This window comes from Modicisalibacter sp. 'Wilcox' (genome assembly GCF_010993675.1).
GTDB lineage: Bacteria > Pseudomonadota > Gammaproteobacteria > Pseudomonadales > Halomonadaceae > Modicisalibacter > Modicisalibacter tunisiensis.
The window spans coordinates 55,653-103,679 of sequence record NZ_WNXF01000015.1 but is presented as its reverse complement, the minus strand read 5'-3'; the positions used below and the strand labels follow the sequence as shown (position 1 = coordinate 103,679).

The following is a 48,027-nucleotide window of genomic DNA, read 5'->3' as shown; positions in this document are numbered from 1 at the left end:
GAACTCGACGAGATCGCTGACTCACTGAACACCCGGCCGCGCAAGACACTGGACTGGCGAACGCCGCTGGAAGTTTATGCCGAAGTGCTCAAGAAATCCGTCGCCGGTCCGAGCACCCTTCAATAGCGTTGCACTTGGAACTTGAGACCGCCCTCTCTTCCCGACGCGGGCGCAGTGTCTTAGCAATCGGCGCATTAGCCGCCAGTAAAGCTTCCCGCTTACCGGGCCAGTTGAGATGGTAGCGCTCCTGTGGCCCTTCGACGATATGATCGGAGAGCTCCTGCCGAAGCTGGTCAAAGTCGATGGCTTGCTTCACTCGCCCTTGCTCATCCCGTGCTTCGGTGACGCAGCTGGGAAACAGCTCGGCCAGCTTCGCGATGTTGGCCTCGGTCAGGTTGGGGGAGTGCATCTTCAGCTTGTCCATGGTGTCGCGTGTCTCCGGGCCCTGGGTCTGCCCCATGGGTCATATTCAGGTGTCGTAGTCGGCAAGTTTCTCGCGGATCGAGCGCAGTTCGGCGTTGATCTCGACCTTGCGGTTGAACTGTTTCGTGTTGCGCAGGCGCTTTTCGAGCTTGTCGGCATCCTTCTTGAGGGACTCCACAGCCTTCAAGCGGTCCAGCTGATCCGGCAGGGCTTCGCCCTGGCGGGCCGGCGCGGGAAGTAGGCTGCGCAGCAGCTGCTGGTAGAGCTGTTTCAGGTCGATGGCCGTGGGCAGCGGCTGCCGGGGCGTCTCGGCGGGCAGCCAGTCGCTGCTGGCGTAGTGGTCATCCAGCACCCATTTGCCGGGGTCGGCCTGGCTGGGCCGCTTGTAGGTGGCGGTGACACGGATGCCGTAGGTGCCGTGTAGCTCAAACAGGATCGGGAAGGGAATGGCGCGGTCGATGGCCCGCAGCACGTCTCGGTGCAGGTCCTCGCCCTTGAGGGTGATTACGAAGACCTGCAGCTCAGGCACCTCTTGGGTACCTGGCAGGTTGATCGTGCTATGAGCCAGCTTGGCATGCCAGGTGATCTGCGCGACCTCGTCCCGCAGGCGCTCCCTGAGCTTGGCGGTGGCTCGCACATGCGCCAGGATGCGCTGCTTGGCCACCACACGGCCGAGCAGCGTCTTGGCGGGGTACTGGTAGAGCGGTGCCGTCATGGTGCTTTACTCTTGCTTTCCCTGCCGGCCGTATGGCGCTCCGTGCCCGAGCCTGTGTCTATGCTCGAGCCCGCGTCACGAATGACGATGAAGGTGATCAGCTCGAAGTCGTCGAGCCCCTCGATGGTATCCACCAGCGCCGTGGTCTCGCCGCCACTGAACAGGCTGTCGATGTCCTTGTCCTCCTTCACCTCGATCATCGAGCGGATGGCTTGATCCAGTAGCGCCGAATAGGCGTGCATCTCTCGGCCGTCGCGGGTTTCCTCGTTGAAGGCACGATAGACGGCTTCGACGGGATCGCTCAGCCCCTTGCAGACGGTACGGGCCAGGTCCAGCAGGCGCTTGACCTCGGTGTAGTCGCTGATCACCTCGCCGGTGTGGCTGATGTAGACCAGGTAGAAGGGGTGCAGGCGGTTCTGCTGCTGCAGGCCGCTACCCTGGCGACCGACCTGCTGATTGAGATTGCGCAACGTGAAGATGACCCCGGGCTGCAGACCCTTCTCGGGACGCGCCGGCACCACGGTATGCAGGCCGTTGGGAATACGGCTCAGGTCGCCGTTCTCCTTCAGGTAGCCCAGCAGGTCCATGCGGAATTCATTCAGGCCCAGGTCGGTGATCGACACGCCGGACTTGAGGTCTTCCATCTCCACCACTTCATCCTGCAGGCGGCGCAGCTGCTCGCGACGGTAGGCGACGTCGTTGGATTGGGCATTGAGCACGTTGTCGTCCCCGGTGGCGGTGACGTCGGCGATCACCATGCGGTTCTCGACGCGCTCCTTGAGATTGATGTACTCGTCCAGGCTGATGTCCGGCCAGTAGTTGACCAGCTGGATGCTGGCGTTGGGCGAGCCGATGCGGTCGATACGCCCGAAACGCTGGATGATGCGCACCGGGTTCCAGTGGATGTCGTAGTTGATCAGGGTGTCGCAGTCCTGCAGGTTCTGGCCTTCCGAGATGCAGTCGGTCCCGATCAGGATATCCAGCTCACGGGGTTCACCGGGGTACACCATGGCCTTGCTCTTGGCCTGTGGGGCGAACAGCGTCAACAGGCCCTGGAAGTCGTAGTGCTGGCGACTATTGGGCATGGCGCCGAGGGTGGATTTCGGGGTGTCGCTGCCGGTTACCAGGCCGGTGTATACGCCCTGGTTCTCCAGCAGGTTTGGTGCCAGGTTGTCGTAGAGGTACTTGGCGGTATCCGCGAAGGCGGTGAAGATCAGCACCTTGCGGTTACCGGGGTTGATCGGCGAGGCCAGCTTGCCGGCGATCTGGGTCTTCAGGTGCTGCAGCTTGGCATCGTCGGCCGGGGTGACCTTGTCCATTTCCTCCAGCAGCAGCTCGATCCACACCAGGTCATTGCCCAGGTCATGCTCCCAGGACGGCAGGTCCATGTCCGCCAGGCTGATCTGGACCTTCTTGCCCACCGTGGCATCGCCCGGCATGGGGATGCTGTCGTCGTCGGGTCCGGAATCCTCGAAGGACGCGGCGATGTCCGCGAAGCTCTCGGCGCGCCCGGTCCGCTTGAAGGCCGCGATCTTGTCCAGGATGGTCTGGTAGCTATCCTGCAGCCCCTCCAGGGTCAGGCGAAACGCCGCCACCGAGCTCTCCAGACGCTTGAGCAGGTTGGTGGTCATCAAGGCCTGCAGGCTCCTCTCCCGGTCCACCTGCTTGAAGCTGGACCTCCCGCTGTACACCTCGGTGTCGTACATCGCCTCGTACTTCTTGAGGCGACTGGGCAGGATGTAGCTGATCGGGGCGTAGACGGAGAGCTTGAGCTGGGAGAGCTGCTGGAAGATCTCGTTGAAGCCGATCACATCGGTTCGGTGAGTGAGCGGACAGTGAAACGACAGCGGCTTGCGGCGCTCCGGGAAGCTGCCGATATCGCGGGTATCGTAGAAGGTTTCGATATGCCGACGTGAACGGGCGATGGTGACGCTGTCCAGCAGCTCGAAGAAGTCGAAGTCCAGCGCCTGCAGGATGGCCCCCGTGGTGCGCTTCTCGGGCGGAAGCGCCGACCACTCGTTGAAGGTGGCCTGGGCGCGCCGGAAGATGCCCTCGATGTCCTGGGCGCCGCTGAGATGGCGTGTCAGGTTCTCGGCCTCGCCCTCGTAGGCCAGCGCCAGCTGGTTCTTCAGGTCGGTGAAGCGGTTGTTGACCGGCGTGGCCGAGAGCATCAGCACCTTGGTCTTCACGCCCGCCCGGATCACCTGGTTCATCAGCTTCTGGTAGCGCGTCTCGCGGTCCTTGTAGACGTCGTTGTTGCGGAAATTGTGCGACTCGTCGATCACCACCAGGTCGTAGTTGCCCCAGTTGACGCGATCCAGCGGCATGCCGAAGGATTCCCCACGGGTGCGCTGCAGGTCGGTATGGCAGAGCACGTCGTAGTTCAGGCGGTCCTGGGCCAGCACATTGGTGGTCAGGTTGCGGTTGTAGGTCAGCCAGTTATCGGCGAGCTTCTTCGGGCACAGCACCAGCACGGAGCGGTTGCGCAGCTCGTAGTACTTGATGACTGCCAGGGCGGTGAAGGTCTTCCCGAGCCCGACGCTGTCGGCCAGGATGCAGCCGTTGTAGGTCTCCAGCTTGTTGATGACGCCGGTGGCCGCATCGCGCTGGAAGTTGAACAGCTTCTGCCAGATGACACTGTCCTGGTAGCCGGTGCGGTCGTTGGGCAGCACATCCTCGCTGATGTCTTCCAGGAACTCGTGGAAGATGTGATAGAGCATCAGGAAGTAGATCCGCTCCGGCGGGTTCTCCCGGTAGACCGAGGCGATATGCTCGCGCAGCCGTTCGGTGACATCCTCCAGCTTCTCTTCGTCCTGCCACAGCTGGTCGAAGAGGGCCATGAACTGCGAGGTGTGGGCCGGCTCGCTGAAGCGGGTGACGAAGTTGGAGACCGCATTGCCCTGCTGGTAGCCCAGATCCACCGCCGTGAAGCCCTGCAGCGGCATATAGACCGTATCACCGCCTGTGGCCGCTACGCCGGCAAAGGGCTGCATGGCGGCCTGGCCGCGGTTGGAGCGGAACCGGGCCTTGCGGCGCATCCAGTCGGCGCACTCGCGAGCGATGGCCCGCTGGGTCAGCTGGTTCTTGAGCTGGATCTCGAACTCGCTGCCGTGGACGCTGCGCTCGCGCTCCACCTTGGGGATGTGAAACTCGCGGTGTTCCTTGCGGAACTTGTCGCTGGCCTGGTCAGGCACGAAGGTGGGTGAGGTGAAGATGAACTCGACCGAGTCCAATGCTTCCAGCTCATCCTTGAGCGCCTCATAGGCGTAAATCGAGAAGCAGGAAGCCGCAATCTTGAGCCGTGCGCCGGGCCGCAGAGTGTCCTTCAGGTCATCGCCGAGCAGCCGGCTGACGTTGTCGATGATCTCCATGATGCGGCCCCCTGCCGTTTCCTGGCCGCCTTTTCTGTGACGGTCTCGTCATTTTTTGCTGAGCGAAGCCCCAAAGTTTATATCAAGGAAATGGCATCACGAAGCGCAGCAGCGTGGTCGCCTGGCATCGGCCGCCGCCTTTCCACCACCCGAGCCTGGCCCCGCCTTGACCCAGATCAAGCCAGCGCCAATCGCCGTGGCCCCGGCTCGCCCTTTCCCCTGCCCGGGTCAAGTTCCGGCAACCGTATCTGCCCTAGAGTGCGCGTCACACGCTTTCTGCTCGCCTGGATTCCCGCCCCGCCATGGACATTCTCAACCTCATCTTCCTGCTCACCCTGGCCGTCGCGGCCAGCCGCCCGCTCGCCAACCTCGTGCCGTTGCCGCTGCCGATCCTGCAGATCCTGATGGGCAGCGTGCTGGCCCTGCCGCCGATCGGCATGTCGGTGGAGCTCGACCCCGAGATCTTCATGATGCTGTTCATCCCGCCGCTGCTGTTCTACGACGGCTGGAAGATCCCCAAGAAGGAATTCACCGAGTACGGCGGCCAGATCGCCGCCATGTCGTTGCTGTTGGTGCTGCTCACGGTGGCCGTGGTCGGCTACGTCATCCACTGGCTGCTGCCGACGATTCCCATGGCCGCCAGCTTCGCCCTGGCGGCGATCCTCTCGCCCACCGACGCCCTGGCGGTGATCGCCATCGCCCAGGGCCGCCTGCCGCGCCACATGGCCCACCAGCTCGAGGGCGAGGCAATGATGAACGACGCCACCGGCCTGGTGTCGTTCAAGTTCGCCATCGCCGCCGCGCTCACCGGCAGCTTCTCGCTGCTCTCGGTGTCCGGGGAGTTCCTGGTGGTGGCGCTGGGCGGGCTGCTGATCGGCGGCGGCCTCAGCTGGCTGGTGGGCAAGTTCAAGCAGTGGATGACCGCGCGCCACCTCTACGACCCGGCGACCTACGTGGTCACCATCCTGCTGCTGCCGTTCGCGGCCTTCTTCCTCGCCGAGCACGCCGGCATGTCGGGGATCCTCTCGGCGGTGGCCGCCGGCATGGTGCAGAGCCGCGTCGACATGCTGCCGGTCAAGACCAGCACCCGCATCCTCAATCGCAGCCTCTGGGAGATGCTCGACTTCTGCTTCAACGGCGCGGTGTTCCTGCTGCTGGGCCTGCAGTTCCCGGGCATCGTCGAGCGCGTCTGGGATTCCGGCGGGCCGCATGACCTGGGCATCGCCACGCTGAGCGGCTACGCCCTGGCGCTGATGGGGGTGCTGCTGGTGATCCGCTTCGCCTTCGTCTACGCCTACCACTGGGCCGAGGAGCGCATCCTCCGGCTGCGCGGCAAGGCCGCCGAGAACCCGCCGCGTCTGCTGGTCACGGCGCTCAGCTCGGTGGCCGGCGTGCGCGGCGCCATTACCCTGGCCGGCGTGCTCTCGGTACCGCTGCTGATCGATGGCGCCCCCTTCCCCGGCCGCGACCTGATGATCTTCCTCGCTGCGGCAGTGATCATCCTCTCGCTGCTGATCGGCGCCCTGGGCGTGCCCTACTTCATGCGCTTCCTGTCGCTCGACGACCTGGCCCAGCACGAGCGCGAGCTGATCCGTGCCCGCCAGGCGGCCACCCGCTCCGCCCTCGAGTGGCTGGAAAACCGCGCAGCGCCCCCCATCGGCGATGAGGCCGAGCTGCATCACTCGATCGCCGCGCACCTCATCGAGTCCTACCGTCAGGAGCTTCAGGCGATGGCCCTCGAGCGCGACGAGCGCGCCGACCAGGCGCGCCAGCGCCATGCCCTGGAGACCGAGCTGCGCCGCCAGGCGATCGCCGTGCAGCGCCAGGAGCTCTACCGGCTGCGCAAGCGCCGCCACATCGACGAGCCGATGCTGCAGACGCTGATCCGCGAGCTCGACTACGAGGAAGCGGCCCTGTCGTGAGCCCCGTCCTCCCGGGCGCCCCGAGGTGGGCTATGGTTGTCAGTGACGGCCCTTGAAAGCCCCTCGTTCGGCGACCCGGGAGGACATCGTGACCGCGCCAGACACGCCCGTCATCGTGTTCTACGATGAGCGGGTTCTCGCCCACCAGCCCGACGGCAACGTGCCGCTGCTCTCCTCGCGCTTAGATCGCCACCTGCGCCAGATCCTCTCGGGCCTCGCCGTCACCTGGCAGTACCCGGAGCACCCGGGGCGGCTGACCGCCATCAAGCACCTGCTGGACAGCGAGCCGATCGCCGGGGTGGTGTTCGAGACCGGGCAGAGCGCCACCCGCGAGCAGCTCTGCCGGGTGCATACCTCCTCCTACGTCGCCAACATCCTCGAGCTGCGCGGCAAGAGCGCCTGGCTGGATGTCGACACCACCGCGGTCTCGCCGGGCAGCGCCGAGGCCGCCGAGGTGGCCGCCGGCACCGCCATCGCCGCGGTGGAGGCCGTGGTCGCGGGGCGCGCGTCGAGCGCCTTCGCCCTGGTTCGCCCGCCCGGCCACCACGCCGAGCCGGTGCGCGCCCGCGGCTTCTGCCTGTTCAACAACGTGGCGGTGGCCGCCGCCCACGCCCGGGCGGAACTGGGCTGCGAACGGGTGATGATCGTCGACTGGGACGCCCATCACGGCAACGGCACCCAGGAGATCTTCTGGGCCGATCCCAGCGTGCTGTTCTTCGATCTTCATCGCGCCCCGCCCTACTTCCCCGGCTCCGGCCGAGTCGAGGAGGTCGGCGCGGGGCGCGGCGAGGGCACCACGGTCAACGTGCCGCTGCCCGCCGGCGCCGGGGACGCCGCTTTCCTCAAGGCCTTCGACGAGATCCTCGCGCCCGCCGCCGAGTGGTTCCGGCCCGACCTGATCCTGGTCTCGGCGGGCTTCGATCCGCACTGGAACGACCTGGCCCTGAACGTCACCTACGAGGGCTTCGGCGCCATGACCGCCCGGCTGCAGGCGCTGGCCCGGCGCCACTGCGAGGGGCGCCTGGCCTTCGTGCTGGAAGGCGGCTACAACCTGGTCTCGCTGCCGCGCGGCGTGCATGCCGTGCTCGAGGTGCTCGCCGGCGGCGAGCCGCCGGTGCCGGGCATCAGCGGCATCGCCGAGGTCGCCGCCGCCGCGGCCTACCACCGCGATGCCTTCACCCCGCCCGAGGAGTGACGCCCCGTACTTGCCGCGCCAGACCAGAATTGTCACCATGGCGGGCCCTTGCCCGCCGAAATCCTGGCCGCCTCGCGTCTGTAAGCCATCGTTTCGCCGTGCAGCAAAACGAAATCATTAAGCAACCGTTAAGGTACTCTCTCGATAGTGCCTACATCCCGTTTTGCGAGTGGCTCACCATGTTCCTGCTGACCCGCCTACGCCGTCACACCGCCATGCGCCAGCTGGGCAAGCGCCTGGAAAAGCGCGCCAAGGCCTGGCTATACCGCCGGCTCGCCGCCTCGTCCACCGCCACGCCCGCGACGCCGGAGGCCCTGGAGGGCGTCCGTCGGGTGCTGCTGGTGCGCCCCAACTTCCGCATCGGCAATGCCCTGATCAGCGCCCGGCTGATCCACGCGCTGGCCGAGGGGCGGCCCGACCTCGAGATCGACTACCTGGCCACCGACACCACCGTATCCCTGTTCGCGGGCATGCCGCTGACCCACTGTCACGCCCTCGGCCGGGACATGCTCGCTCGCCCGTGGAAACTGCTCGCCCTGTGGCGCACGCTGCGTCGGCGCCGCTACGACCTGGCCATCCAGGTGGCGGACACCTCGCTGACCGGCCGGCTCTGCCTGAAGGCGGCCGGCGCCCGGCGCACCCTGGGCGCCGATTCGCGCCTGGCCGGGCTCTACGATCAGGTCTACCGCATGCCGCCCGGGCACGATCACGTCTACGACGTGGCCGCGGTCATCGCGCGCACCCTGGGGCTGGCGTGCGATGCGCGCCCCTGGATGACGGTCTCGGAGGCCGAACGGGGCCGGGCACGAACCGGGCTCCGGCAGCTGGCCGAACAGCCGTTCGACGTCGGCGTGTTCGTGGGCGGGCACCTGAACAAGCGCCTGCCGCTGGACTTCTGGCTGGCACTGTGCGACGAACTCAACGCGCGTGGCCGGCGCTTCATCGTGCTGATCGGCCCCGAGGAAGCCGCGATGCGCCCGGCCCTGGAGGCCCGCCGCGGCCGGCATGGCCGCGTGGCCCCCGCCATGGGGCTGCGCGACTTCGCCGCCACGCTGACGCAGCTGCCGCGCCTGATCACCCCGGACACCGGCCCCATGCACATGGCGGTCGCGCTCGACGTCCCCGTGACCGCCGTGCTCAACACCGCGATGTCCCGCAAGTTCGCCCCCCGCGGCCGGGCCGACCGGGTGCTGCTGTCGCCCGCCCCGGCCGAGGTCGTGACCACGCTGGACGCCACGACGCCGCGCGTACCGGAATCCCGGGACGGGACCTTTACCCGCCCGCCACGCGAGGCCGCCGCGCCGTCACGGCAGGCGGGCCGTTCCTTCGGCCCGGTAGCGTCGGGGGCGTGACAGCGCGTATAGCGGATAGATGATGCGATGCGGGCGCTGCGCGCTCGGGTCGCAGGCCGGCCCCTCGCCGTTGGCGTACCATGGGCTCGGGTCGGCAAGCGAGCTCCGGGCATGGATTATCAGCTTCTCAAGCACCTGCACATCGCCGCGGCCATGCTCAGCGTGGCGCTGTTCCTGCTGCGCGCCGCCTGGTCGGTGACCCAGTCCCCGGCGCGCCGGCGGCGCTGGGTCAGGGTGGTGCCGCATGTCATCGACACGCTGCTGCTGGCCTCGGGCATCACGCTGATGGTCACGCTGCGGGCCTGGCCGAGCGAGACGCCCTGGCTGGCGGCCAAGCTGATCGCCCTGGCGGGCTACATCGGGCTGGGCAGCCTGGCCATCCGGCGCGGGCGCACGCCGGCCGGGCGCGCCGCGGCGGCGCTGGCCGCGCTGGCGGTCTTCCTATACATCGCGGGAGCGGCCGTCATGCACGATCCGTACTCCTGGCTGGCCGGGCTCGCCCTCGGCTGATCCCCGTATCGACGATTCACGAACGGGGCACTTAGAGTTTCTTTCATAGCCGGTGGACAGGATGGGCTTCCTCGGTGGCAAGGCTTTGCGAGGGCGCTGTAAACCCATCCCTGGGCGCTACCTTTGCCATCCATGGCAAAGGACCCTCGCTTCGCCTTGCCACCGACGCCCATCATCAACGGGGTTTGGAAATGCGTTCTTAAGCCGACCTTAAGGCATTGCGGTCAGCGTAGCGGCACAGTCATCGCCGTCACCGGAGTCGCCCGTGTCACCCGATATCACCCTGCTGCATGCCATCAACGGCCTGGCCGGCCAGTTTCCCGCCCTCGATACCCTGATGATCGCCATCACCCGCTTCGGCGTGCCGCTGATGGTGCTGGCCGTGGTGCCGCTGTGGTGGGCGCGCTCGCAACGTGACCGCGCGCGTCATCTGGCGGCCTCGGCGGGCCTGGCGTTTCTCGGCGGGCTGGCGCTCAACCAGCTGGTCCTGCTGTTCGTGCAGCGCGCCCGCCCCTACACCGAGGGCCTGTCGCACCTGCTCATCGCGCCGAGCGCGGACCCGTCGTTTCCCTCCGATCACGCCACCGCCGTCACCGCCATCGCCGCGACCTTCCTCCTGCAGCGTCGCTTCCGCTCGGGTGGCGCCTTCGCGCTGGCCGCCCTGCTGGTGATGCTCTCGCGCGTCTACGTCGGCACCCACTACCCCAGCGACGTCCTCGGCGGCCTGGTGACGGGCTGCCTGGCGGCACTGGTGGTCAGGGGTCTCTATACTCGCGAGGGCTGGCTGAACCGTCGTCTGGTGCGCCTGCTGTAAACTGCCCCCAAATTCCCCGGCCGGAGCCGCCATTCGATGCTGGAATCCCTCGTCACCGACATCACGCAGCTGTCGGCGCAGCACAGCGCCATCGCCTATGCCATCGTGGGCCTGTCCGCCATGGCGGAGGCGCTGCCGGTCGCCGGCACCCTGGTGCCGGGCTCGATGCTGATCGTCGGCATCAGCGCCCTGGTCAGCACCGGGGCGCTGGGCACCGTGCCGTTGATCCTCGCCGCGCTGGCAGGCGCGATCGCCGGCGACGGCGTCTCCTTCTGGCTCGGTTACCGCTACGAGTCACGCATCACCGGTGTCTGGCCACTGAGCCGGTACCCGCAGTGGGTGGACCGGGCCGAGGCGTTCTTCCGGCGCCACGGCGGCAAGGGCGTGTTCCTGGCGCGCTTCGTGCAGGGGCCGCGCGCCTTCGTGCCGCTGGCGGCGGGCATGAGCGGCATGCCGCCGGGGCGCTTCTACGTCGTCAACATCGCCTCGGCGATCGTCTGGGCCTCCACCCATGTGCTGGCCGGGGTCTTGCTCGGCGAGTCACTGCACGTGGTCGCCCAGGTCGCCGGGCGCCTGGTGCTGCTGCTGGTGCTGGTGGCGCTGCTGGTCTGGCTCGTCGTCTGGCTGACCCGCCGCGTGGTGCTGACCCACGGGCTTCGGGCGCTGCTGGCCGGCGTGGCGCGCCTGGAGCGCTGGAGTACGCCACGGGCGACGACGGCGCAGCGCGGCGTGGCCCGCCTGCTGGCCACCGTGCGCGGCGAGGGGCTGATGCTGACCCTCGCCATCGCGGCGCTGCTCGGCTGCCTGTGGGTGTTCCTGGGCCTCCTCGAGGACCTGCTCACCGGCGATCCGCTGGTGCAGGCCAACCAGGCGGTCTTCCATGCCCTGCAGGCCCTGCGCACCGACTGGGGCGACACCCTGATGCTGGCGATCACCGAGCTGGGCGACGGGTTCGTGACCACCACCCTCACCATCACGGTCGCCGCCTGGCTGCTGGCGCGCCGTGCCTGGTCCAGCGCGCTCTACTGGCTGGCCGCGGTGGGCGGCGCGGCGCTGTTCACCCCGCTGATCAAGGCGCTGGTCCACTGGCCGCGCCCCACCGCCGGACTCTACAGCGGCTGGGAGGCCTTCTCGTTCCCCAGCGGCCACGCCACCATCAATACCGTGATATACGGCTTCCTGGCCTACCTCGTCGCCCGCGCCCTGCCCGCCCGGCGGCGCGGCTGGGTGGTCGGCGCCGCGGCCCTGACGGTGACCCTGATCGCCGTCTCGCGCCTGTATCTGGGTGCCCACTGGCTGGCCGACGTCAGCGCCGGCATCGCCATCGGCACCGCCTGGGTGATCCTGCTGGCGATCAGCCACCAGCGCCGTCACGCACGGCTGCGCGAGGCCCGCGGGCTGTCGCTGGTGGTCCTGCTGACCCTGGCCGTGGTCTGGCCGTATCACCTGCATGGGCAGCTGGCCGCCGATCGCGAGCGTTACGTGCCTCACCCCACGGTCCAGCAGCTGGCCTGGCAGGACTGGTCACAGGCGGCCTATCGGCAATTGCCGACACACCGCATCGACCTGGGCGGCGAGGGCGAGGAACCCATGGTCCTGCAATGGGCGGGGAACCTGGCGAGCCTGCGCCGCCGACTGAGCGAGGCCGGCTGGCGGGTCGATGTACCCTGGACGCCGACCAGCGCCCTGCACTGGCTGAGCCCCGGCCATGCCGCCGCGGGTCTGCCGACGCTGCCGCGCCTCAACGACGGCCAGCCCTCCGCCCTGCGCGCCACGCACCCCATCGCCGGCGAACCGAACCGCCGCCAGGTCCTGCATGTGTGGTCCACGGACTTCACCCTGGCCGGCACCTGCCGGGCCTCGCCGCAGCCACTGTGGGTCGCCTCGCTGCGGATCCAGCAGCGCCGCGACCTGCTCGGTCTGCTGGCCGTGGAGCGCGACGTCGCCAGCGTCAGCGACGCGCAAGCCGAACTCAAGCAGGCCATCCAGGCGCCGGACGCGCCCACGCACTTCCTGAGCCCGCCCGCCGACAACCCGCTGCTGCTGGCCGCCCCCGCGAGCCTGGCCCCGCCATGTGGCAACGGCTGACTGGCCCCGCCATGTGGCAACGGCTGAAGAGCTGGGCCGGCGCCCTCAAGCGCGAGGTCGCCGCCCTCTACCTGGCGACGCGTGACCCGCGGACCCCGGCGGCGGCCCGCTGGCTGGCCCTGGGGGTGGTCGCCTACGCGCTGTCGCCCGTCGACCTGATCCCCGATTTCATCCCGGTGCTGGGCTATCTGGACGATCTGCTGCTGCTGCCGCTGGGACTCTGGCTGTGCCTGCGACTGATTCCCGATACGGTCATGCAGGACTGCCGCCGGCAGGCGGCGGCACGCCCGCCCGCGGCCCTCGGTCGGCGTGGCGCGGCCCTGGTGATAGCGCTCTACGGCGCCCTGGTCGCGGCCGGGGTCGGGTGGTGGCTCACGCCCTGACAGGGCGTCCCTGACAGGGCGTACCGTCACACGCCGAAGGGGTAGGTCTCGGGCATGCCCTCCCGGTGCCAGGGGCCGCTGCGGTCGAGCGGGTCGACGGCGGTGGTCTCGTCGAGGTGGAACAGCGCATCGAACTGGGCCGGCAGCGAGGCCCGGAAATAGTGGCTGCCGCGTTCCGTCTCGGGCCGGTAGATGACGCCGATCGCCCGCTCCAGCAGCCGTGGGCGCAGCGGCTCGGCCCGGTCGCCGGTGAGCGGCAGGTAGAAACGGTCCAGGCCGCTGTCGTGGAACAGCCGCTCGTAGCTGTCCGGGCGCGACGGCCGCACCCAGCGATGCTCCACGGGGGCCTCCCAGTCCCGCGCCGCCGCGACATAGCCGGTGTGGGTGGTGAAGCCCACCGACAGCACGCGCCGGGCGCCGAAGCGCTGGCGCACCAGCTGGCCCACGTTGTGCTGCGAGCGCGCCCAGCCCATCTCGGTGCCCCGCGCATCGCCGACGTGCGAGTTGTGCGCCCAGACCACGATTCGCCCCTGACCGCCCTGGCGGCGCAGGTGGTAGTGCAGCTCGGCCAGGGTCTCGGCCATGTGGCTGTCGCGCAGGTTCCAGGTGTCCACCCGGCGGCCGAACATGCCCCGGTAGTAGGCCTCGGCGTTGACCACCACCCGCGCATTCTGCTCGGCGTGGAACTGGGCGTCCGCCGCCCGGCGGCCGTCGGCACGCAGGTATTCCTCGCTCCGGCGCACCAGCTCGGTCAGCAGCACCACGGCATCGGCCTCGCAGGAGGCGCTCAGCCCGAAGGCCGCCTGGCGCCCGTAATGGAAGGGGTCGCCATGATGGTCGAGACAGGCGTAGCCGCGACGGGCGAGCTCGGCCTGCTCGGGGTCGACCCGGTTAAGGTAGGCGATCACCGCTTCCGCCGAGCGATGCAGGCTGTACAGGTCCAGCCCGTGGAAGCCGACCCGCTCGGTCTCGGGCCGGGCGGCGTTGCGGCTGCGCAGCCAGGCGATGAACTCGAGCATGACGTCGTTGCGCCACATCCACTGGGGAAAGCGCTGGAAATCATCGAAGGCGCTGGCCAGGGTGTCGTCGCTCGCGCCGCGGACGAAGCGGTCGAGACGCCACGCATCGGGCCAGTCGGCCTCGACCAGTACCGCCTCGAACCCGCACTCCTCGATCAGGCGGCGGGTAATGGCATCACGCAGGGCGTAGAACTCGGCCGTGCCGTGGGAGGCCTCGCCGAGCAGCACGAACGGTCGGTCGCCCACCGCCTCCAGCAGGGCATCGTAGTCGCTGTCGCGGTCGTCGAGCCGGCGCGCCAGCCGGCGGACACAGGAAAGCGGCGTCGTCATGATCGGACCCTCCCGAATAGCATCGCCACTCACGAAGTCTAGCTTGTAACGCGGCGGCCCGGTGGCGCCTTCATCGCGACTGAAGTCGCTCCCACCACAATCCGCCCACCACCACCGTGGCCATGCCGGTCAGCCTGACCGGTAGTCTTGTGGGAGGGGATTCATCCCCGAAAGCGGCGGCCCGGTGGCGGGGTCAGCCGTCATTGCGGGCGGTGCCGCGCCGTACCAGCCACTTCTCCAGTTCCAGCACCCCCAGCGCCGCCACCGCGACACCCGCCAGCCAAGCCAGGTCATGCGTGCCCAGCGGCCGGGTCTCGAACAGCCGCTGCATGACCGGCAGGTAGGTGAAGGCCAGCTGGGCCAGGGTGACCACCGTCAGCCCCACCAGCACCGCCCGGGTGCCCATCACGCCGTGCCAGGTCAGGGCGGTGGTATGGCTGATGCGCACCGAGAAGAGATAGACCACCTCCAGGGCGATCAGGGTGTTGACCACCAGCGTACGCGCCAGCGCCAGGTCGGCATGACGCGCCAGGGCGAAGAAGAACATGCCCAGCGCCACGCCCATGAACAGCAGTGACACGAACACCACCCGCCACACCAGCAGCCGGGTCAGCAACCCCTGTCCCCGGGGGCGCGGGGGGCGCGCCATGACGCCGGGCTCGGCCGGCTCGAAGGCCAGCGTCACCGCCGTGACCAGGTTGATCCAGAGGATCTGCACCGCCGACATCGGCAGGGTGAGGCCGAACAGCAGCGCGGCGATCACGGTCATCACCTCGCCGCCGTTGGTGGGCAGCGTCCAGGCCACCACCTTGCGGATGTTGTCGTGCACCACGCGCCCCTCGCGCACCGCGGCGACGATCGAAGCGAAGTTGTCATCGAGCAGCACCATCTGGGCGGCTTCCTTGGCGGCGTCGGTGCCCTTGTGGCCCATGCCAATGCCGATGTCGGCCTGCTTCAGCGCCGGGGCGTCGTTGACCCCGTCACCGGTCATCGCCACCACGGCGTCGCCGGCCTGCAGCGCCTGGACGATGCGCAGCTTGTGGGCCGGCGTGGTGCGGGCGAAGACCTGGACCGCCCCCACTTGCTCGGCGAGCGCCTCCGCCGAGAGCGACTCGATCTCCTGGCCGGTCAGCGCCCGGGGCTGCTCGGCCAGCCCCAGATCCCGGGCGATGGCCAGGGCGGTGGCCACGTGATCGCCGGTGATCATCTTGACGTCGATGCCGGCCCGGCGACACTCGGCCACCGCCGCCACCGCCTCGTCGCGGGGCGGGTCGATGAAACCGGCCACGCCGAGGAAGACTAGCCCGTCACCCAGATCACGGAATGGCGAACTCCGCCGCTCCAGCGGCTTGGCGGCGAAGCCCAGCACCCGCTCACCCGCCCCGGCGATCGCCTCGATCCGGGCCGTCCAGGCGTCCTGATCGAGCGCAGCAGCGCCATCCGCGCGGGCCTCTCGCCGGCAGAGTGTCAGCAGGGCATCCGGCGCGCCCTTGATGAACAGCCAGTGTCGGCCGTCGGGCGCCTGGTTGACGGTCGCCATGAAGCGATGTTCGGCCCCGAAGGGGATCTCGTCGAGCCGCGACCAGGCGGCGCGCAGGGTCTCGGGGTCCTGCCCGGCCTTGTGGGCGAGAATCAGCAGCGCACCTTCCATGGGATCGCCGACCACCTGCCAGTCGCCGTCCCGGGCCACCAGATCGGCATCGTTGCACAGCACCCCGGCGCGGATCAGCGCCGACCAATCCGCCTCGGCATCAGCGTCCCGGGCCGGTTGCAGCGCGCCCTCGGGACGGTAGCCGCGCCCCGTCACCCTGGCCCAGGCCACGGCGCTCTCCAGCCGGCACACCGTCATCTCGTTGCGCGTCAGGGTACCGGTCTTGTCGGAGGCGATCACCGATACCGCGCCGAGCGTCTCCACCGCCGGGAGGCGGCGAATCGCCGCGTGACGCCGCGCCATGCGCCGCACGCCGATGGCCAGGGTGATCGAGATCACCGCTGGCAGCCCTTCGGGCACCGCGCCCACCAGGATGGCGACCACCGCGATCAGCGCCTGCGGCCAGGCGTAGCCGCGCCAGAACACGGCGAACAGGAACACCAGTGCCGCACTGGGCAGCGCCACCCACAAAAAGCGCCGGGCGAAGCGGTTGAGCTGGTCGAGCAGCGGCGTGGTGGCGACTCGGACATCGCGCAGCAGGGCGCTGATGCGCCCCACCTCGGAGTCCATGCCGGTGGCCACGACCACGCCGCTGCCGTGCCCCGCCACCACCCAGGTCGCGGCGTAGGCCATGCAGTGACGATCGCCCAGCGCCGCGTCCGCCATCACCGCCCCCGTCTGCTTCTCGGCGACGGCCGACTCGCCGGTGAGAATCGCTTCGTCGACCAGCAGCCCCTGGGCGGCGACCAGCCGCAGGTCCGCGGGCACCCGGTCGCCCGGCTCAAGCAGCACCACATCGCCGGGCACCAGCTCGGCCACCGGCACCGTGCCGCGCTGCCCCTGACGCACCACCCGGGCCTGCGGCGGGGCCAGGTCGCGGATGGCACGCAGCGCCGTCTCCGCCCGCCCTTCCTGGATGAAGCCGACCAGCGCGTTGATCACCACCACGGCCAGGATGACGGTGGCATCGATGACGTAACCGAGCCCGCCGGCCGCCACGGCCGCGGCCAGCAGCAGGTAGATCAGCGCATTGTTGAACTGGGCGAGCAGGCGCCGCCAGGTCGGCGTGCGCGCGGCCTCCGGCAGCACATTGGCGCCGTGGGTCGCCAGCCGGTGTGCCGCCTCTTCAGGGCTCAGCCCGGCCGGGTGACTGTCGAGCCGCTGCAGCACGCTCTCGGCACTCTCGACATGCGCCCGCCGCGCCACGGCATCGGGTTCGGCCGAGTGCGGCGCGGGGGGTGACACGGTTTCGGGGTGCGTCACGCGTTCGGCTCCGCCCTAGAAGTGGTAGGTCAGGCCGAAGCTGACGGCATCGAAGGTGGTGTCGTTGTCATCGGCGTAGCGCATGTAGTCGGCGCCGATGGCGAGATTGGGCACGATGCCCATCTCCGCCCCCAGGCCACCGGAGAGCCCGGTTTCGCTGTTCTCGCCGGCGAAGGTGCCGGAGACGTGGGCCACGCCGCCCAGGGCGTAAAGGTGGATGGCGTCGTTGACCGGCAGCATCAGCTTGACGTAGGCGCCGGCCAGCCAGTCCAGCTCGCTGCGCGATTGCCGGTCGTGCTCGCGCCCCCCGCCACCCAGCTGGGCCTCGACACCCAGATAGTCGTTGGCCAGCCAGCCGCCGCGCAGACGCAATCCCAGGCTGGAGTCGCTGTCGCCCCCCGCCGGATCGTAGGTCCAGAACAGGGCGTCGAGGCCCGCATAACCGGCCGGCAGGGCACCGTGGAAGGCCAGCGCCGGCGCCGCCGGGGCAACGAGCAGCAACAGACAGCACAGCAGACGCGAAACAGGGGTCATGGGTCGGGCCTCGCAACGGGGTGTCGGTTTGGGTAGGGGGATCGACGCGGGCGGCTCAGCCGGCGACCGCCGCGGGCGGCGGAACGCCGTCCTGCAGCGCCAGGTCGATCGCCTCGTCGACCCGCTCGATCCAGTGAAAGGTCAGCCGCTCGCGGGCCGACGCGGGAATCTCCTCCCAGTCGTGCCGGTTGCGGGCCGGCAGCAGCACGGTATGGATGCCGGCCCGCTGGGCGGCCAGCACCTTCTCCTTGATGCCGCCCACCGGCAGCACCAGCCCGCGCAGGGTGATCTCGCCGGTCATCGCCAGATCCGGCGCCACGCAGCGTCCGGTCAGCAGCGACACCAGCGCGGTATAGATCGCCACCCCGGCACTGGGCCCGTCCTTGGGGATCGCCCCGGCGGGCACGTGAATGTGAATGTCGTCACCGGCCAGTCGTGCGGGGTCGAGCCCCAGTGCGCCGGCCTGCGCCTTGATCAGGCTCAGCGCCGTCTGGGCGCTTTCCTTCATCACCTCGCCGAGCTGGCCGGTGAGGATCAGCCGCCCGCCGCCCTCGGCGCGGCTGGCCTCGATGAACAGGATGTCGCCGCCCACCGGGGTCCAGGCCAGTCCGGTGGCCACGCCGGGCACGCTGGTTCGCATCGCCACCTCGTTCTCGAAGCGCGGCGCGCCGAGAATCCCCGGCAGGTCGTCGGCGTCCACCGTCGCCGGCGTGTCGTCACCCTCGGCGACATGCACCGCCACGTGGCGGGCCACCGCGCCGATCAACCGCTCCAGGTTGCGTACCCCGGCCTCGCGGGTGTAGTCGCCGACCAGCCGGTGCAGCGCGGCATCGGTCAGGGTCAGCTGTGCCTCGCCGAGCCCCGTCGCCCGACGCTGCCGCGCCACCAGATAGCGCCGGGCGATCTCGACCTTCTCGGTCTCGGTGTAGCCGGGCAGCTCGATCACCTCCATGCGGTCACGCAGCGGCCCGGGGATCGCGTCGAGCACGTTGGCGGTGGCGATGAACATCACCCGGGCGAGGTCGAAGGGCACGCCCAGGTAGTTGTCACGGAAGGTGGCGTTCTGCTCGGGGTCGAGTACCTCGAGCAGGGCGCTGGCAGGGTCGCCCTGAAAGCCGGCATCGAGCTTGTCCATCTCGTCGAGCATGAACACCGGGTCGCGGGTGCCGGCCTTGCGCAGGGCCTGGATGATGTTGCCGGGCATGGCGCCGATATAGGTCCGCCGATGACCGCGGATCTCCGCCTCGTCGTGCACCCCACCGAGGCTGACGCGCACGAAGGCACGATCCATCGCCCGGGCGATGCTCTGGCCCAGCGAGGTCTTGCCCACCCCGGGCGGGCCGACGAAGCACAGGATGGGGCTCTTGCCCTCGGGATTGAGGCGGTGCACGGCCAGGTGTTCGAGGATGCGCGTCTTGATGCGCTCGAGCCCGTAGTGGTCGGCGTCCAGAATTTCGCGGGCCCGAGCCAGATCGATCGGCGTCTCGCTGGTGCGCGTCCAGGGCAGCTCCAGCAGCCAGTCGAGATAGGTGCGCGCCATGGTATATTCCGCCGCCCCCTCGGGCATTCGCGCCAGGTGCGCCAGCTCCCTTCTGGCCTGGGTCCCGGCCTCCTCGGGCATCGGGCAGGCCGCCAGACGCGACTCGAGCTCGCGAATCTCGGCATCCCGCTCGCTGCCCTCGCCGAGTTCGCGCTGGATGGTCCGCAGCTGCTCGCGCAGCAGCGCCTCGCGCTGGCGCTCGTCCATGGTCGCCTGGGTGCGCTGGTGGAGCGTCTGCGACAGCTTGAGCACCTCGATGCGGTAGTCGAGCAGGCGCTGCACGCGCTCCAGTCGGGCGCGCAGGTCGGTCAGCTCGAGCACTTCCTGCTTTTCCGCGGGGGTCAGGTCCAGGTAGCCGGCGATGGTGTCCGCCAGCAGTCCCGGCTCGTCGATGGCGCGCACCGCCCGGGTGAGTTCCTCGGGCAACTGGGGCAGCAGGTCCAGGGCTTCCAGGGCCCGGTCGCGCAGGGTCAACATCCGGGCCTCGATCTCGGGGCCGTGGACCTCGCGCACGGCAAGGTGCTCGATTCGCGCCAGCAGGAAGGGATAGCCGCCGATGAAGTCGAGCACGCGAAAGCGCGACTGCCCCTGACAGATCAGCCGGTGCGCACCCTCGTCGGCAGCGTAGCGCAACACCGTGGCCATGGTGCCCACACGGTAGAGATCCGGCGGACCGGGTTCCTCGACACTCGGGTCGCGCTGCAATAGCAACCCCAGCGAGCGCCCGCTCTTCATGGCCTCCTGCACGGCGGCAACCGAGCGCGGCCGCCCCACCGATACCGGCAGCACCAGCTGCGGAAACAGCACCACGCCACGCATCGGCACGATGAGCAGCACGTCGTCGGGCAGGGCCTGCTCGACGCTCTCGTCGCCCGCCAGGATGGCTTCGTCCTTCATGATTCCTCTCCCCGGCCCGTTCGCCCTCCCCTGCGAAGATAGGCCGGACGCCGGTGACCGGCGAGACAACCTGCCTCAGCCTTGATCGAACGCAGGTTTCGGCGCCACCTCGTCCGCCAGGTCGCGGGAGACCCAGGCCACGCGCAGCGCGTTGGCCACCGCCGCGACGTCGATCAGCTCCTGGACCAGCGCCCCGGCCACCGGCGGCAGGTAGCCCAGCGCGGCCACACCGACGGCGACCAGGCTCAGCGCCATGCCGCCGACCGCACTCTGCAGCGCGATGCGCCGCAACCGGTCGCCGATGTGCAGCACCTCGTCGGCGCGCTGCAGGGCGCTGTCGAGGATCACCACGCTCGCCGCCTCGGAGGTCACGGCGCTGCCCTGGCCGAACGCCACCCCCACGGTGGCCGCCGCCAACGCCGGGGCGTCGTTGATGCCGTCGCCCATGAACAGCACGCCGTCGTGCGCGGCGAGCTCGCGGACCAGCGCCAGCTTGGTTTCCGGGCTCTGCCCCGCACGCACCTCGTCGATCCCCACCTGCTCGGCCAGGTAGCGCACCTCGCTCTCGCGATCCCCCGACACCAGCAGCACCCGCCGGAAGCCGTGGCGCGGCCCCAGGTGGGCGATGAACGCCGGCCCCTCGCGGCGTGGCTCATCGCGGAAACGGCAGGTCGCCGCATAGGCGCCGTCGATGCCTACCACGCACTCCAGGCCGCCCTGCTCCGGCGGCAGCGGCGCCTCGGGTACGCGCGCGAGCCACTGCCGGCGGCCGGTCACCGTGACGCGGCGGCCGTCGACGCGTCCTTCCAGCCCCTCGCCGGGGGCTTCATGGATCTCGCGGGTCTCCTGCAGGGGGATGCCCCCCGCCCGGGCGGCGGCGAGCACCGCTTCGGCCAGCGGGTGGCGGGAGTAGCGCTCGAGACTCGCCAGGGCGCCGAGCACCGCCTCGCGGGACTGGCCGGGTGCCGTGTCGATCTCGGTCAGTTGGGGTTCGCCGTAGGTGAGGGTGCCTGTCTTGTCGAAGACCGCCACGCGGCAGGTGGCGATGCGCTCCAGCGCCGCCGGATCGCGGATGATGATGCCGCGTCGGGCGGCCAGCGAGATCGCGCCGATGATCGCCACCGGGATGGCGATGATCAGCGGGCAGGGGGTGGCCACCACCAGCACGCTCAGGAAGCGCACCGGGTCCTGGCTGGCCAGGCCGGCCGCCGCGGCGACGAGGATCGCCAGCGGGGTGTAGATCGCACCGATGCGATCGCCCAGGCGGCGCAGCCGCGGACGGTGCTGCTCGGCATCGCGCATGACCTGCATGATCTGCGCATAGCGCGAGTCCGCGGCGCGCCGGTCGGCACGGATCGTCAGCACGCCCTCGCCGTTGAGTGCCCCGGAGAGTACCGCCGAGCCGGGTACCTTGGGCAGCAGGAAGGGCTCGCCGGTGAGATAGGCCTCGTTCATGGTGCTGTGGCCCTCGAGCACCGTGCCATCCACCGGGCAGGCCTCGTGGGGGTGCACCTCGAGGCGGTCGCCGACGGCGACCGCGGCCAGCGGGACGTCCTCCGTCCCCGTCTCGCGGCAGCGGTGGGCCATCGCCGGCAGCCGCCGCGCCAGCGCCTCCAGGGCGAAGGAGGCGCGGCGCACCGCCCAGCTCTCCAGCGCCTGGCCGCCGGCCAGCATCAGCACCACCAGGGCCCCGGCCAGCAGCTCGCCCAGCGCGTAGGCGACGACGATCGACAATCCCGCCAGCACGTCGGCGCCCAGCTGCCCCGCGCGCAGGCGCACCAGCAGCTCCGCCAGCAGCGGCAGTCCGGCGATCAGGGCCAGCCACAGCGGCAGTGCCGGCCAGGTCAACGGCCCGTGGAGCGGGCGATCGCCCACCGCCAGCCGCAGGCCCAGCGAGACGGCGATCGCCCCCAGCACCAGGGCGGCGATGAGCGCGTGGCGCCGCCAGGGGCCGGACGCGGCGGGGATCGGTTCGGATGGCATCGGCGCTCTCCCGGAGTGGACGGCCGAGCGGGGCCTTGCGGCTCGGTCTTCCCAGATATAGAGCGCCGTGGCGGAAAAGGCACGCCGCCGCAGCGGCGCGAGGTCAGGATTGCGGCGAGTCGCCGGGGGCAAGCAGCGTGATCAGCTCGGGCACCAGGCGCTCGCCGTGGCCGGCCTCGTTGATGCGCCGGTACAGCGACTCGATGGCCCCGGCCACCTCGCGCTCGGCACCGAGGTCGGCGGCCATGGCGTTGTAGTAGCCGATATCCTTGAAGGTGTTGGCGAGGCTGAAGCGGAAGCCCGAGGCATCCTCGGCGCTGATGAACGGCCGCAGACGCTCGAGCACCACGCCCGCGCCGCCGCCGTTGCCCAGCACCTCGAGCAGCGCCGCGGCGTCGATGCCCCCCGCCCGGGCCGCGGCCGCCGCCTCGGCCAGCACCGCGCTGAAGCCCAGCGAGACGTAGTTGTGCAGCAGCTTGAGGGTGTGCCCCGAGCCGACCGGGCCGCCGTGGGTGATGTTCTCCGCGAAGTCCTCGAGCAGCGGCCGGACCTCGTCGAACAGCGCCTCGGGCGCGCCGACGATCAGGTTCAGCCGCCCCTCGGCGGCCTCCTTGGGGGTGCGCGTCATCGCCGCGTCCATGAAGCGCCCGCCCGCGGCGGCCACCCGCTCGGCGACCGCCTCGGTGGAGCTGGGGATCGCCGTGGAGCAGTCGATGACCACGGTCCCTTCATCGAGCCCCTCGAGCACGCCGGCGGCTTCGAACAGCACGCTTTCCACCTGCGGGGTGCCGGTGACGCAGAGGATCACCACCTCGGCGCCCCGGGCCACCTCGCGCGGGGTGGCCATGGGCGTGGCGCCGGCGGCCAGCAGGTCGTCGACCGGCTGGTTGCCGGGATGCTCGAGAAAGCGCAGCGTGTGGCCGTGGCGCAGCAGGTTGGCGGCGATGCCGTGGCCCATCAGGCCGATGCCGATCATGCCGATCGTGCGGGGCGTGCTCATGGTGTCGTCCTCGTGTCTCGATGTCCGTCAGCCGTGGCGGAGGGCCACGGTCTTGATCTGGGTGAAGCTCCGGAGTCCCTCGAAGCCCTTCTCGCGGCCGTGGCCGGAGCGGCCGACGCCGCCGAAGGGCAGTTCCACCCCGCCGGCCGCGCCGTAGTCGTTGATGAACACCTGGCCGCTGCGGATGCGCTTGGCGAGCCGCAGCTGGCGCCCGCCGTCGCGGGTCCAGATGCCCGCGCACAGGCCGTACTCGGTGGCGTTGGCCAGGCGCACGGCCTCCGCCTCGCCGGAAAAGCGCTGCACCGCCAGCACCGGGCCGAACAGCTCCTCGTGCAGCACCGCATGGTCGTCGGGAATGTCGACCAGCACCCGCGGCACCACGAAGTGCCCGCCGGCGGGCGCGCCCTCGGCCAGCTGCCCCTGCGCCAGGGTGCGGATGCCGTCGGCGCTCGCCGCATCGAGCCGGCGCTCCAGCTGCTCGCGCTGGCGGGCGTTGATCAGCGGCCCGCAGTCCGGGTCGCGCTCCCCGGCGTCGCAGCGCAGGGCGGCGAAGCGCTCGGCGAGCCGCGCCAGCACGGTATCGTGACAGGCGTCCTCGACCAGCAGGCGGCTGCCCGCCGAGCAGGTCTGCCCGGCGTTCTGGATGATCCCGCGCACCACCGCGTCCAGCGCACTGTCGAGGTCGGCATCGGCGAACACCACCTGGGGCGACTTGCCGCCCAGCTCCAGGGTCACCGGCACGTGATGGACCGCCGCCGCCTGGGTGACCCGGGTGCCGGTGGCCGGCGAGCCGGTGAAGGACAGGTGCTGGATGCCGGGGTGCGCGGCCAGCGCGGCCCCCGCCTCGCTTCCCAGGCCGGTCACCACGTTGAGCACCCCGGGCGGCAGGCCGCAGTCCACGGCGAGATGCGCCAGGCGCAGCACGCTCAGGCAGGCGTCCTCGGCGGGCTTGAGCACCACGGTGTTGCCCGCGGCCAGGGCGGCGGCCACGCAGCGCCCGAAGATCTGCGCCGGGTAGTTCCAGGGCGTGATCTGCGCGCACACGCCGAACGGCTCGCGCAGGGTCATCACCGCGTAGTCGGCGGCGAACGGAATCGTCTCGCCGTGCAGCTTGTCGGCCGCCCCGGCATAGAAGTGGAAGTAGCGGGCGCAGGCGGCGATGTCGCCGCGGGCCTGGCGCATCGGCTTGCCGGTGTCGGCGCATTCCAGCGCGGCCAGCGCCTCGGCGTCGGCCTCGATGGCGCGGGCGAAGGTCTCCAGCCATTCGCCGCGGCGCCGTGCCGTCCAGGCCTGCCAGTCACCCAGCCCGCCGTCGAAGGCCTCCCTCGCGGCGGCCACGGCGCGGTCGACGTGCTCGGGCTCGCAGCGGGCGATGGCGGCGAAGGACTCGCCCCGGGCGGGCGCCTCCACGCTCAGGGTCTGCGGCGTGGTGATCCAGTCGCCGCCGATCAGGGCCTTGGGTGGCGGCAGGCTATCATCGAGTGTCATGAACGTCTCTCCTCGTCGGGGTGCGCCGGGCTCAATACAGCAGCTCAACCAGCCCCATGGAAATCCAGGGCAGATAGGTGATCGCCAGCAGGCAGGCCAGCACCACCAGCACGAAGCGCAGCAGCCACGGCAGCAGCTGGTCGATGGAGAGCTTGGCCACCGCGCAGGCGGCGAACAGGTTGACCCCCAGCGGCGGCGTGAACATGCCCAGCGCCAGGTTGACGACGATGATCAGGCCGAAGTGCACCGGGTCGATGCCGTACTGCACGGCGATCGGCGTGAAGATCGGCGCCAGCACCAGGATCGCCGCCGAGGTCTCGACGAACATGCCCACCACCAGCAGCATGACGTTGACCGCCAGCAGGAAGGCGATGGGGCTGTCGAAGACCTGGGTGACCCAGCCGGCCACCTCGCGGGGCAGCCCGGTACGGCTGATCAGGAAGCTGAACAGCGCGGCGGCGGCGATGATCAGCATGACCGCCGCGGTGGAGACCACGCTGTGGCGCAGGATCGGCCAGAGCTCGGCCAGGCTCAGCTCGCGATACACCAGCCCGCCGACGATCAGCGCGTAGACCACCGCCACCGCCGAGGCCTCGGTGGGCGTAAAGACGCCGCCGTAGATGCCGCCGATCACCACCACCGGCATCAGCAGCGCCACCCAGGCGCGCTTGAGGGCGACGGGGAAGGCGCTGCGCTCCTCGCGGTCGCGCAGGCCGTAGCCGCGGATCTTGCAGAAGATGTACAGGAACAGCAGCAGGGAGCCGCCGATCAGCAGCCCCGGCCCGATGCCGGCGATGAACAGCTTGCCGATCGAGGTGTCGGTGCTCACACCGTAGAGGATCAGCGGGATCGAGGGCGGGATCAGTACCCCCAGTTCGGCCGAGGAGGCCTGGATCGCCGCGGCCAGCGGACGCGGGTAGTCGTGCTTGACCATCGCCGGAATCAGGATCGAGCCGATGGCGAAGGTGGTCGCCACGCTCGAGCCCGACACCGCGGCGAACAGCATGCAGGTCAGCACGCAGGTCATCGCCAGGCCGCCCTGCAGCCCGCCGACCACCGACTTGGCCAGGTCCACCAGGCGCCGCGAGATGCCCCCGGCGGCCATCAGGTTGCCGGCCAGGATGAAGAAGGGAATCGCCATCAGCGGAAACTTGTCGATGCCCACGAACATCTGCTGGGGCACCAGCAGCAGCGGCAACCGCGAGAAGAACTCGATGCCGATGACCGACGCCAGCACGATGGACACGGCGATCGGCACGCCGAGCGCGAAGAACAGGATCAGGGAAAGACCGATGGCCGCATTCATGAGCGCGCCTCCTTGTCGTGGAGGGAAGCGGCATCGGAGGCCGCGGCGGTGGGAGCGGGGGGAACACTGGTCGCCTCGGTGGCATCATCCGCCTCGGCACCGGCGGTCACGCCCACGGCCTCGCGGCCGCTCCACTGCGCCGCCAGGCGCGCCAGCACCGAGAGCAGCGCCAGGGCCGAGCCCACCGGCATGGCCGCATAGGCCCAGGCGATCGAGATGCCCAGCCCCGAGAGCATCTGGGTGCGCACGCGCCAGGTCATCGCCGCGCCGTACTGGATCAGCACCCACAGCGCCACCACGCAGCACAGCGCGATGAGCGTCTCGATCCAGATCAGCCGGCGCTGCGGCAGCAGCTTGTAGATGACTTCCACGGACATCATGAAGCCGCCGCGAAAGCCCGCCGCCGCGCCCAGGAACACGCACCAGATCATCGCCGAACGCGAGATCACCTCGGACCACGTCGAGGGCGCATCGAACACGAAGCGTGTCAGTACCTGATAGAAGCCCAGCAGCACCGACACGATCAGCATGGCGACCGCCCCGATCATCGCCACGCGGGTCGTCCAGCGCTCCAGGCCCAGGAATCGCTCTAGCATAATCGTCACCTTGTCGACACGAGAGGCCCGGCGCCCGCGGGCGCCGGGCCGTCACCTCAGCTGGCCTGGTAGCACTGGCTGCCGTGGATGCGATCGAGCATCTCGCTGCCATACTCGTCGGTGTAGATCTTGTAGGCCGGCTGGACGGCCTCCTGGAAGGGTGCCTTGTCGATGTCGGTCTCGACCTGCATGCCCTTGTCACGCAGCAGCTTGACGCCTTCCTTCTCGAGACGGGTGACCTCGTCGCGGGTCGCCTTGGCCGAGGCCTCGGCGGCCTGCTTGAACCAGCCGCGCTCCTCCTCGGAGAGGCCGTCGAGCAGCACCGGCGAGCCCAGCACCACCGCCGGCGAGTAGACGTGGCCGGTCAGCGAGAGGTGGTTCTGAACCTCCCAGAACTTGGTGGCGACGATCACCGTGATGGGGTTTTCCTGACCGTCGACGGTGCCCTGCTGCAGCGCAGTGAACAGTTCGGGGAAGGCCATCGGTGTGGGATGCGCGCCCATCGCCTTGAAGGCCGCCATGTGGACCTTGTTCTCCATGGTGCGGATCTTCAGTCCCTTGACGTCTTCCGGCGTCTTGACCGCACGCTTGCTGTTGGTCAGGTGGCGGAAGCCGTTCTCGGACCAGGCCAGCCCCACCAGATTGTGCTCGCCCATCTTGTCCAGCAGGTCCTGGCCGATGGGGCCGTCCAGCACGCAGCGCGCCTGCTTGTAGTCCTTGAACAGGAACGGCAGGTCGAGCACGTAGGTCTGGGGCACGAAGTTGCCCAGCGGCCCGGTCGAGGTGATCACCACGTCCACGGTGCCGATCTGCAGGCCTTCGATCATCGCCCGCTCGCCGCCCAGCGAGCCGGAGGGGTGCTCCTCGACCTGGAACTCGCCGTCGCTCAGGCGTTCGAGGGTTTCCTTGAAGGCATCGGCGCCCACCGAGTAGTGGGAGCTGTCGGACAGCGTGTGGCCCAGGGTGATGGTCTGCGCGGCCTCGGCATTGACGGCGGTCAGCGACAGCAGCGAGGCGGTGACACCGGCCACGGCGGCGGCCAGCGAGCGGCGTGAGAGGGTCTTGCTCATTGTTATGTCCTCGATAGGCTTTGACGGTCAGGCTTTGCCTGAAAACTGGCTGCACTCGCCAACTTTTCGGACAAACCCTGGGAGTGGCCCCGAACAGCTCGGGGTCAGCCACGCTCGTCCAGGAAGGCCTGGACGATCTCGTGGAAGTCGGCGTCGCCCCGAAAGCCCAGGGCCTCGGCGCGACGATTGTTGAAGCGGGCCGGCCAGCTGGCGACGATGGCCTCGATGCGCGGGTCGGGCTCGTGGCGCACGCGCGAAAGCGCCGCCTCGCCGCCGCGTTCACGCAGCACCTCGAGCATGGCGGCGACACTCACCGTGATGCCCGGCAGCATGAAGGCCCGATAGGGCGCCAGTGCCTCGCCGGGCAGCGTCGCACCATGCAGCAGCGCGTCGATGACCCGGCGTGGCGACATCACGAACAGCTCGAGCTCGGTGGGCACCGGGCAGATCGCCTCCTCGCCGTTGAGCGGCTCGCGCAGGATGCTGGAGGCGAAGCTGGATGCCGCGGCGTTGGGCCGGCCGGGGCGGATGACGATGGTCGGCAGGCGCAGCACGCAGCCGTCGACCAGACCGCGGCGGCTGTAGTCGTTGATCAGCAGCTCGCACATCGCCTTCTGCGCGCCGTAGGAGCTCTGCGGCGTCAGCGCCGTCATGTCGTCGAGCACCGCCGGCAGCTCGCCGCCGTAGACCGCCACCGAGCTGGCCATGATCAGCCGGGTGGTCGACAGCCCGGCATGCCGGCAGCCTTCCAGCAGGGCGCGGGTGGCGTCGAAGTTGACGTGCAGGCCCAGGTCGAGGTCCGCCTCGGCGGCCGAGCTGACCACCGCGGCGAGGTGATAGATCACCGCGGGGGCGTCGGCGAGCACGTCGTCGAGCGCCCCGGGGCGGGCGATGTCCAGCGCCCGGCAGTCCAGGGTCACGCCATCGCGCGCTTCCGGGGCCGGTTCGACCTGGTCGACGAGGGTCAGGCGCGTCAGGGGTCGGCCGTTCAGGCTCCCCTGCTCGAGCAGGGCCGCGCTCAGGCGCTGGCCCAGGAAGCCGGCGGCGCCGGTGATCAGAACGTGCATCGTGGTACCTCGATTCCTCGTGTTGTCGTTGTCATGGCGTCAGTCGACGTTCGGGGCGCCGGTGGTCAGCCCGTAGGCCGCGCCCCAGCCCAGCCCGGCGCGGGTCTCGCCCGCCGGGCGGTACTCGCAGCCGATCCAGCCGTCGTAGCCCAGTGCCTCGAGCCGCGCGAACAGCGCCGGATAGTGGATCTCGCCGACATCCGGCTCGTGACGCCCGGGCACCCCGGCGATCTGCACGTGGCCGATCCGCGGGTACTGGGCCTCCAGCGCGGCGGTGAGATTGCCCTCGCTCATCTGGCAGTGATAGAGGTCGAACTGGATGCGCAGGTTGTCGGCGCCGACCTGGTCGAGAATCTCGCGGGCCTGGGCCTGGCGGTTCAGGAAGTAGCCCGGCATGTCGTGCTCGTTGATCGGCTCGATGAGCAGGGTGCGCCCCGCCCTGGCCAGCTCGTCGGCGGCGTAGCGCAGGTTGGCGAGGTAGGTCGCCCGGTGCGCCTCGCGGGTCGCCGCGTCGGCATCCGCCGGCAGCACCCCGGCCATGGCGTGCAGGCGCGGGCAGTCCAGCGCCTCGGCGTAGCGCAGCGCCTCGTGGACGCTGTCGCGGAACTCCGCCTCGCGCCCGGGCAGGCTGGCCAGGCCGCGTTCGCCGGCGTCCCAGTCGCCCGGCGGCAGGTTGAACAGCACCTGCGTCAGGCCATTGTCGTCGAGCACCCGGCGCAGCTCGCGCGGCTCGAACGCATAGGGAAAGAGGTATTCGACCCCGCGGAAGCCGGCCTCGGCGGCGGCCGCGAAGCGCGCGAGGAAGTCCCGCTCGGTGAACAGCATGCTGAGATTGGCGGCGAAACGAAGCATCGTGTCTCCTCAGGTGGCAAGGCCGGCCGGGTCAGTCCCGGGGGAAGCGCGCCTCGAGGGCGGCGACCTGGTCCGGGGTCAGCGTGCGGGGGTTGTGCCCGCGCAGCAGCAGGTAGAGCTTGGCGGTCTCCTCGAGCTCCTCGGTGGCGTACACCGCCGCCTCCAGCGACTTGCCCGCCACCACCGGGCCGTGGTTGGCCAGCAGCACCGCGCTGTGGCGACCGGCCAGGCCCTTCACCGCGTCGCCCAGCGCGGCGTCGCCGGGCATGTGGTAGGGCACCAGCGGCAGCCGGCCGACGCGCATCACGTAGTAGGCGGTCAGCGGCGGCAGGCAGTCGTGGGGGTCGATCTCGGGCAGGCAGGACACCGCCACCGAATGGGTGGAATGCAGATGAACGATGGCGCCGGACTGCGGCCGCTCGGCGTACATCGCCATGTGCAGGAAGCTTTCCTTGGTCGGCTTGTCGCCGTCCAGGCAGTGGCCCTCGCCGTCCAGCCGCGAGATGCGCGCCGGGTCGAGCCGGCCGAGGCAGGCGTTGGTGGGCGTCATCAGCCAGCCGCCGTCGTCGGTGCGCACGCTGATGTTGCCGCTCGAGCCCATGGTCAGGCCGCGGTCGAACAGCGAGCGGCCGAGGGTGGCGATCTGCTCGCGCAGGCGGTTGTCGTCGTGGCGGCTCATGACAGCACCTCGAAGGCTCGCGTGAAGAAGTCGGTGCCGCCGAAGTTGCCGGACTTGAGCGCCACGGACAGCGGTGCCTCGCGCCCGGCGACGACGGTCTGCATCCAGGGCACGCCGGGGTCGATCTGCTCGCCGATGCGCAGCGTCTCCACGCCCAGCGCCGAGATCACCGCGCCGGAGGTCTCGCCGCCGGCGACCACCAGCCGCCCCACGCCCTCGGCCACCAGCCGGCGCGCCAGCTCGGCCAGCGCGCGTTCGACCAGTTCGCCGGCCCGCACCACGCCGAGACACTGCTGGGCGGCGCGCACCTGCTCCGGCGCCGCCGAGGCGGCGATCAGCACCGGGCGCGTCTCGCTCAGGCGCTCGCGGGCGAAGTCCAGCGCCGCCTCGAGGGTGGTATCCCCCTCGGCCAGGGCCAGCGGATCGAGCTCGAAGACGGCGTGGTCGTGGCGGAAATGCGCGATCTGGGCGAGCGTGGCCCGCGAGCAGCTGCCCGCCAGCACCAGCGCCGCGCCCTCGGCGGGCGCGAGACGGCCGGCATCGTCGATCGGCGCCAGCCAGCCGCGCCGGCGGTAGACCTCGGGCAGTGTCTGGCCCAGCCCCGACCCGCCGGTGACCAGGGCATGGTCAGCCACCGCCTCGGCCAGCACGTTCAGGTCGTGCTCGTCGAGGGCATCGCAGATCACGTGACGCACGCCCTCGCCGGCCAGGGCCGCCAGCCGCTCACCGGCGGCGGCCGCGCCCCGCGACAGGGTGACATGGGCGAGCAGCCCCACCGGATGCGGCGTCTGCCGGCCCAGCACGCGCACCAGGTCGGCATCGGTCATGGGGTTGAGCGGATGGTGTTCCATGCCGCTTTCGTTGAGCAGGCGATCGCCGACGAACAGGTGGCCCTGATAGACCGTGCGACCGTTGGCGGGAAACGCCGGCACCATCACCGTCTGGGCAGCATCCAACCGCTCCAGCAGCGCATCGGCGACCGGGCCGATGTTGCCGGCATCCGTGGAGTCGAAGGTCGAGCAGTACTTGAAGAAGATCTGCCGGGCGCCCAGCCCGCGCAGCCAGTCGAGTGCGGCCAGCGAGGTCTCCACGGCCTGCTCCGCCGGGCAGGAGCGCGACTTCAGCGCCACCACCACGGCATCGACATCGCCGACATCCAGCGGTTCGCGCGGCACGCCGATGGTCTGCACGCAGCGCATGCCGGCGCGCACCAGGTTGTTGGCCAGATCGCTGGCGCCGGTGAAGTCGTCGGCGATCGCGCCCAGCACCACGCTCATGACGGCGCCTCCGCGTCGTTGGCGGCGGTCGGCAGCGCGAGCCCGGCGAGACGCTGGTAGACCTTGATCACCGCCGCGTCGTCCTCGCGACCGTAGCCGGCGCCGCTGGCGGCGGTGAACTGCTGCAGGGCGCTGGCGGCCAGCGGCGTGGGAAAGGTCAGCTCGCGCCCGGTCTGGTGCACCAGGTTGAGGTCCTTGACGAAGATGTCGACGGCGGAGAGCGGCGTGTAGTCGCCCTCGAGGATGTGCGGCACGCGGTTCTCGAACATCCAGGAGTTGCCCGCCGAGCGGGTGATCACCCCGTACAGCGCCTCGGGATCGATGCCCATGCGGATACCCAGCGCCATGGCCTCGGCGGCGGCGGCGATGTGCACGCCGGCCAGCAGCTGGTTGACCAGCTTGACCCGCGAACCCATGCCCGCGGTGTCGCCGAGGCGATGCACCGTCTCGGCCATGGCATCCAGCACCGGTGCGGCACGCTCGAAGGCCCCGGCACTGCCCGAGGCCATCACCGACAGCCGGCCCTGGCGTGACTTGGCGGCCCCGCCGCTGATCGGCGCGTCCAGCAGGGGCAGGCCCGCCGCGTCCAGCCGAGCGCTCAGCGACTCGGCATAGCTCGGCGCCACCGTGGCACACTGGATCACCAGGCCCGTGCGGCCCGGCGCGACCATCAGCCCCGCCTCGCCGAACAGCACCGACTCGACCTGCTCGGCGTTGACCACCACCACGACCACCACGTCGCAGTGCTCGCCCAGCTCGCGGGGGGAGTCGACGCAGCGGCCGCCGGCGGTCACGAAGGCCTCCCGGGCGGCGGCGGACACGTCGCAGCCGATCACCGACAGCCCTGCTTCCCGCATGGCCAGGGCGGTTCCCAGACCCATGGCTCCCAGGCCGATGACCCCGACGGTAACCGGTTGTGGATGAGACACTCGCGACCTCCTCGTGCTGGGCGCCGGTCATCAGGAAGCGAGTTCAGGATGTCGACGCGGTTCAATGTTAGCGCTAACATCCATTGTTAGATGAGCCGTCCCGCGGGCACAAGTGTGTTTGCGCCCGGCACGACCAATGTCTAAGCATTGACGGTCGCCCTACCCTCCCCCTGCCGCACAGGAGATCGCTCCGGTCATGGCCGACACCTCGTCCCGCCGCCCCCGCCGGCGCGCCAAGCAGCCCACCATCGCCGAGGTGGCCCGGGAGGCCGGTGTCTCGGCGATCACCGTCTCGCGCGTGCTCAACACGCCCGAGTCCGTGCGCGAGACCACCCGCCGCCGGGTCGAGGCGGCCATCGAGACGGTCGGCTACGTGCCCAACCGCCTTGCCGGTAGCCTGGCCTCGGCGCAGTCGCGCTTCATCGCGGTGATCGTGCCGTCGCTGTCCAACATCGTGTTCACCGAGGTGATCCAGGGGCTGCAGGCCACCTTCGAGGCACGCGGCTACCAGATCCTGCTGGGCAACACCGACTACGACCTGCAGCGCGAGGACCAGCTGGTCGGCACCTTCCTCGGCTGGTCGCCCGCCGCCCTAGTCATCACCGGTCTGCGCCACAGCGAGGCCTGCGGGCGTCGCCTGCGCCAGTGGGAGGGGCCGATCGTCGAGATCATGGAACTCGGCACGGCGATCGACCTCAACGTCGGCCTCGACCACCTCGAAGCGGGGCGCTGCATGGCCGAACATCTGCGCGAGCGCGGCTATCGCCGCGTGGTCTACGTGGGGGCGCAGATGGCGCGCGACTATCGCGCCCGGCTGCGCTACGAGGGGCATTGCGAGGTGCTGGCCGCGGCGGGACTCGAGACGCCGCTGCTGGACATGGACCAGCTGGGCCAGTTCGAGACCGGCGCCCGGGCCCTGGATCAGGTGCTCGCGACACACCCCGAGGCCGACGCCATCCACTTCGCCAACGACGACCTGGCCACCGGCGCCCTGCTCCATGCCAATCGCCACGGCATCGCGGTACCGCAGCGCATCGCCATCGCCGGCTTCAACGGCCTGGCGATCGGCCAGCACGTGACGCCGCGGCTGACCAGCATCGCCTCGCCCCGGGAGCGCATCGGCCGGCGCGCCGCCCGGGCGGTACTGGCGCGGCTCGACGGCAATACCGCCGTCGACGGCCCGCTCGACGTGGGCTTCACGCTGATGGCCGGCGAGAGTACCTGAGCCCCGCTCAGGGCATGGGCGTCGCGAAGCGCGCCGGATCGTCGCTGATCACGGCGTCCACGCCCCATTCCCAGCAGGGCGCGAAGGCCGCGGGGTCGTTGGCGGTGTAGCACACCAGATGCAGGCCCGCGGCCTTCACCGCCGCGGCGTCGTCGCGGGTGAGCCGCTGCCAGTCGAGGTTGATGCTGAAGGTGTCGAGGCTGCGGCAGCGTGCCAGCCAGCCGTCGGGCAGCGCCTCGGCGAGCCAGCCCAGCACAGCCTCGGGGTGGTCGCGACGCACCTGGGCCAGCAGGGTGTCGTCGAACGAGGAGATCAGCAGCCGCTCGGGCGGCAGGGCCGCCAGGGCACGTCCCGCCACCGCGGCCAGGGCGGTAGCGTCGTGGCCGGGGCTGAGCTTGAGCTCGAGGTTGAGGCCCATGCCGTGCCCGGCGAGCCGTGCCAGGGCGTCGTCGAGGCTGGCCATGCGCTCGCCGGCGAAGCGCGCGTCGAACCAGCGCCCCACGTCGAGCCCCTGGGCGGCGGCCCAGTCCAGCTCGCGCAGCCGGGCATGGCCGTCGGAGCAGCGGCTCACGTCGGCGTCGTGCCAGATCACCGGCATGCCATCGCCGAGGCGCTGCACGTCGAGCTCGACCCAGCGGCAGCCCGCGGCGTGGGCGGCATCGATGGCAGACAGGGTGTTTTCGGGCGCTCGTGCGGCATAGCCGCGATGGGCGATGATCGCCGGCAGGTCCGGCGTCGGGCGATGGGGTGACATGCTCATCCTCGGGCTCCGGTGACGGGCGTGGCGTGGTGGGCCTCGATGCGGCGGTCGTCGTCGCCGAACAGGTGGCAGCGCTCGGGCGACAGCCACAGCCGCAGGACGCTGCCCTCGCCGGCGGCGTGCTCGCCGTGCAGGCGCACCACCAGCAGTTCGTCGAGGCCCTCCATGCGGGCATAGGCCAGGGTATCGGCGCCCAGCGGCTCGATCATTTCCACCGTGGCCCGGATGACTGCGCCCGCGTCCGTCGTCGCGTCGCCCTCGTCGAGGGCGACGAGATGCTCGGGGCGCACCCCCAGCGTCAGTTCGCTGCCGGACTCCAGCCCGGTGGCCAGCGCCAGCTCTCCGCCATCGGGCAGCCGCAGGCGCTCGCCGTGGACCGTCACCGGCAGGAAGTTCATCGCCGGCGAGCCGATGAAGCCGGCGACGAAGCGGGTCGCCGGGCGTTCGTAAAGTGCCATCGGCGTGCCGCACTGCTCGACCCGGCCGGCGTTCATCACCACCAGCCGGTCGGCCAGTGTCATCGCTTCGGTCTGGTCGTGGGTCACGTAGACCGAGGTGACCTTGAGCCGCTTCTGCAGGCGCCGGATCTCCAGACGCATCTGCACGCGCAACTTGGCGTCGAGGTTGGACAGCGGCTCGTCGAACAGGAACACCTGGGGCTCGCGGACGATCGCCCGGCCCATGGCCACGCGCTGACGCTGGCCGCCCGAGAGCTGGCGCGGGCGGCGGTCGAGCAGCGCGCCGAGATCGAGCAGCTCGGCGGTGGCATTGACCCGGCGGCGGATGTCGTCCTTGGGCACACCGCGGTTCTTGAGCCCGTAGGCCATGTTGTCGAACACGCTCATGTGCGGATAGAGCGCGTAGTTCTGGAAGACCATGGCGATGTCGCGCTCGGCGGGTTCCAGCTCGTTGACACGCCGCTCGTTGATGGTCAGTTCGCCCGAGGTGATCGATTCCAGCCCGGCCAGGGTGCGCAGCAGGGTCGACTTGCCGCAGCCCGAGGGGCCGACGATCACGATCAGCTCGCCGTCCTCGACGGCCAGGTCGACCCCGTGCAGGGCGACGAAGCCGTTGGCGTAGCGTTTCTGGAGGGCGCTCAGTTGCAGGGTTGCCATAACAGTTGTCTCGTCAGCATTCTTCGAAGGCGCCTCATGCGCCCGGAGCAAGCGCTTACTTTTCCGTCTCGACCAGGCCTTTGACGAAGTAGCGCTGCATCAGCAGGATCACCAGCACCGGCGGCCCCATGGCCAGCATCGCGGTGGCCGTGACGTCCTGCCAGGGCACCAGGGCGTCGCCGGTGGTCAGCAGCCGCTTGAGGCTCACCACCACGGTCAGGTAGTCGGCGTTGGTGGTGATCAGCAGCGGCCACAGGTACTGGTTCCAGCCGTAGATGAACATGATCACGAACAGCGCGGCGATGTTGGTCTTCGACAGCGGCAGCAGGATGTCGCGCAGGAAGCGCCAGGGGCCGGCGCCGTCGATGCGCGCGGCCTCGACCAGCTCCGGCGGAATGGTCAGGTAGAACTGGCGCAGCAGGAAGGTCGCCGTGGCGCTGGCGATCAGCGGCAGGATCAGGCCGGGGTAGCTGTCGAGCAGGTGCAGGTCGGCGACCACCTCGTAGGTGGGCAGGATGCGCACCTCCACCGGCAGCATCAGGGTGATGAAGATCAGCCAGAAGCACAGCCGCCGCAGCGGGAAGCGGAAGAACACGATGGCGTAGGCGGCCAGCAGCGAGATGGCGATCTTGCCCACGGCGATGCCCAGCGCCATCACCATCGAGTTGGCGAGCAGCCGCAGCACGTCGGTGCCCAGGCCGCTCACCGGATCGTGGATCAGCCGCGCGTAGTTGGACAGCCCGGCATCGCCCACCCACAGCGGCGCGACGTTGGCATAGAGGTCGCTCATGGAGTGGGTGCTGGCGGTGAAGGCCAGCCACACCGGCAGGAAGAACAGGCCGCAACCCACGGCCAGCAGCAGGTGGCTGGCCAGATCCAGCCCGGGTCGTTGGTAGCGCATCAGTACTGGACTCGACGTTCGACGAAACGGAACTGGATCAGCGTCAGCAGACCCACGAGGATCATCAGCAGCACCGACTGGGCGGCACTCGCCCCGAGGTCCTGCCCCACGAAGCCATCCTGGTAGACCTTGTAGACCAGGGTGGTGGTGGCACCGCCCGGCCCGCCGCCGGTGACGGTGTCGATGGTGCCGAAGGTCTCGAAGAAGGCGTAGACGCTGTTCATCACCAGCAGGAAGAAGCTGGTCGGCGACAGCAGCGGAAAGGTCACCGTCCAGAAACGCCGCCAGGGGCCGGCGCCGTCGATGGCGGCCGCCTCCAGCAGGCTCTTGGGAATGGCCTGCAGCCCGGCCAGGAAGAACACGAAGTTGTAGCTCATCTGCTTCCAGATCGAGGCCAGGATCACCAGCAGCAGCGCCTGGCTGCCGTCGAGGTTGTGGTTCCAGTCGACGCCCAGCGCCTTGAGCGCGGCACTCACCAGTCCCAGGGTCGGATCGAAGAGGAACAGCCACAGCACGCCGGCCACCGCCGGCGCCACGGCATAGGGCCAGATCAGCAGCGTCTTGTAGGCGTTGGCGCCCTTGAGGACGCGGTCGGCCTGCACCGCCAGCAGCAGGGCGATGGCCATGGCCCCCAGCGCCACCGACAGCGAGAAGACCACGGTGGTGCCCAGCGCCTGGTAGTAGTCGGGCTCCTGCAGCACGGCCACGAAGTTGGCCAGCCCGGCGAACTGCCGAGACAGGCCGAAGGCGTCCTCGACGTAGAAGGCCTGCTCGACCGCCTGCAGCGCCGGCCAGAAGAAGAACACCCCGACGATGATCAGCTGCGGCGCCATCAGCAGCCAGGGGGTGAAGCGATAACGTTGAAAGTGGGTCATTCAGGGTCTCCGCAACGCACGCCGGCCCGCCACCGGCTCACGGTGGCGGGCCGGACCTGCCGGGCAATCAGCTGTTGGCGCGCTGGAACTTGGCCAGCAGTGCATTGCCCTTCTCGGCGGCCTCGTCGAGCCCGGCCTGGGCACTGACGTCGCCGGAGAAGATCTTCTCCAGGGCCTCGTTGATCACGTCACGGATCTGCACCATGTTGCCCAGCCGCAGCCCCTTGGAGTTCTCGGTGGGCGCGGAGCCGGTCATCTGCTTGATCGCCACGTCGGTGCCCGGGTTCTTGTCATAGAACCCCTGCTCGCGGGTCAGGTCGGCGGCCGCGGTGGTGATCGGCAGGTAGCCGGTGAACTGGTGCCAGTCGGCCTGCACCTCGGGCGAGGAGAGGTACTTGAAGAACGCCGCGACGCCTTCCTTCTGCGCCTTGCTGGCGCCGTTGAGCACCCACAGCGAGGCACCGCCGATGATGGTGTTGTTGGGCGTGTCGACGACGTCGGCATCGTAGGGCAGCGGCGCGACACCGAAGTTGAAGTCGGCGTTGTCACGCACCCCGGCGTAGGAGGCCGAGGAGCCCATCATCATCGCGCACTCGCCGGAGTAGAACTTGGGCGCCGCCTGGTCCTTGCGACCGCCGTAGACGAAGCGCCCGTCCTTCTGCCACTGGTTCAGGCGCTGGATATGATCGACCGCCGCGGTCTTGTTGAACTGCAGGCGGGCATCCAGCCCCTTGAAGCCGTTGGCCTCGCTGGCGAAGGGAATGTCGTTGCGCGCCGAGTAGTTCTCGAGCATCACCCACGACGGCCAGGTGGTGGTCAGGCCGCACTCCGCGGCGCCGGAATCGACCACCTTCTCGAGCGCCTTGCCGAGCCCCTGCCAGGTGGTCGGCACCTCGTCGACGCCGGCCTTGTCGAGGATGTCGCGGTTGACGTAGGTCACCGGCGTGGAGGAGTTGAACGGCAGCGAGAGCATCTTGCCGTCGGTGGTGGTGTAGTAACCGGCGACCGCCGGCAGGTAGGCGTTCGGATCGAAGTCGACGTCGGCGTCCGCCATCAGCTGGTAGACCGGCACGATGGCGCCCTTGGCGTGCATCATGGTCGCGGTGCCGACCTCGTAGATCTGCACGATCTGCGGTGCCTTGCCGGCACGGAAGGCGGCGATCGCCGAGGTCATGGTCTCGGTGTAGTTGCCCTTGAACACCGGCTTGACCACGTACTCGTCCTGGCTGGCGTTGAAGTCGTCGGCGATCTCGTTGACCTTCTCGCCGAGCCCGCCGCCCATGGCGTGCCACCATTCGATCTGTGTTTCGGCCTGAGCCGAGCCCAGGCTCAAGAGTGTCGCGGCCAGGGTACCGGCCAGCCCCAGGGCGGGGCGGCGCCACGCGAGGGAGGGAGTCAACGGTGAACGAGACATGCAAGGCTCCTGTACAAGATTGGGGTCGTCGGACACGGAACTACCCGTACCGCGACTCGCTGATCGAACGATCAGGTATTGTTATCGGGTCCGTCGTTCGAAAGACGACAGCGATCTTAAAGGTGGCCGCGTTTCAGAATCCTGACCATTAGATGTTCGTTTGATGACACCTCACCGCCTGAAATTTTCGGTTGCGCGCCTTGCACACGAAGCCCTTGACCGCGACCGCCGCTTCTCTCTACGATTTAGTTTCAAATGAAACTAACAACACCCACGGTCACGCCCGCGACCGGTCGAGAGAGGTCCACGATGCGTCCTGCCCAGCCTTCCTATCAGAGCGGTTTCGCCAATCACCATGCCAGCGAGGCCCTGCCGGGCGCCCTCCCCGAGGGCCAGAATTCGCCGCAGCGCTGCCCCTATGGCCTGTATGCCGAGCAGCTCTCCGGCTCGGCCTTCACCGCGCCGCGCCAGCGCAACCTGCGCAGCTGGCTGTATCGCATCCGCCCGTCGGTGGTGCAGAGCGCCTACCACCCGCTGGCCGACAGCGACTGGGTCACGGCGCCCTCGGCCGACGCCGCCGCCGACCCCAATCAGATGCGCTGGGACCCGCGGCCGCTGCCCGAGGGCGGCGTCGACTTCATCGACGGCCTGCTGACCCTGGCCGTCAACGGCGACGCGAGCGCCCAGCAGGGCTGCGGCGTGCATGTCTACGCCATCAACCGCAGCATGGAGCAGCGCTTCCTGTACGATGCCGACGGCGAGCTGCTGATCGTGCCCCAGCAGGGCGCCCTGCGGCTGCGCACCGAACTGGGCGAGCTGCGCGTCGCTCCCGGCGAGATCGGCCTGATCCCGCGCGGCGTCAAGTTCCAGGTCCGCCTCGAGGACGATGCCGCGGCGCGCGGCTATGTCTGCGAGAACTACGGCGCGCCCTTCGAGCTGCCCGGCCTGGGGCCGATCGGTGCCAACGGCCTGGCCAATCCGCGCGACTTCCTGACCCCGGTGGCGGCCTACGAGGACATCGACGGCGACTTCGAGCTCGTCGCGCGGTTCGCGGGCCGGCTGTGGGCAAGCCGGCTTGCGCACTCGCCGCTCGACGTGGTGGCCTGGCACGGCAACGTCGCGCCCTTCAAGTATGACCTCGCGCGCTTCAACACCATCAACACGGTCAGCTTCGATCACCCGGACCCGTCGATCTTCACCGTGCTGACCTCGCCCTCGGACACCCCGGGGACGGCCAATATCGACTTCGTGATCTTCCCGCCGCGCTGGATGGTCGCCGAGAACACCTTCCGCCCGCCCTACTTCCACCGCAACCTGATGAGCGAGTTCATGGGGCTCATCCACGGCGAGTACGACGCCAAGGCGGACGGCTTCCTGCCCGGCGGCGCCAGCCTGCACAACGCCATGTCGCCCCACGGGCCCGACGCCGAGACCTTCGAGAAGGCCAGCCACGCCGAACTCGCGCCGCAGTACCAGGGCGACACCCTGGCGTTCATGTTCGAAAGCCGCTACGTCTTCCAGACCACGTCCGCGGCGCGGCAGGCCCCGTTCCGCCAGACCGACTACGTCAATGTCTGGGCGGGGCTGGCGTCGCACTTCACCCCGGAACAACGCTGATTGTGATTCCCGACGACAACCAAGGACCGACCCATGAAACTCGCTTCTCTCAAGCACGGCCGTGACGGCCAACTGGTGGTGGTCTCCCGCGATCTGACGCGCGCCGTGCGCGTACCGCAGATCGCCGCCACCCTGCAGCAGGCCATCGAGGACTGGGACACCCTCGCCCCGCGCCTCGAGGCCGTCTACGCCGAGCTCAACGCCGGCCGGGCCGCGGAGGCCTTCGACCTGGACATGAGCGCGCTGCACTCGCCGCTGCCGCGCAGCTACCACTGGGCCGACGGCTCGGCATACCTCAATCACGTCCAGCTGGTGCGCCAGGCGCGTGGCGCCGAGATGCCCGAGACCTTCTGGACCGACCCGCTGATGTACCAGGGCGGCGGCGACAGCTTCCTGGCACCGACCGAGGACATCGAGGCGGTCAGCGAGGAGCACGGCATCGACCTGGAAGGCGAGATCGCGGTGATTACCGACGACGTGCCCATGGCGGTCACCCCGGAGCAGGCCGCCGGTCACATCAAGCTGATCATGCTGGTCAACGATGTCAGCCTGCGCGGACTGATCCCCGGCGAGCTGGCCAAGGGCTTCGGCTTCTTCCAGGCCAAGCCGGCGTCGAGCTTCTCGCCGATCGCCGTGACCCCCGACGAGCTGGGCGACGCCTGGCGCAACGGCCGGGTCCATCGGCCGCTGACCGTGCACCTCAACGGCGAGAAATTCGGCGAGCCCGAGGCCGGCCCGGACATGATCTTCAACTTTCCCCAGCTCGTCGCCCACGCCGCGCGGACCCGCCGTCTCGAGGCCGGCGCGATCATCGGCTCGGGCACCGTCTCCAACCCCGGCACCGACGGCGGTCCGGGCAAGCCGATCGCCGAGGGCGGCGTCGGCTACAGCTGCCTGGCCGAGGTGCGCATGGTCGAGAAAATCCTCCACGGCGAGATGAAGACCCCTTTCCTGCGCTTCGGCGACCGGGTACGCATCGAGATGTTCGACCGCGAGGGCAACAGCCTCTTCGGCGCCATCGACCAGAAGGTCGTGCCCTACTCGGCGGCGTGACGCGCTAGCCTCCCAGCTCCGCACGCGGCCGCCGTCGATATGGCGGCCGCTCGCCCTGTAGAGGGTTTGTCGATTCAGTGTATTGCGCTCACACAATATGTCTGTAATTCTCGACATATGGACGATACAAACCTCATCGAGACCTTCACGGCGCTCTCCCAGCCCACCCGGCTGGCGGCCTTCCGACTGCTGGTCCGCCACGAACCGGACGGCCTGCCCGCCGGCGAGATCGCCCGGCGCCTGGACGTGCCCCACAACACCCTGTCCACCCACCTGGGCGTGCTGTCGCGCGCCGGCCTGGTGATCGCGCAGCGTCACAGCCGGTCGATCGTCTATCGCGCCGACCTGGCCGCGATGCGCGACACGCTCGACTTTCTGGTCCATGACTGCTGCGCCGGCCGGCCCGAGCTGTGCGAGATGCTGCCACCGGCATGCCCACCCGACACGGAGACTCCGTCATGATTAGCGTGATCTACCACAATCCGGAATGCGGCACCTCCCGCAATACCCTGGCGATGATGCACCAGTCGGGCGAGGAGCCCCACGTCATCGAGTACCTGAAGACGCCGCCCACGCACGCGAAACTGCGCGAGCTGCTCGCGGCCATGGGCATGCCGCCACGGGCGCTGCTGCGCCGCAAGGGCACGCCCTACGACGAACTGGGCCTGGATGACCCCGCGCTGACCGACGAGCAGCTGATCGACGCCATGCTGGCGCACCCCATCCTGATCAACCGCCCCATCGTGGTGACGGAAAAGGGTACCCGCCTGTGCCGCCCCTCGGAGACGGTACTCGACCTGCTGCCCCACCCCGTGGCCGCGTTCACCAAGGAGGATGGCGAGGTCGTCCGCCATTCTCCCGCCCCCTGATTCCCCGGAGACACGCATGCTGGCTTTCGCCATCTTTCTGATCACGCTGGTGCTGGTCATCTGGCAGCCCCGGGGGCTGGGCATCGGCTGGAGTGCACTGGGCGGCGCCGCGGTAGCCCTGGCCACCGGGGTCGTCGACTGGGCCGATGTGGGCATCGTCTGGCACATCGTCTGGGATGCCACCTTCACCTTCGTGGCGCTGATCATCATCTCGCTGATCCTCGACGAGGCCGGATTCTTCGCCTGGGCGGCGCTACATATCGCCCGCTGGGGCAACGGCCGGGGGCGCCGGCTGTTCCCGCTGATCGTGGTGCTCGGGGCGCTGATCTCGGCGGTGTTCGCCAACGACGGCACAGCGCTGCTGCTGACGCCGATCGTCGTCGCCATCCTGGCACGGCTCGAGTTCAGCACCGGCGCCGCGCTGGCCTTCATCATCGCCACCGGCTTCGTCGCCGACTCGACCAGCCTGCCGCTGGTCATCTCGAACCTGGTCAACATCGTCAGCGCCAACTTCTTCGCGGTCGGCTTCACGCGCTACGCCCAGGTGATGGTACCGGTCGACCTGGTCTCGCTGGCCGCCACCCTGCTGGTGCTGGGCGGGTACTTTCGCCGCGAGATCCCCCGGACCTACGACGTCGAACGGCTCGAGGCCCCGGCGCAGGCGATCCGCGACCGGCAGGTCTTCCGCGCGGCCTTTCCGCTGCTGGCCGTGCTGCTGGTCGCCCTGTTCCTGACCACCCGCTGGGAAATCCCGTTTTCGGTGATCATGGGCACGGCGGCCCTGGTGCTGATCGCCATCGCCGGGCGCTGGTTCACGCCGGGCCATGCCCACGTCATCCCCCTCGGCCGGGTACTGCGCAACGCGCCCTGGCAGATCGTGCTGTTCTCGCTGGGGATGTACCTGGTGGTCTACGGGCTGGGCAACGCCTGGCTCACCGCCGGCGCATCGCGGGTACTCAGCTGGCTCGGCGGCCAGGGCGAACTGGTGGCGACCGTGGGCACCGGCTTTCTCTCGGCACTGCTCGCCTCGCTGATGAACAACATGCCCTCGACCCTGGTGGGCGCGTTGGCCATCGACCAGGCGGCGGTATCGGACACCACCCGGGAGCTGATGGTCTACGCCAACGTCATCGGCAACGACCTGGGGCCCAAGTTCACGCCCATCGGCAGCCTGGCCACCCTGCTGTGGCTGCACGTGCTGGCCGGCAAGGGCTATCGTATCGGCTGGGGGCAGTACATGAAGGTGGGGCTGATCATCACCCCGCCGGTGCTGCTGGCCGCGCTGCTCGCCCTGGCGTTCTGGCTGCCCGCAATCACCCCCTGAACCGCCGCACCGGGCCGGACGAACCGTCCGGCCCGGCCTGTCATCTGTCATCGTTCTGTTAAGTATTTCTCACATACTCATCAGCACCGTCCGGCGCCGGCTCGAGGCCGGCTTCCTTGAAACGGCCACCAGAGCCGCACCGACGCAGGGCAAGATGACGATGAAAACGATGACGTTGCGCACCGGCATGATCGGCATGCTGATGATATTCACGCTGCTGCTGGTGCTGGTCGGCGGTGCCGGCTATGTCGCACTGAGCCACGCCAAGACCTCCTTCGATACCCTCGACCGCCTGAACGTCAACCAGATCGGCGCCGCCGAGCGCGCCTACGGCGCCCTGATGAGCACACGCCTGCAGCTCGACACCTTCCAGACCCTCTACAACCGCCTCAAGGTCAAGCAGTCGCAGCAGGCCTGGGACAAGGCCGAGGCGGAACTCGCCCGCGCGAAGGCGGCACTGGCGCATTTCGACGCCACTGCGGCGAGCGGCGACGAGCAGGCACTGCTCGAGGCCACGCAGCAGGCCTTCCAGGCGCTGATTGCCGAGGGCATCAAGCCTTCCTTCACCGCCCTCGACGCCTGGGACATGGCGGCCTATACCCAGGCCAAGCTGACGGCCAACCGGCTGACCGGCCAGCTCGACGACGCCCTGCAGCAACTCGTCGACTACGCCGGCGGCCACGGTACCCGGGCGGTGGCGGAGATGAGCCGCAGCGTGACGTGGATGCGCCTGGGCATGCCCGCCACACTGGGCCTGGCCATCCTGCTGGTCGGGCTGAGCTTCATCGCCATGCAGCGCACCCTGTTTCGTCGCCTGACCCAGGCCCGGCAGCACTTCGAGCGCATCGCCGACGGCGAACTGGCCACCCCGGTCGAGACCGGCCGCCCCGACGAGATCGGCGGCCTGTTTGCCGCGCTGGGCCAGATGCAGGCGGCGCTGCACCAGATGGTGACCACGATGGTGACGAGCAGTGACGAGGTCCGCGACAACGCCGGCGCCCTGGCGGAAACCAGCGACGCCCTCGCCACCCGGGCCGAGCGCCAGGCCGGCGCCGTCCAGCAGACCACGGTGAGCATGCAGGCGCTGACGACCACGGTCGACAGCAACACCGCGCATGCCGAGCAGGGGCTCGCGCTGTCCCGGCAGGCCGTGCAGGTGATCGACCAGGGCGGGCAGCAGACCCGCGAGGCGATCACCGCGATGCACGAGGCCACGCAGCGCTCGGATCAGGCCTTCACGATCATCGCGATGATCGACGACATCGCCTTCCAGACCAACCTGCTGGCGCTCAACGCCTCGGTGGAAGCGGCGCGTGCCGGCGAGCGGGGCCGCGGATTCGCGGTGGTGGCCGGCGAGGTGCGCAACCTGGCCCAGCGCTGCGGTTCGGCGGCCGGCGACATTCGCCGCCTGATCGAGGACACCCACACCTGCGTGGACCGCGGCACCCGGCGCATCGAGACAGCGGGCAGCACCATGGAAGAGGTCGAGAGCGTGGGCCAGCGCATCACCTCACGGCTCGAGGCAATCGCCCAGGGCTCGCGGGAACAGAGCCACGGCATCGGCGAGATCCACCGGGCGATCGCCGAGATCGACGAGACCACGCGCAACAACGCCGACCTCGCCCAGCACGCCGTCACCGCCGCCCACGCGCTGTATCAGCAGTCCGAACGGCTCGACGACTACGTGTCGCGGTTCACCACGGTACAAGCCGCCGAGGACGGGGGAGACGCCTCGCCCGTGCCGGGGGATGACCGCTCCGCCGGCACGCTCGCTGTCACCGACGAGCGCGACACCGCCTGCGCGGCATAGGCGGCAACCACGCACGAAAAGGGGCCTGCGATTGCTCGCAGGCCCCTTTTGTATCTGGCCCGCCCTATAGGATTCGAACCTATGACCTTTGCCTCCGGAGGGCAACGCTCTATCCAGCTGAGCTAAGGGCGGATGGCCGACACGTTCGATGTATCGACGCGCCGTATCCTAACCGCTGCGCCGCGAGGTGTCCAGCGCCGTGCCGGACGCCGCCCCGTCACAGCGCGAAGATCTGGCGCAGGTCCGGGGTCTCCTCCTGCTCTTCCTCGATCGACAGCGAGGCCTCGATCGCCTTGAGGTGGCGGCCCATGAAGGCGGTGGCCCGTTCGCCGCGCCCAGCCTCGAGGTGGTTGATCAACTCGTCGTGATCGTGGGACTCGCAGCCCAGATGGCCGGCGCTGCCGTAGACGGCCAGGATCAGCGACGAACGCGAGCACAGCCGGCCGATGAACTCGGCCAGCGTGGCGTTGCCGGACAATTGGGCCAGGTGCTCGTGAAAGGCGGCGGAGAGCTTGATGGCGCTGCTCTGCTCGCCCTCGCGGAGCGCCTGACGCTCGCGGCCGGCCAGCTCGCGCAGCTCGCGCACGTCGGCAGGGGTGATGCGCCGGGCCACGGCCTCCATGATGCCGCACTCGACCATCTGCCGGGCGGCAAAGACGTCGCGGGCTTCCTCCGCGGTGGGGCGGGTGACGCTGGCGCCGCGCCGGGGCGTGAGGGTCACCAGGTGCTCATGGGCGAGGCGCTGGAGAATCTTGCGGATGCCGGTCCGGCTGATCCCGAAGACATCGGCCAGCGCATCCTCGCGCAGCCGGGCGCCGGGACGCAGGCGATGCTCGATGATGGCATCGCTGATGGTGCGGTAGATGGCATCGTGGCGCTGGGCGCCGTCACCGTTCTTGCCGCGGCGACGCTTTGCCGGCTCGCCGCGAGCCGGTACCTGGCTGCCCTCCGACGATGGCTGCTCGGTCATGATCGGGTCCCCGTATCGGCTGTCATCGATACGGCCCATTGTATACGGATATGACCGCGAGCGACGACTTACCCGCCACACGCACGCGACGGCGGCCCGCCGCAGACCGGCGGACCGCCTGACGCGATCGACTCACTCACCCCAGGCGGCGATCGCCTGACGCTCCTCGTCGGTCATGTGGGTCATGTTGCCCAGCGGCATGTAGCCACTGCCGACGACCTGCTTGATCTGCGCCATCTGGCGCTCGATCTCGGCGCGGGTATCGAACATGACCCCGGCCGGGGCCGCCGTGAAGGCGGCGTGCGACGGGTTCTTCGAGTGGCAGACCGTGCAGCGCTCCTCGATGATCGGCTGGATGCGCGCCAGCGCCCCCTGCCCCTCTGCCGAGGCGGACGAGCCGGCGGAGGCGCTGGATGCCGCGGCATCGGCTGACGCCGGTGCCTCGCTCGCGGCCCGGGCGTCGCCGGTATCGGCCGAACTCTCGGCGACCGGCGCCGATGACGGGGCGGCGAACCAGATGGCCACCAGGATCAGCGCCGCGCCGGCGACCGGATAGGCCGGACGGATGCGGCCGGCGTGCATCAGCACGAAGAACTGGCGGATCAGCGCCCCGGCGAAGATGAACAGCACCATGATCACCCAGGCATGAGGGTGCGAGTAGGTGAAGGAGTAGTGGTTGCTGAGCATCAGGAACACGACCGGCAGCGTGAAGTAGGTGTTGTGCACCGAGCGCTGCTTGCCGCGCTTGCCGTCGAGCGGATCCGGCGTCTCGCCGGCCTTCATCGCCTTCACCATGCGCCGCTGGCCGGGGATGATCCAGAAGAACACGTTGGCCGACATGGCGGTGGCCATCACCGCCCCGGTCAGCAGGAAGGCGGCACGCCCCGAGAAGATCTGCGTGCTCAGGTAGGCGACGATCACCATCATCACCGCCACGGCGATGCTCAGCAGCCCGTCCCGGGTCATGTCGGGGCTGATGCGCTTGCACAGCTCGTTGTAGACCAGCCAGCCGCCGAACAGGAAGGCCAGCGCCAGCAGGTTGGCCTGCCAGCCGGCCAGGCTGGCCGCCCAGGCCCAGTCGCTGGAGTGGTTGATCAGGTAGAAGTCCGGCTTGGCGAGATACAGCAGCAGGAACAGGCCGAACCCGGACAGCCAGGTGGTGTAGGCCTTCCAGAATGACCAGTGCAGGTCCGCGGGCAGCTTGGCCGGCGCGCTGGCGTATTTCTGGTTATGGTAGAAACCGCCGCCGTGCACCGCCCACATCTCGCCGAAGACCCCCTTGCTCTGGTCCTCGGCGGCCTTGGGCGGACGCAGGCTGTTGTCCAGCATGACGAAGTAGATCGATTCGCCGATCCAGGCGATCGCCGCGATGACGTGCAGCCAGCGCAGCAGCAGGTTTCCGAAATCGATGAGGTACGCTTCCATCAGCCAAGCCTCGTGGAAATGATGTGGTTGTTATGTTGGTTCAAGCGACAAAGGGGGCGCCTGATTTATGTCGTGAGCGACGAGAGGCTGGCCGCCGCCGGAGCGGAAAAACCGGCGTTTACTGGCAGTAAACGAGGGCTTTGACCGGGCTGGCGCACCAGCACCGCCGGCGTCCAGGATATCGAGCGCAACAATAAATCATCGCTCCCCTAGCTGCCGCGGTAGGTGGAATAGCCATACGGCGACAGCAGCAGCGGCACATGATAGTGCGCCTCGGCGTCGGCCACGCCGAAGCGCAGCGGGATGCGATCCAGGAAACGCGGCGACGCCCCCGGCGCCTGGTGGGCCTCCAGGTACTCGCCGGCATGGAACAGCAGCTCGTATTCGCCGGTCGTGAAGGCCTCGCCCTCGAGCA

The 48,027-nt window shown here is 69.5% G+C and carries 40 protein-coding genes, 1 tRNA gene and 1 pseudogene (1 of these 42 cut by a window edge); 15 read left to right on the top strand and 27 right to left on the bottom strand.

Annotated elements, in window-relative coordinates; translation table 11 throughout:
* Window positions 1–126 (top strand): annotated as a pseudogene (locus G7A98_RS13800) (IS30 family transposase); the annotation flags it as partial.
* On the opposite strand, the gene G7A98_RS13795 reads toward G7A98_RS13800, so the two are convergent.
* The 3 genes from G7A98_RS13795 to G7A98_RS13785 are packed head-to-tail and all read right to left on the bottom strand — an operon-like array spanning window position 89 to window position 4,509.
* Entirely contained in the window at window positions 89–424 is a 336-nt protein-coding gene (locus G7A98_RS13795) for a hypothetical protein (RefSeq protein ID WP_205596276.1), read from the bottom strand. The pseudogene G7A98_RS13800 and the gene G7A98_RS13795 overlap by 38 nt on opposite strands.
* A 45-nt stretch (window positions 425–469) precedes the next feature.
* A complete protein-coding gene (locus tag G7A98_RS13790) occupies window positions 470–1,138 on the bottom strand; it encodes a DUF4391 domain-containing protein (protein ID WP_163650257.1) in 669 nt (222 codons plus the stop codon).
* Window positions 1,135–4,509 (bottom strand): helicase-related protein, encoded by a 3,375-nt coding sequence (locus G7A98_RS13785; RefSeq protein ID WP_163650256.1) that lies wholly within the window; start codon window positions 4,507–4,509, stop codon window positions 1,135–1,137. The genes G7A98_RS13790 and G7A98_RS13785 overlap by 4 nt, the downstream gene beginning before the upstream one ends.
* Before the next feature lie 302 nt (window positions 4,510–4,811).
* Between G7A98_RS13785 and G7A98_RS13780 the strand changes: the two genes are divergently transcribed.
* The 7 genes from G7A98_RS13780 to G7A98_RS13750 all read left to right on the top strand — a co-directional run bounded on the left by G7A98_RS13780 (window position 4,812) and on the right by G7A98_RS13750 (window position 12,773).
* Window positions 4,812–6,431 carry a Na+/H+ antiporter gene (locus tag G7A98_RS13780; protein ID WP_163650255.1) on the top strand — a complete coding sequence of 540 codons (1,620 nt, stop codon included), beginning with the start codon at window positions 4,812–4,814 and terminating at the stop codon, window positions 6,429–6,431.
* Window positions 6,432–6,519: 88 nt separating this feature from the next.
* Window positions 6,520–7,626 carry a histone deacetylase gene (locus G7A98_RS13775; protein ID WP_163650254.1) on the top strand — a complete coding sequence of 369 codons (1,107 nt, stop codon included), beginning with the start codon at window positions 6,520–6,522 and terminating at the stop codon, window positions 7,624–7,626.
* 179 nt (window positions 7,627–7,805) lie between these two features.
* A complete protein-coding gene (locus tag G7A98_RS13770; RefSeq protein WP_163650253.1) occupies window positions 7,806–8,978 on the top strand; it encodes a glycosyltransferase family 9 protein in 1,173 nt (390 codons plus the stop codon).
* Window positions 8,979–9,089: 111 nt separating this feature from the next.
* Window positions 9,090–9,488, top strand: a complete 399-nt coding sequence (locus G7A98_RS13765) for a SirB2 family protein (protein ID WP_163650252.1) — start codon at window positions 9,090–9,092, stop codon at window positions 9,486–9,488.
* 265 nt (window positions 9,489–9,753) lie between these two features.
* Entirely contained in the window at window positions 9,754–10,302 is a 549-nt protein-coding gene (locus tag G7A98_RS13760; protein WP_205596275.1) for a phosphatase PAP2 family protein, read from the top strand.
* Window positions 10,303–10,338: 36 nt separating this feature from the next.
* A complete protein-coding gene (locus G7A98_RS13755) occupies window positions 10,339–12,390 on the top strand; it encodes a bifunctional DedA family/phosphatase PAP2 family protein (protein WP_163650251.1) in 2,052 nt (683 codons plus the stop codon).
* A gap of 11 nt (window positions 12,391–12,401) precedes the next feature.
* Complete coding sequence (locus tag G7A98_RS13750; protein ID WP_163650250.1) at window positions 12,402–12,773, top strand: DUF1232 domain-containing protein; 372 nt, start codon at window positions 12,402–12,404, stop codon at window positions 12,771–12,773.
* A gap of 26 nt (window positions 12,774–12,799) precedes the next feature.
* Here the strand turns inward: G7A98_RS13750 and G7A98_RS13745 are convergent, their stop codons facing one another.
* The 15 genes from G7A98_RS13745 to ltnD all read right to left on the bottom strand — a co-directional run bounded on the left by G7A98_RS13745 (window position 12,800) and on the right by ltnD (window position 32,254).
* A complete protein-coding gene (locus G7A98_RS13745; RefSeq protein WP_163650249.1) occupies window positions 12,800–14,122 on the bottom strand; it encodes an erythromycin esterase family protein in 1,323 nt (440 codons plus the stop codon).
* Window positions 14,123–14,315: 193 nt separating this feature from the next.
* Window positions 14,316–17,036: an HAD-IC family P-type ATPase gene (locus tag G7A98_RS13740; protein ID WP_240464756.1), complete on the bottom strand. Its 2,721-nt coding sequence runs from the start codon at window positions 17,034–17,036 to the stop codon at window positions 14,316–14,318.
* Window positions 17,037–17,051: 15 nt separating this feature from the next.
* Entirely contained in the window at window positions 17,052–17,570 is a 519-nt protein-coding gene (locus G7A98_RS13735) for a porin family protein (RefSeq protein WP_163650248.1), read from the bottom strand.
* Window positions 17,571–17,625: 55 nt separating this feature from the next.
* Window positions 17,626–20,007, bottom strand: coding sequence for an endopeptidase La (lon, locus tag G7A98_RS13730; RefSeq protein ID WP_163650247.1), 2,382 nt, complete (start codon window positions 20,005–20,007; stop codon window positions 17,626–17,628).
* A gap of 75 nt (window positions 20,008–20,082) precedes the next feature.
* Window positions 20,083–21,990: a heavy metal translocating P-type ATPase gene (locus G7A98_RS13725; protein WP_163650246.1), complete on the bottom strand. Its 1,908-nt coding sequence runs from the start codon at window positions 21,988–21,990 to the stop codon at window positions 20,083–20,085.
* A gap of 103 nt (window positions 21,991–22,093) precedes the next feature.
* Window positions 22,094–22,990: an NAD(P)-dependent oxidoreductase gene (locus G7A98_RS13720; protein WP_163650245.1), complete on the bottom strand. Its 897-nt coding sequence runs from the start codon at window positions 22,988–22,990 to the stop codon at window positions 22,094–22,096.
* Window positions 22,991–23,017: 27 nt separating this feature from the next.
* Window positions 23,018–24,478 (bottom strand): aldehyde dehydrogenase family protein, encoded by a 1,461-nt coding sequence (locus tag G7A98_RS13715; RefSeq protein ID WP_163650244.1) that lies wholly within the window; start codon window positions 24,476–24,478, stop codon window positions 23,018–23,020.
* A gap of 31 nt (window positions 24,479–24,509) precedes the next feature.
* Complete coding sequence (locus G7A98_RS13710) at window positions 24,510–25,784, bottom strand: TRAP transporter large permease (protein ID WP_163650243.1); 1,275 nt, start codon at window positions 25,782–25,784, stop codon at window positions 24,510–24,512.
* Window positions 25,781–26,380 (bottom strand): TRAP transporter small permease, encoded by a 600-nt coding sequence (locus G7A98_RS13705; protein ID WP_163650242.1) that lies wholly within the window; start codon window positions 26,378–26,380, stop codon window positions 25,781–25,783. Before G7A98_RS13705 ends, G7A98_RS13710 begins: the two co-directional genes overlap by 4 nt.
* A 56-nt stretch (window positions 26,381–26,436) precedes the next feature.
* A complete protein-coding gene (locus G7A98_RS13700; protein ID WP_163650241.1) occupies window positions 26,437–27,450 on the bottom strand; it encodes a TRAP transporter substrate-binding protein in 1,014 nt (337 codons plus the stop codon).
* Window positions 27,451–27,554: 104 nt separating this feature from the next.
* On the bottom strand, window positions 27,555–28,517 hold the full coding sequence (denD, locus tag G7A98_RS13695; RefSeq protein ID WP_163650240.1) for a D-erythronate dehydrogenase: 963 nt from the start codon (window positions 28,515–28,517) through the stop codon (window positions 27,555–27,557).
* Window positions 28,518–28,556: 39 nt separating this feature from the next.
* Window positions 28,557–29,369, bottom strand: a complete 813-nt coding sequence (gene otnI, locus G7A98_RS13690) for a 2-oxo-tetronate isomerase (RefSeq protein WP_163650239.1) — start codon at window positions 29,367–29,369, stop codon at window positions 28,557–28,559.
* A gap of 31 nt (window positions 29,370–29,400) precedes the next feature.
* On the bottom strand, window positions 29,401–30,048 hold the full coding sequence (gene otnC / locus G7A98_RS13685; protein ID WP_163650238.1) for a 3-oxo-tetronate 4-phosphate decarboxylase: 648 nt from the start codon (window positions 30,046–30,048) through the stop codon (window positions 29,401–29,403).
* On the bottom strand, window positions 30,045–31,325 hold the full coding sequence (gene otnK, locus G7A98_RS13680) for a 3-oxo-tetronate kinase (RefSeq protein WP_163650237.1): 1,281 nt from the start codon (window positions 31,323–31,325) through the stop codon (window positions 30,045–30,047). The genes otnC and otnK overlap by 4 nt, the downstream gene beginning before the upstream one ends.
* Window positions 31,322–32,254, bottom strand: a complete 933-nt coding sequence (gene ltnD, locus G7A98_RS13675; protein WP_276207498.1) for an L-threonate dehydrogenase — start codon at window positions 32,252–32,254, stop codon at window positions 31,322–31,324. Before ltnD ends, otnK begins: the two co-directional genes overlap by 4 nt.
* 196 nt (window positions 32,255–32,450) lie before the next feature.
* Here ltnD and G7A98_RS13670 point away from each other — a divergent pair, with 196 nt between their 5' ends.
* On the top strand, window positions 32,451–33,479 hold the full coding sequence (locus G7A98_RS13670; RefSeq protein ID WP_163650236.1) for a LacI family DNA-binding transcriptional regulator: 1,029 nt from the start codon (window positions 32,451–32,453) through the stop codon (window positions 33,477–33,479).
* A 7-nt stretch (window positions 33,480–33,486) separates the two neighbouring features.
* On the opposite strand, the gene G7A98_RS13665 is transcribed toward G7A98_RS13670, so the two are convergent.
* The 5 genes from G7A98_RS13665 to ugpB form a co-directional block, all read right to left on the bottom strand.
* Complete coding sequence (locus G7A98_RS13665; RefSeq protein ID WP_240464755.1) at window positions 33,487–34,239, bottom strand: glycerophosphodiester phosphodiesterase family protein; 753 nt, start codon at window positions 34,237–34,239, stop codon at window positions 33,487–33,489.
* Window positions 34,236–35,354, bottom strand: a complete 1,119-nt coding sequence (locus tag G7A98_RS13660; RefSeq protein ID WP_163650235.1) for a sn-glycerol-3-phosphate import ATP-binding protein UgpC — start codon at window positions 35,352–35,354, stop codon at window positions 34,236–34,238. The genes G7A98_RS13665 and G7A98_RS13660 overlap by 4 nt, the downstream gene beginning before the upstream one ends.
* A 55-nt stretch (window positions 35,355–35,409) precedes the next feature.
* The gene (gene ugpE / locus G7A98_RS13655) at window positions 35,410–36,255 is read right to left on the bottom strand and encodes a sn-glycerol-3-phosphate ABC transporter permease UgpE (protein ID WP_163650234.1); all 846 of its coding nucleotides are present in this window, start codon (window positions 36,253–36,255) and stop codon (window positions 35,410–35,412) included.
* Window positions 36,255–37,130, bottom strand: a complete 876-nt coding sequence (gene ugpA / locus G7A98_RS13650; protein WP_163650233.1) for a sn-glycerol-3-phosphate ABC transporter permease UgpA — start codon at window positions 37,128–37,130, stop codon at window positions 36,255–36,257. Before ugpA ends, ugpE begins: the two co-directional genes overlap by 1 nt.
* 67 nt (window positions 37,131–37,197) lie before the next feature.
* Window positions 37,198–38,544: a sn-glycerol-3-phosphate ABC transporter substrate-binding protein UgpB gene (gene ugpB, locus G7A98_RS13645; protein WP_163650232.1), complete on the bottom strand. Its 1,347-nt coding sequence runs from the start codon at window positions 38,542–38,544 to the stop codon at window positions 37,198–37,200.
* Between the two features lie 309 nt (window positions 38,545–38,853).
* On the opposite strand from ugpB, the gene hmgA reads away from it, so the two are divergent.
* From hmgA to G7A98_RS13615, 6 genes are all read left to right on the top strand, one after another.
* Window positions 38,854–40,161, top strand: coding sequence for a homogentisate 1,2-dioxygenase (gene hmgA / locus G7A98_RS13640; RefSeq protein WP_163650231.1), 1,308 nt, complete (start codon window positions 38,854–38,856; stop codon window positions 40,159–40,161).
* A 33-nt stretch (window positions 40,162–40,194) separates the two neighbouring features.
* Complete coding sequence (locus tag G7A98_RS13635; RefSeq protein ID WP_163650230.1) at window positions 40,195–41,214, top strand: fumarylacetoacetate hydrolase family protein; 1,020 nt, start codon at window positions 40,195–40,197, stop codon at window positions 41,212–41,214.
* Window positions 41,215–41,331: 117 nt separating this feature from the next.
* Window positions 41,332–41,676, top strand: a complete 345-nt coding sequence (locus tag G7A98_RS13630) for a metalloregulator ArsR/SmtB family transcription factor (RefSeq protein WP_163650229.1) — start codon at window positions 41,332–41,334, stop codon at window positions 41,674–41,676.
* Window positions 41,673–42,083, top strand: coding sequence for an arsenate reductase (glutaredoxin) (gene arsC / locus G7A98_RS13625; protein ID WP_163650228.1), 411 nt, complete (start codon window positions 41,673–41,675; stop codon window positions 42,081–42,083). The genes G7A98_RS13630 and arsC overlap by 4 nt, the downstream gene beginning before the upstream one ends.
* 16 nt (window positions 42,084–42,099) lie before the next feature.
* Entirely contained in the window at window positions 42,100–43,407 is a 1,308-nt protein-coding gene (locus tag G7A98_RS13620; RefSeq protein WP_163650227.1) for an arsenic transporter, read from the top strand.
* A 169-nt stretch (window positions 43,408–43,576) separates the two neighbouring features.
* A complete protein-coding gene (locus tag G7A98_RS13615) occupies window positions 43,577–45,217 on the top strand; it encodes a methyl-accepting chemotaxis protein (protein ID WP_163650226.1) in 1,641 nt (546 codons plus the stop codon).
* A 55-nt stretch (window positions 45,218–45,272) separates the two neighbouring features.
* Here the strand turns inward: G7A98_RS13615 and G7A98_RS13610 are convergent.
* From G7A98_RS13610 to uraH, 4 genes are all read right to left on the bottom strand, one after another.
* Window positions 45,273–45,349, bottom strand: a tRNA-Arg gene (locus G7A98_RS13610).
* An 85-nt stretch (window positions 45,350–45,434) separates the two neighbouring features.
* On the bottom strand, window positions 45,435–46,187 hold the full coding sequence (locus tag G7A98_RS13605; protein WP_163650225.1) for a GntR family transcriptional regulator: 753 nt from the start codon (window positions 46,185–46,187) through the stop codon (window positions 45,435–45,437).
* 132 nt (window positions 46,188–46,319) lie between these two features.
* On the bottom strand, window positions 46,320–47,612 hold the full coding sequence (locus tag G7A98_RS13600) for a urate hydroxylase PuuD (protein ID WP_163650224.1): 1,293 nt from the start codon (window positions 47,610–47,612) through the stop codon (window positions 46,320–46,322).
* Between the two features lie 209 nt (window positions 47,613–47,821).
* Window positions 47,822–48,027, bottom strand: partial view of a hydroxyisourate hydrolase gene (gene uraH / locus G7A98_RS13595; protein ID WP_163650223.1) — the 3' portion only. Its footprint extends 148 nt past the window's final position; only the last 206 of its 354 coding nucleotides appear in the window; its start codon lies off the right edge, out of view; it ends in the stop codon at window positions 47,822–47,824.

Coding starts and splice junctions, on each gene's coding strand:
- G7A98_RS13795 (WP_205596276.1), bottom strand. CDS start 424: ATGGACAAGCTGAAGATGCACTCCCCCAACCTGACCGAGGCCAACATC.
- G7A98_RS13790 (WP_163650257.1), bottom strand. CDS start 1,138: ATGACGGCACCGCTCTACCAGTACCCCGCCAAGACGCTGCTCGGCCGT.
- G7A98_RS13785 (WP_163650256.1), bottom strand. CDS start 4,509: ATGGAGATCATCGACAACGTCAGCCGGCTGCTCGGCGATGACCTGAAG.
- G7A98_RS13780 (WP_163650255.1), top strand. CDS start 4,812: ATGGACATTCTCAACCTCATCTTCCTGCTCACCCTGGCCGTCGCGGCC.
- G7A98_RS13770 (WP_163650253.1), top strand. CDS start 7,806: ATGTTCCTGCTGACCCGCCTACGCCGTCACACCGCCATGCGCCAGCTG.
- G7A98_RS13765 (WP_163650252.1), top strand. CDS start 9,090: ATGGATTATCAGCTTCTCAAGCACCTGCACATCGCCGCGGCCATGCTC.
- G7A98_RS13755 (WP_163650251.1), top strand. CDS start 10,339: ATGCTGGAATCCCTCGTCACCGACATCACGCAGCTGTCGGCGCAGCAC.
- G7A98_RS13750 (WP_163650250.1), top strand. CDS start 12,402: ATGTGGCAACGGCTGAAGAGCTGGGCCGGCGCCCTCAAGCGCGAGGTC.
- G7A98_RS13745 (WP_163650249.1), bottom strand. CDS start 14,122: ATGACGACGCCGCTTTCCTGTGTCCGCCGGCTGGCGCGCCGGCTCGAC.
- G7A98_RS13735 (WP_163650248.1), bottom strand. CDS start 17,570: ATGACCCCTGTTTCGCGTCTGCTGTGCTGTCTGTTGCTGCTCGTTGCC.
- lon (WP_163650247.1), bottom strand. CDS start 20,007: ATGAAGGACGAAGCCATCCTGGCGGGCGACGAGAGCGTCGAGCAGGCC.
- G7A98_RS13725 (WP_163650246.1), bottom strand. CDS start 21,990: ATGCCATCCGAACCGATCCCCGCCGCGTCCGGCCCCTGGCGGCGCCAC.
- G7A98_RS13720 (WP_163650245.1), bottom strand. CDS start 22,990: ATGAGCACGCCCCGCACGATCGGCATGATCGGCATCGGCCTGATGGGC.
- G7A98_RS13715 (WP_163650244.1), bottom strand. CDS start 24,478: ATGACACTCGATGATAGCCTGCCGCCACCCAAGGCCCTGATCGGCGGC.
- G7A98_RS13710 (WP_163650243.1), bottom strand. CDS start 25,784: ATGAATGCGGCCATCGGTCTTTCCCTGATCCTGTTCTTCGCGCTCGGC.
- G7A98_RS13705 (WP_163650242.1), bottom strand. CDS start 26,380: ATGCTAGAGCGATTCCTGGGCCTGGAGCGCTGGACGACCCGCGTGGCG.
- G7A98_RS13700 (WP_163650241.1), bottom strand. CDS start 27,450: ATGAGCAAGACCCTCTCACGCCGCTCGCTGGCCGCCGCCGTGGCCGGT.
- denD (WP_163650240.1), bottom strand. CDS start 28,517: ATGCACGTTCTGATCACCGGCGCCGCCGGCTTCCTGGGCCAGCGCCTG.
- otnI (WP_163650239.1), bottom strand. CDS start 29,369: ATGCTTCGTTTCGCCGCCAATCTCAGCATGCTGTTCACCGAGCGGGAC.
- otnC (WP_163650238.1), bottom strand. CDS start 30,048: ATGAGCCGCCACGACGACAACCGCCTGCGCGAGCAGATCGCCACCCTC.
- otnK (WP_163650237.1), bottom strand. CDS start 31,325: ATGAGCGTGGTGCTGGGCGCGATCGCCGACGACTTCACCGGCGCCAGC.
- G7A98_RS13670 (WP_163650236.1), top strand. CDS start 32,451: ATGGCCGACACCTCGTCCCGCCGCCCCCGCCGGCGCGCCAAGCAGCCC.
- G7A98_RS13665 (WP_240464755.1), bottom strand. CDS start 34,239: ATGAGCATGTCACCCCATCGCCCGACGCCGGACCTGCCGGCGATCATC.
- G7A98_RS13660 (WP_163650235.1), bottom strand. CDS start 35,354: ATGGCAACCCTGCAACTGAGCGCCCTCCAGAAACGCTACGCCAACGGC.
- ugpE (WP_163650234.1), bottom strand. CDS start 36,255: ATGCGCTACCAACGACCCGGGCTGGATCTGGCCAGCCACCTGCTGCTG.
- ugpA (WP_163650233.1), bottom strand. CDS start 37,130: ATGACCCACTTTCAACGTTATCGCTTCACCCCCTGGCTGCTGATGGCG.
- ugpB (WP_163650232.1), bottom strand. CDS start 38,544: ATGTCTCGTTCACCGTTGACTCCCTCCCTCGCGTGGCGCCGCCCCGCC.
- hmgA (WP_163650231.1), top strand. CDS start 38,854: ATGCGTCCTGCCCAGCCTTCCTATCAGAGCGGTTTCGCCAATCACCAT.
- G7A98_RS13635 (WP_163650230.1), top strand. CDS start 40,195: ATGAAACTCGCTTCTCTCAAGCACGGCCGTGACGGCCAACTGGTGGTG.
- G7A98_RS13630 (WP_163650229.1), top strand. CDS start 41,332: ATGGACGATACAAACCTCATCGAGACCTTCACGGCGCTCTCCCAGCCC.
- arsC (WP_163650228.1), top strand. CDS start 41,673: ATGATTAGCGTGATCTACCACAATCCGGAATGCGGCACCTCCCGCAAT.
- G7A98_RS13620 (WP_163650227.1), top strand. CDS start 42,100: ATGCTGGCTTTCGCCATCTTTCTGATCACGCTGGTGCTGGTCATCTGG.
- G7A98_RS13615 (WP_163650226.1), top strand. CDS start 43,577: ATGACGTTGCGCACCGGCATGATCGGCATGCTGATGATATTCACGCTG.
- G7A98_RS13605 (WP_163650225.1), bottom strand. CDS start 46,187: ATGACCGAGCAGCCATCGTCGGAGGGCAGCCAGGTACCGGCTCGCGGC.
- G7A98_RS13600 (WP_163650224.1), bottom strand. CDS start 47,612: ATGGAAGCGTACCTCATCGATTTCGGAAACCTGCTGCTGCGCTGGCTG.